General features: G+C 68.5%; 44 protein-coding genes (2 of these 44 only partly in view). 19 read left to right on the top strand and 25 right to left on the bottom strand.

Annotated features, from left to right (window positions below; genetic code table 11):
* The 6 genes from sdhA to ACG04R_RS04260 form a co-directional block, all read left to right on the top strand.
* Positions 1-193 carry the 3' portion of a succinate dehydrogenase flavoprotein subunit gene (gene sdhA, locus ACG04R_RS04285; protein ID WP_394406633.1) on the top strand. The gene continues 1,577 nt to the left of window position 1, outside the view, so 193 of the gene's 1,770 nt are visible here — the last part of the coding sequence; its start codon lies off the left edge, out of view; it ends in the stop codon at positions 191-193.
* A 21-nt stretch (positions 194-214) separates the two neighbouring features.
* Complete coding sequence (locus ACG04R_RS04280; RefSeq protein WP_394406632.1) at positions 215-916, top strand: succinate dehydrogenase iron-sulfur subunit; 702 nt, start codon at positions 215-217, stop codon at positions 914-916.
* Between the two features lie 25 nt (positions 917-941).
* A complete protein-coding gene (locus ACG04R_RS04275; protein WP_394406631.1) occupies positions 942-1,193 on the top strand; it encodes an FAD assembly factor SdhE in 252 nt (83 codons plus the stop codon).
* A 30-nt stretch (positions 1,194-1,223) separates the two neighbouring features.
* Positions 1,224-2,534, top strand: a complete 1,311-nt coding sequence (gene gltA, locus ACG04R_RS04270) for a citrate synthase (RefSeq protein WP_394406630.1) — start codon at positions 1,224-1,226, stop codon at positions 2,532-2,534.
* 150 nt (positions 2,535-2,684) lie between these two features.
* Complete coding sequence (locus ACG04R_RS04265; RefSeq protein ID WP_394406629.1) at positions 2,685-3,608, top strand: ribokinase; 924 nt, start codon at positions 2,685-2,687, stop codon at positions 3,606-3,608.
* 19 nt (positions 3,609-3,627) lie between these two features.
* The gene (locus tag ACG04R_RS04260) at positions 3,628-4,938 is read left to right on the top strand and encodes a TRZ/ATZ family hydrolase (RefSeq protein ID WP_394406628.1); all 1,311 of its coding nucleotides are present in this window, start codon (positions 3,628-3,630) and stop codon (positions 4,936-4,938) included.
* 147 nt (positions 4,939-5,085) lie between these two features.
* Here the strand turns inward: ACG04R_RS04260 and ACG04R_RS04255 are convergent, their stop codons facing one another.
* On the bottom strand, positions 5,086-8,028 hold the full coding sequence (locus ACG04R_RS04255) for a TonB-dependent receptor domain-containing protein (protein WP_394406627.1): 2,943 nt from the start codon (positions 8,026-8,028) through the stop codon (positions 5,086-5,088).
* 250 nt (positions 8,029-8,278) lie between these two features.
* Between ACG04R_RS04255 and gntR the strand changes: the two genes are divergently transcribed.
* Positions 8,279-9,334: an HTH-type transcriptional regulator GntR gene (gene gntR / locus ACG04R_RS04250; protein ID WP_394406626.1), complete on the top strand. Its 1,056-nt coding sequence runs from the start codon at positions 8,279-8,281 to the stop codon at positions 9,332-9,334.
* A gap of 228 nt (positions 9,335-9,562) precedes the next feature.
* Here the strand turns inward: gntR and ACG04R_RS04245 are convergent, their stop codons facing one another.
* From ACG04R_RS04245 to ACG04R_RS04200, 10 genes are all read right to left on the bottom strand, one after another.
* Complete coding sequence (locus ACG04R_RS04245) at positions 9,563-11,893, bottom strand: GH36-type glycosyl hydrolase domain-containing protein (RefSeq protein ID WP_394406625.1); 2,331 nt, start codon at positions 11,891-11,893, stop codon at positions 9,563-9,565.
* A 4-nt stretch (positions 11,894-11,897) separates the two neighbouring features.
* Positions 11,898-13,247 carry an MFS transporter gene (locus ACG04R_RS04240; protein ID WP_394406624.1) on the bottom strand — a complete coding sequence of 450 codons (1,350 nt, stop codon included), beginning with the start codon at positions 13,245-13,247 and terminating at the stop codon, positions 11,898-11,900.
* A 4-nt stretch (positions 13,248-13,251) separates the two neighbouring features.
* Positions 13,252-13,758 (bottom strand): gluconokinase, encoded by a 507-nt coding sequence (locus tag ACG04R_RS04235; protein WP_394406623.1) that lies wholly within the window; start codon positions 13,756-13,758, stop codon positions 13,252-13,254.
* Between the two features lie 99 nt (positions 13,759-13,857).
* The gene (locus ACG04R_RS04230) at positions 13,858-14,757 is read right to left on the bottom strand and encodes a hypothetical protein (protein WP_394406622.1); all 900 of its coding nucleotides are present in this window, start codon (positions 14,755-14,757) and stop codon (positions 13,858-13,860) included.
* A gap of 105 nt (positions 14,758-14,862) precedes the next feature.
* Positions 14,863-15,744 (bottom strand): aldo/keto reductase, encoded by an 882-nt coding sequence (locus tag ACG04R_RS04225; RefSeq protein WP_394406621.1) that lies wholly within the window; start codon positions 15,742-15,744, stop codon positions 14,863-14,865.
* On the bottom strand, positions 15,741-18,122 hold the full coding sequence (locus ACG04R_RS04220; protein WP_394406620.1) for an alpha-amylase family glycosyl hydrolase: 2,382 nt from the start codon (positions 18,120-18,122) through the stop codon (positions 15,741-15,743). Before ACG04R_RS04220 ends, ACG04R_RS04225 begins: the two co-directional genes overlap by 4 nt.
* The gene (gene malG, locus ACG04R_RS04215; RefSeq protein ID WP_394406619.1) at positions 18,122-19,012 is read right to left on the bottom strand and encodes a maltose ABC transporter permease MalG; all 891 of its coding nucleotides are present in this window, start codon (positions 19,010-19,012) and stop codon (positions 18,122-18,124) included. Before malG ends, ACG04R_RS04220 begins: the two co-directional genes overlap by 1 nt.
* A gap of 2 nt (positions 19,013-19,014) precedes the next feature.
* Positions 19,015-20,595 carry a maltose ABC transporter permease MalF gene (gene malF / locus ACG04R_RS04210; protein WP_394406618.1) on the bottom strand — a complete coding sequence of 527 codons (1,581 nt, stop codon included), beginning with the start codon at positions 20,593-20,595 and terminating at the stop codon, positions 19,015-19,017.
* Positions 20,592-21,755 carry a maltose/maltodextrin ABC transporter substrate-binding protein MalE gene (gene malE, locus ACG04R_RS04205; RefSeq protein ID WP_394406617.1) on the bottom strand — a complete coding sequence of 388 codons (1,164 nt, stop codon included), beginning with the start codon at positions 21,753-21,755 and terminating at the stop codon, positions 20,592-20,594. Before malE ends, malF begins: the two co-directional genes overlap by 4 nt.
* A 155-nt stretch (positions 21,756-21,910) precedes the next feature.
* Entirely contained in the window at positions 21,911-23,032 is a 1,122-nt protein-coding gene (locus ACG04R_RS04200; RefSeq protein WP_394406616.1) for an ABC transporter ATP-binding protein, read from the bottom strand.
* 289 nt (positions 23,033-23,321) lie between these two features.
* On the opposite strand from ACG04R_RS04200, the gene ACG04R_RS04195 reads away from it, so the two are divergent.
* The 8 genes from ACG04R_RS04195 to ACG04R_RS04160 all read left to right on the top strand — a co-directional run bounded on the left by ACG04R_RS04195 (position 23,322) and on the right by ACG04R_RS04160 (position 34,976).
* The gene (locus tag ACG04R_RS04195) at positions 23,322-25,847 is read left to right on the top strand and encodes a glycogen/starch/alpha-glucan phosphorylase (RefSeq protein ID WP_394406615.1); all 2,526 of its coding nucleotides are present in this window, start codon (positions 23,322-23,324) and stop codon (positions 25,845-25,847) included.
* Positions 25,848-25,849: 2 nt separating this feature from the next.
* Positions 25,850-28,027, top strand: coding sequence for a 1,4-alpha-glucan branching protein GlgB (gene glgB / locus ACG04R_RS04190; protein WP_394406614.1), 2,178 nt, complete (start codon positions 25,850-25,852; stop codon positions 28,025-28,027).
* Between the two features lie 17 nt (positions 28,028-28,044).
* Positions 28,045-30,123: a glycogen debranching protein GlgX gene (gene glgX / locus ACG04R_RS04185; RefSeq protein ID WP_394406613.1), complete on the top strand. Its 2,079-nt coding sequence runs from the start codon at positions 28,045-28,047 to the stop codon at positions 30,121-30,123.
* Positions 30,120-31,631 (top strand): 4-alpha-glucanotransferase, encoded by a 1,512-nt coding sequence (gene malQ, locus ACG04R_RS04180; RefSeq protein ID WP_394406612.1) that lies wholly within the window; start codon positions 30,120-30,122, stop codon positions 31,629-31,631. The genes glgX and malQ overlap by 4 nt, the downstream gene beginning before the upstream one ends.
* Positions 31,632-31,729: 98 nt before the next feature.
* Complete coding sequence (locus tag ACG04R_RS04175) at positions 31,730-32,146, top strand: hypothetical protein (RefSeq protein ID WP_394406611.1); 417 nt, start codon at positions 31,730-31,732, stop codon at positions 32,144-32,146.
* Between the two features lie 1,421 nt (positions 32,147-33,567).
* Entirely contained in the window at positions 33,568-33,996 is a 429-nt protein-coding gene (locus ACG04R_RS04170) for an uS13 family ribosomal protein (protein WP_394406610.1), read from the top strand.
* Positions 33,997-34,017: 21 nt separating this feature from the next.
* On the top strand, positions 34,018-34,410 hold the full coding sequence (locus tag ACG04R_RS04165; RefSeq protein WP_394406609.1) for a hypothetical protein: 393 nt from the start codon (positions 34,018-34,020) through the stop codon (positions 34,408-34,410).
* 62 nt (positions 34,411-34,472) lie between these two features.
* The gene (locus tag ACG04R_RS04160) at positions 34,473-34,976 is read left to right on the top strand and encodes a hypothetical protein (RefSeq protein ID WP_394406608.1); all 504 of its coding nucleotides are present in this window, start codon (positions 34,473-34,475) and stop codon (positions 34,974-34,976) included.
* Positions 34,977-35,018: 42 nt separating this feature from the next.
* Here the strand turns inward: ACG04R_RS04160 and ACG04R_RS04155 are convergent, their stop codons facing one another.
* Both ACG04R_RS04155 and ACG04R_RS04150 read right to left on the bottom strand, forming a co-directional pair.
* Positions 35,019-36,848: a glycoside hydrolase family 13 protein gene (locus tag ACG04R_RS04155; protein WP_394406607.1), complete on the bottom strand. Its 1,830-nt coding sequence runs from the start codon at positions 36,846-36,848 to the stop codon at positions 35,019-35,021.
* Between the two features lie 28 nt (positions 36,849-36,876).
* Positions 36,877-38,511: an alpha-amylase family glycosyl hydrolase gene (locus ACG04R_RS04150; protein WP_394406606.1), complete on the bottom strand. Its 1,635-nt coding sequence runs from the start codon at positions 38,509-38,511 to the stop codon at positions 36,877-36,879.
* Positions 38,512-38,661: 150 nt separating this feature from the next.
* Here ACG04R_RS04150 and ACG04R_RS04145 point away from each other — a divergent pair, with 150 nt between their 5' ends.
* Entirely contained in the window at positions 38,662-41,355 is a 2,694-nt protein-coding gene (locus ACG04R_RS04145; protein WP_394406605.1) for an alpha-1,6-glucosidase domain-containing protein, read from the top strand.
* A 5-nt stretch (positions 41,356-41,360) separates the two neighbouring features.
* Here ACG04R_RS04145 and ACG04R_RS04140 read toward each other — a convergent pair whose 3' ends face one another.
* Positions 41,361-41,834, bottom strand: a complete 474-nt coding sequence (locus ACG04R_RS04140; protein WP_394406604.1) for a MarR family winged helix-turn-helix transcriptional regulator — start codon at positions 41,832-41,834, stop codon at positions 41,361-41,363.
* A 53-nt stretch (positions 41,835-41,887) separates the two neighbouring features.
* Here ACG04R_RS04140 and ACG04R_RS04135 point away from each other — a divergent pair, with 53 nt between their 5' ends.
* Positions 41,888-42,262 carry a cupin domain-containing protein gene (locus tag ACG04R_RS04135; protein WP_394406603.1) on the top strand — a complete coding sequence of 125 codons (375 nt, stop codon included), beginning with the start codon at positions 41,888-41,890 and terminating at the stop codon, positions 42,260-42,262.
* A 23-nt stretch (positions 42,263-42,285) separates the two neighbouring features.
* Here the strand turns inward: ACG04R_RS04135 and ACG04R_RS04130 are convergent, their stop codons facing one another.
* The 3 genes from ACG04R_RS04130 to pulA all read right to left on the bottom strand — a co-directional run bounded on the left by ACG04R_RS04130 (position 42,286) and on the right by pulA (position 47,336).
* Complete coding sequence (locus ACG04R_RS04130) at positions 42,286-43,056, bottom strand: substrate-binding periplasmic protein (protein WP_394406602.1); 771 nt, start codon at positions 43,054-43,056, stop codon at positions 42,286-42,288.
* A gap of 111 nt (positions 43,057-43,167) precedes the next feature.
* On the bottom strand, positions 43,168-43,725 hold the full coding sequence (locus ACG04R_RS04125; RefSeq protein WP_394406601.1) for a PEP-CTERM sorting domain-containing protein: 558 nt from the start codon (positions 43,723-43,725) through the stop codon (positions 43,168-43,170).
* 11 nt (positions 43,726-43,736) lie between these two features.
* Entirely contained in the window at positions 43,737-47,336 is a 3,600-nt protein-coding gene (pulA, locus tag ACG04R_RS04120; protein WP_394406600.1) for a pullulanase-type alpha-1,6-glucosidase, read from the bottom strand.
* Between the two features lie 503 nt (positions 47,337-47,839).
* Between pulA and ACG04R_RS04115 the strand changes: the two genes are divergently transcribed.
* The gene (locus ACG04R_RS04115) at positions 47,840-49,069 is read left to right on the top strand and encodes a tetratricopeptide repeat protein (protein ID WP_394406599.1); all 1,230 of its coding nucleotides are present in this window, start codon (positions 47,840-47,842) and stop codon (positions 49,067-49,069) included.
* 51 nt (positions 49,070-49,120) lie between these two features.
* Here ACG04R_RS04115 and ACG04R_RS04110 read toward each other — a convergent pair whose 3' ends face one another.
* Together ACG04R_RS04110 and ACG04R_RS04105 are read right to left on the bottom strand one after the other, a co-directional pair.
* Positions 49,121-49,447, bottom strand: coding sequence for a YkgJ family cysteine cluster protein (locus ACG04R_RS04110; RefSeq protein ID WP_394406598.1), 327 nt, complete (start codon positions 49,445-49,447; stop codon positions 49,121-49,123).
* Positions 49,448-49,501: 54 nt separating this feature from the next.
* Positions 49,502-50,389 (bottom strand): sterol desaturase family protein, encoded by an 888-nt coding sequence (locus ACG04R_RS04105; protein ID WP_394406597.1) that lies wholly within the window; start codon positions 50,387-50,389, stop codon positions 49,502-49,504.
* A 120-nt stretch (positions 50,390-50,509) separates the two neighbouring features.
* On the opposite strand from ACG04R_RS04105, the gene ACG04R_RS04100 reads away from it, so the two are divergent.
* Positions 50,510-51,076 carry a TetR/AcrR family transcriptional regulator gene (locus tag ACG04R_RS04100; protein WP_394406596.1) on the top strand — a complete coding sequence of 189 codons (567 nt, stop codon included), beginning with the start codon at positions 50,510-50,512 and terminating at the stop codon, positions 51,074-51,076.
* Positions 51,077-51,079: 3 nt separating this feature from the next.
* Here ACG04R_RS04100 and ACG04R_RS04095 read toward each other — a convergent pair whose 3' ends face one another.
* The 6 genes in view from ACG04R_RS04095 to ACG04R_RS04070 are tightly spaced (at most 46 nt apart) and all read right to left on the bottom strand, a layout consistent with a single transcriptional unit that may run on beyond the window.
* The gene (locus ACG04R_RS04095) at positions 51,080-52,531 is read right to left on the bottom strand and encodes a protein kinase domain-containing protein (protein WP_394406595.1); all 1,452 of its coding nucleotides are present in this window, start codon (positions 52,529-52,531) and stop codon (positions 51,080-51,082) included.
* Positions 52,532-52,533: 2 nt separating this feature from the next.
* The gene (locus ACG04R_RS04090) at positions 52,534-53,310 is read right to left on the bottom strand and encodes a metallophosphoesterase family protein (protein ID WP_394406594.1); all 777 of its coding nucleotides are present in this window, start codon (positions 53,308-53,310) and stop codon (positions 52,534-52,536) included.
* Between the two features lie 46 nt (positions 53,311-53,356).
* On the bottom strand, positions 53,357-55,786 hold the full coding sequence (locus ACG04R_RS04085) for a spermine/spermidine synthase domain-containing protein (protein ID WP_394406593.1): 2,430 nt from the start codon (positions 55,784-55,786) through the stop codon (positions 53,357-53,359).
* A complete protein-coding gene (locus tag ACG04R_RS04080) occupies positions 55,783-56,409 on the bottom strand; it encodes a putative 2OG-Fe(II) oxygenase (protein WP_394406592.1) in 627 nt (208 codons plus the stop codon). Before ACG04R_RS04080 ends, ACG04R_RS04085 begins: the two co-directional genes overlap by 4 nt.
* The gene (locus ACG04R_RS04075; RefSeq protein ID WP_394406591.1) at positions 56,406-57,365 is read right to left on the bottom strand and encodes a HupE/UreJ family protein; all 960 of its coding nucleotides are present in this window, start codon (positions 57,363-57,365) and stop codon (positions 56,406-56,408) included. Before ACG04R_RS04075 ends, ACG04R_RS04080 begins: the two co-directional genes overlap by 4 nt.
* On the bottom strand, positions 57,362-57,671 hold the 3' portion of the coding sequence (locus tag ACG04R_RS04070) for a peptidyl-prolyl cis-trans isomerase (RefSeq protein WP_394406590.1). Its footprint extends 548 nt past the window's final position; the window shows 310 of its 858 coding nt (coding positions 549-858); its start codon lies beyond the right edge, outside the window; it ends in the stop codon at positions 57,362-57,364. The genes ACG04R_RS04075 and ACG04R_RS04070 overlap by 4 nt, the downstream gene beginning before the upstream one ends.

Below are 57,671 nucleotides of genomic sequence, written 5' to 3'. Positions count from 1 at the left end.
CACGATGATCTCGGCCGCCGCCCGCCCCGAGAGCCGCGGCGCGCATGCGCACGACGACTACCCGAACCGTGACGACGCGAACTGGATGAAGCACACGCTCTGGTACTCCGAAGGCAACCGCCTGGACTACAAGCCCGTGAACCTCCAGCCCCTGACCGTGGAATCGGTGCCCCCGAAGGTCCGCACCTTCTAAGCCACCGAGAGAGCACAAGACATGAAGCGCACCTTCCAGATCTACCGCTACGACCCCGACAAGGACGCCAAGCCCTACATGCAGACCCTCGAGATCGAACTCGACGGTCACGAGCGCATGCTGCTGGACGCCCTGGTCAAGCTGAAGGCCTTGGACCCCACGCTGTCGTTCCGCCGCTCCTGCCGCGAAGGCGTGTGCGGTTCGGACGCGATGAACATCAACGGCAAGAACGGCCTGGCCTGCCTGACCAACATGCGGACCCTGCCGGGCGTCATCACGCTGAAACCGTTGCCGGGCCTGCCCGTCGTGCGCGACCTGATCGTCGACATGACGCAGTTCTTCAAGCAGTACCACTCGATCAAGCCGTACCTGGTCAACGACAACATCCCGCCCGAGAAGGAGCGGCTGCAGTCGCCCGTCGAGCGCGAGGAGCTGGACGGCCTGTACGAGTGCATCCTGTGCGCGAGCTGCTCGACGAGCTGCCCGAGCTTCTGGTGGAACCCCGACAAGTTCGTCGGCCCGGCTGGCCTGCTGCAGGCCTACCGCTTCATCGCCGACAGCCGCGACGAAGCCACCAACGAGCGCCTGGACAACCTCGAGGACCCGTACCGCCTGTTCCGCTGCCACACCATCATGAACTGCGTGGACGTCTGCCCCAAGGGCCTGAACCCCACGAAGGCCATCGGCAAGATCAAGGAACTGATGGTCCGCCGCGCGGTCTGACGAAATGAGTGAAGTGGCGGTCCCGATGATCGACGAACGCGCGTTGTCCAAGCTGCGCTGGCGCTGCCGTCGGGGCCTGCTGGAGAACGACCTCTTCATCGACCGCTTCTTCGCCCGCAAGGGCGATCATGTCAGCGTGACCGAGGCCGAAGGCCTCACGGCCTTGATGGCCCTGGCAGACAACGACCTTCTCGACCTGCTGCTGCGCCGCAAGGAACCCAGTGGTGAAATGGACACTGCTGCGGTGCACCATGTGCTTGCCGAGCTGCGCACCTGAATTGCTTTTTAAAACCCAAAGGACTGCATCATGACCCCGTCCGACGTGAAAGCCACCCTGTCGTTCTCTGACGGCAGCCCCTCGATGGACCTGCCGCTGTACAAGGGCAGCATCGGCCCGGATGTCATCGACATCCGCAAGCTGTACGCGCAGACCGGCAAGTTCACCTACGACCCCGGCTTCCTGTCGACGGCGTCTTGCAACTCGACCATCACCTACATCGACGGCGACAAGGGCGAGCTGCTGTACCGCGGCTACCCCATCGAGCAGCTCGCGGTGAACTGCGACTACCTCGAGACCTGCTATCTGCTGCTGTACGGAGAGCTGCCGAACGAGACGCAGAAGGCCGAGTTCGAGAACAAGGTCATGCACCACACGATGGTGAATGAGCAGATGCAGTTCTTCCTGCGCGGCTTCCGCCGTGACGCCCACCCGATGGCCGTCATGACGGGCCTGGTGGGTGCGCTGTCCTCGTTCTATCACGACAGCACCGACATCAATAACCCCGAGCATCGCGAGATCTCGGCGATCCGCCTGATCGCCAAGATGCCCACGCTCGTGGCCATGGCCTACAAGTACACGATCGGCCAGCCCTACATCTATCCGCAGAACAACCTGAGCTATGCCGGGAACTTCATGCGCATGATGTTTGCCACGCCGTGCGAGGACTACAGCCCGAACCCGGTGCTGGTGCGCGCGATGGACCGCATTTTTACGCTGCACGCCGATCACGAGCAGAACGCGTCCACCTCCACCGTGCGCCTGTGCGGCTCGTCGGGCACCAACCCGTTCGCGGCCATCGCAGCCGGCGTGGCCTGCCTGTGGGGCCCTGCTCACGGCGGCGCCAACGAGGCCTGCCTGAACATGCTCTACGACATCCAGAAGCAGGGTGGCGTTGCGCGGATTGGCGACTTCATCAGCAAGGTCAAGGACAAGAACTCCGGCGTCAAGCTGATGGGCTTCGGTCACCGTGTCTACAAGAACTACGACCCGCGCGCCAAGCTGATGCGCGAGACCTGCCACGAAGTGCTGAACGAGCTGGGCCTGCAGAACGACCCGCTGTTCGAACTGGCCATGAAGCTGGAACAGATCGCGCTGGAAGACGAGTACTTCGTCGCCCGCAAGCTGTACCCGAACGTCGACTTCTACTCCGGCATCGTGCAGCGCGCCATCGGCATCCCCGTGCCGCTGTTCACCGCCATCTTCGCGCTGGCCCGCACGGTCGGCTGGATCGCCCAGCTCAATGAGATGATCGGCGACCCCGAGTACAAGATCGGCCGCCCGCGCCAGCTGTTCGTCGGCGCTGCCGCGCGCGACGTCAAGCCCATTGGCCAGCGCTGATCGGCTCTCGCATCACGCGAACCCCTCGGTCCCCCGAGGGGTTTTTTGTTTTTGGATTCCATGCGCTTTCACCTGAATTGCCGGCCAGGCCGGCACCGTGCCGACACTGGCCGTTGTGGCTGAACGCGCAAAGAACCTGGTGGAGTCTTGATGACCGTTCCCGAGATCCTCATCCTTGGCAGCGTCAACCGCGACCTCATCGTGCATGCCCCGCGGCTCCCGTTGCCGGGTGAGACGCTGCGCGGCCAGCGGTTTGGCTCGTGCCTAGGCGGCAAGGGTGCCAACCAGGCGGTGGCGTCGGCACGGCTCGGCGCAAAGGTGGCCTTGGCGGCCCGTGTGGGCCTGAAGGAAAACGGCGCGGCAATGGTGGAGCAGCTGAAGGGCGAGGGCGTGGACACGCGCTTCGTTGCCCAGCCTGCGGACGAGGTGCCCGGCGTGGCGCTGATCGTCGTCGGTGCCGAGGATGCAGAAAACCAGATCGTCACTGTCGCCGGCTCCAACGGCACGCTGCCGATGGAGCAGGTCGAGGCGCTGGAGCTGATGGGCCTGCGCTGGCTCATCGCGCAGCAGGAGCTGCCGTTGTCGAGCGTCGCGCGCGCGTTCGAGCGTGCCCGCGCGGCTGGCGTGAGGACCGTCCTGAACGCCGCGCCCTACCGGCCCGGCTGTGAGGCGCTGCTGCCGTTGGTGGACCTGCTGGTCGTCAACGCGCTGGAGGCCCAGGCACTGGTGACGACGCTGGGTGGCGGTGTGGCCGAGCCCGAGGCGTTGGCGCAGACGCTGCGCGCCAAGGGCCCGTCCGCGGTGCTGGTGTCGCTGGGTGCGGAAGGCCTGTGCTGGGTCGACGCCGAAGGCACGCGCCGCGTGCCGGCCCGGCGCGTGAAGGCCGTGGACACCGTCGGCGCCGGCGACACTCTGGTTGGCGCGCTGATCACGGCGCTGGCAGAAGGCCAGGCCATCGAACGTGCATTGGCCTTTGCGCAGGCTGCTGCCGCGCTGGCCGTGTCGCGCCCCGGCGTGCAGGACGCGATGCCGCGCCGCGCGGAAGTCGAGCAACTGCTCGCACAGAACAACTGATCCCACAAGGAGAGAAGAGATGTCCCAGACCCTGCTGCTGCCCCGTTGGCTGCTGACGATGAAGGCCGGCGAAGACACGCTGGAGAACCACGGCCTGCTGATCGATGGCGAGCGCATCGCCGCCGTCGGCACCCATGCCGAGCTGCTGGCCACGTACCCGCAGGCCACGCGCGTCGAGCTCCCCGAGCAGATCCTCATCCCCGGCCTCATCAACGCCCATGCGCACTCGGCCATGACGCTGCTGCGCGGCGTCGCCGATGACGTGCCGCTGATGGACTGGCTGCAGAACCACATCTGGCCGCTGGAGAAGAAGTGGGTCAGCGAGGCCTGGACCTACCTGGGCTCCAAGCTGGCGGCGGCCGAAGGTCTGCGCAGCGGCACGACCTACATCAACGACATGTACTTCTTCCCGACCGCGATGGCCCGTGCCGCCGTGGACTCGGGCGTGCGCGCCGCCGTGTCGATGAACGTCATCGACTTCCCGACCGGCTATGCGTCCGGCCCCGACGACTACATCGCCAAGGGCATCGCCGCCTACGAGCAGTACAAGGGCGAGATGCTGCTGGACTGGACCAGCGCGCCGCACGCGCCGTACACGGTGTCGGACGAGACCTTCATCAAGCTGCGTGATCTGGCCGAGAAGCTGGACATCCAGATGCACTGCCACATCCACGAGACGGCGGGTGAGGTCAGCGACGGCGTGAAGCAGTACGGCGTGCGGCCCATCGAACGCCTCGACAAGCTGGGTCTGTTCAGCGAACGCATGATCGCTGTGCACATGGTCCACCTGGACGAAGCCGAGATCGAGCTGATGGCGAAGAAGGGCGTGCACCTCGTGCACAACCCGAACTCCAACCTGAAGCTGGCCTCGGGCGTGATGCCGCTGAAGGCATTGGAGTCCGCGGGCGTCAACACCATCCTCGGCACCGACGGCGCGGCATCCAACAACCGCCTCGACATGTTCGGCGAGATCCGCTCTGCCGCGTTGCTGGCCAAGGGCATCACGGGCGACCCGACGGTGGCCTCCGCGCGCACGGCGCTGGAAATGGCGACCATCCGCGCCGCCAAGGCCATGGGCCGGGCCGACGACCTCGGGTCGCTGGAAGTCGGCAAGCTCGCCGACGTCGTCGCCGTGTCGCTGGACAGCCTGGAGTGCCAGCCGGTCTACAACGCCGCCGCGCAGCTGGTCTACGTGGCCGGCCGCGAGCATGTCAGCAACGTGTGGGTCGGCGGTCGCCAGGTGCTGAAGGACCGTCAACCGACGACCATCGACGTGCCCAACCTGCTGGCCGAAGTGCGAGACGTCGTTGGCCGTATGAAGGCCGGCTGACGGGCGCTTTGTTCGGGCCGAGCGCCGGGCCGCCCCAAGCCGGCCCATCTGGCGATGTGCTTGCGGCTCAACGCCGCGAGCATCGCCGTCCCCTTGGGGGACCGACCAGGCTCGCCCGCGTTCAGCAAGGCGAGACTGGGCGAGGGGTCAAAACTGCAGCCGGGCGCCGACCCGGTACTGCCGCCCCAGCACGTCGTACAGGAACGGGTTGATGCCGTAGCCCGTGCCCGTCTGCGGCGCGGCGGCCGGGGCCACGTCGGTCAGGTTGTCGACCTTGAAGTAGACCGTCACGTTCTTGTTGAGCTTGTACGAGCCGCCGATGTCCCAGTAGAACGCGCCCTTCATCTGGTTGTTCAGGATGGTGGGGTGGGTGACGGTGGACACCGGGCAGCTGGTCTGGCACTCGATGTACTCGTTGCTGTAGACGCCGTCGCTGATCCAGCGCTGCGAGACCGTGAAGCTCGCGGCATCGGTCTCCCAGGACTGCGAGAACTGGGCCTTCCACCTGGGCGTGTTGCCGAGGTTGACGCCGGCGGCGTCGCTCGGGATGGTGCCGACGACGCCGGAGTCCGTCACGAAGCTGTTCGTGTGCGTGGCCAGCGCGCGCAGCGTGATGCTGCCGGGCAGACCCGCGCTGCCCAGGTTGAAGCGGTACAGGCCTTCCAGGTCGAAGCCCTTGTTGTGCATGGAGGCCAGGTTGAAGGCCTGCAGCGTCACGTACTTCGTCGCGCTGACGAGGTCCATCGCGGCGCAGATCTCCTGGTTGCCGGCGGCGCAGAGGTCCACCTCCTGCTGCGCGCTCAGCGAGGAGATGACGTCGTTGACCTTGATGTCAAAGTAGTCGATGGAGGCGCTGAAGCCCGGCGCCCACTTTGGCTGTGCCAGCACCAGGCCCAGCGTCGTGTTGCGGCCGATCTCGGGGCGCAGCCGGGTGTTGCCGATGGTGCGCTGCTGGACCGTCAGCGTCGTGCCGTTGGAGTTGACGGTGTTGTTGACGACCAGCGGCGCGGCGAACAGCTCGCTGAGGTTGGGCGCGCGCACGTCGCGTGACGTGACGGCGCGCAGCCGCAGGCCGTCCACGCCGGTCTTCCACGTCGAGCCGACCTTCCAGCTGTCGACGTTGCCCGAGGTGCTGTACTTGGTGTGGCGGCCGGCGATGTTGAGATTGGCCTCGCCCAGGCTGGCCGACTTGAACATCGGCACATTCAGCTCGATGAAACCTTCCTTGACGTTGTAGCTGCCGGCCGCGTTGTGATAGTTGCCGGCGTACCAATGGTTGCCGATGGGGTTGGTCAGGACCGGGTCGGCTGGGTACTGCGCCGTGTTGGGCGTGTCGGCCGACACGCCGTTACCGTAGGGGTCGCCGGTGACGTAGTACTGCTCCTTGCGTGCCTCGGCGCCGAAGGCCAGGGCCACCGGGCCGGCCCACAGCGAGAAGGGTTCGCCGTTGACGCTGAAACTGGCGACCGACTGTCGCTGGCGCGAATGCTGGTGCGGGCCGTTGGCCGGCGCGATGTAGGCCCAGGCCGCCGGGTCGATGGGCACGTCGCCGATGATGTTCAAGGGCACGCAGCCGGACGCCGCGGCCGCGGCGTTGCGGCAGATGATGGTGTTGTTGGGGCCGCGGATGGCGTCGATAGCAGCGGTGTATCGGTTGTTCAACGTCATGTTGGCGACGTTGATGTCGATCGTGTTCTGGCCGTGCGTGGCGTAGGCGTCGTAGGTCCAGTCCTTGCCGAAGGCGTCGAAGCGGCCGTTGGCGCCGACGGTGACGCGGGCCTGCGTGCGCACCGGGTTGACCTCGATGTCCTTCGGGAACTCGGCGTTGGCCGTGCCGTACTGGAAGCTCGTGATGTTGTTCGCCGCGCAGGCCGTGACGATGGAGGCCGGCAGGAAGGGGTTGTCGCACTGGATCGTCAGGTTGGCGTTCTTCGCCGCGCCGGGGTTGGGCGTGAACCGCGAATCGACCTTGCCGTAGTTCAGCGTGAAGAAGATTTCGTGATCCGGGCTCAGCTCGTAGCTGCCGCGCGTGTAGAACACCTGGCGCGTCATGTTCATGCCCAGCGTCGTGCCGCCGCCGACGGTGCCGCTGAGGTCGCCACCGACGCAGAAGGGCGTCACGCAGCCGGTGACGGCACCCGTTCCCGTGGGCACGCCGCCCGAGCCGTACTGGAACTGGAACGGCGTGCCGCCCGGGCCGAAGGCTGTGCCCTGCAGCGGGCCGTTGGTGATGAGGCCGTACTTGGCGTACTGGAACTGCTGGGCGTTCTCGATGAAGGTGTACTGCGGCTTGCCATCGTTGGTCTGCGCGATGGGGCGCACCTGGAAGGCCGGGTTCTTGAACCAGGTGCGGCCGTTGGCCCCGGCGCCGCCGAAGCGCGGGGAGGGCACGCCCTTCTCGCGGCTGTACTCGACGCTGGCCGACAGGTGCGCGCGGCCATCGAGGAAGGCGTTGCCCCAGGCGGCCTGCAGCGTGGCGTTCCTGTCGTCGTGGTAATTGGTCTCGCCGCCCTCGACGTTGGCCTTGAAGCCGGTGAAGCGCTTGTCGGTGACGAAGTTGACGACGCCGCCGACAGCGTCCGAGCCGTAGGAGGCGGACGCACCGCCGGTCACCACGTCGACCTGCTTGATGAGCAGTTGCGGGAACTGGCTGACGTCGGTGACGCCGGTGACGTTGGCGCCGACGACGCGCTGGCCGTCCAGCAGCGTCAGCGTGCGGATGGGCGTCAGGCCGCGCAGGCTCAGCGAGCTCAGGCCCTGGATGCCGCTGCTGGTGCTGTTGGTGCTGGTCGTTCGGCCGGTGCTGCCCTGCAGTGCGGGCAGTTCGGCGATGGCGTCGAACAGGTTGGGCTTGGCGACCTTTTCCAGGTCGGCGGCGACCATGCGCGTCGTCGGCGTCGGCTGCGTGAAGCCGCGTGCCGAGATGCGCGAGCCGGACACGACGACCGTACTCAGCACGTTGGGGGCTGCGGTCTCCGTCGTGGCGTCGGTAGCGGGCTGGGCTTCCTGCGCCCGGGCTGCCAGCGCGAGGCTGGCGCAGACCGTGAGGGCGGCGATGTGGATCAGGGTTTGATGGCCGGGGGTACGCATGGATGTCTCCTGGTGTTGCAGCGGGTTTCGCTGGTTTTGTGGGGCGCGTCGCGGTGATCAGCCGGTGAAGTCAGAAAGAATGGATAGCGCTATCCCGTTGGGTTAAAAAAAGGGGCGGACGCCAGTTCATGCAGGGCATGACAACGCCGTCCGCCCGGTAATCACCCAGAGTCGGGCGAGGAGGAGAACGTCGGGATTGCGCTATCCTAGGCGCCGAATCCCTGCGTCGATATGGGGATACCATGTAGTGATGAGCCGCACGCCGACTGCCCCGCCGACCCCGTCCACCACCGCCCGACGCACCCGCGCCACCGGCCGGGTGACGCTGGCCGACGTGGCGAGGGAGGCGGGCGTGAGCCCCATCACGGTATCGCGCGCGCTGCGCGGAGAGCGGGCCGTGGCGCAGGAGTTGTGCGAGCGCGTGCAGGCCGCCGCGACGGCCCTCGGCTACGTGCCGGACCCGGCCGCGCGCGCCCTGGCATCGAGCCGCAGCTCGCACGTCGCCGTGCTTATCCCCAAGCTCAGCAATACGCTGTTCGTCGAGTTGCTGGATGCCGTGCAGAACACGCTGGTGCCGGCCGGCTACCAGACGCTGATCGGCGTGACCCATTACGACGCCGGCGAGGAAGAGGCCGTGCTGCGCAGCTTCCTGGCGCATCGGCCAGCGGGGTTGATCGTGACCGGCAGCGACCGCAGCGAAGCGGCCAACGCGATGATCGAAGGCAGCGGCGTGCCCTGCGTGCGCGTCATGGAGGTCGGCGAGGAAGAGGGCGGCCACAGCGTCGGTTTCTCGCAGCGGGACGCCGGGCGGGCCATCACGCAGCAGTTGCTGGACAGCGGCCGCAGCCGCATCGCCTATGTGGCAGCACAGCTGGACCCGCGCACGCTGGAGCGCGGCGAGGGCTACGAGGCCGCGCTGGTGCAGGCCGGCCTGGCGGACCGCGTCAACAAGGTGCTGAGTGCCGAGCCGTCGTCGATGGCGCTGGGCGGCGCGCTGCTGGAGCGTGTGCTGCGCGAGGCGCCTGGCACTGACGCGATCTTCTTCTGCAACGACGACCTGGCCCAGGGCGCGCTGCTGGCCGCGCTGCGGCTGGGCATCGAGGTGCCTGGCAAGCTGGCGGTGGCGGGTTTCAACGACCTGCCGGGCAGCGACCAGATGGTGCCGCCGCTGACCACCGTGGCCACGCCGCGCCGCGAGATCGGCGAGCAGGCGGCGCAGATGCTGATGAAGCTGATGCGTGGCCAGCCGGTGGACACGCCGCACCTGGACCTGGGCTTCCAGGTCGTGCGGCGGGCGAGCTCGTGAGCCCCTCGCCCAGGCCGCCGCGCTGAACGCGGGCGGTCTGGTCGGTCTTGCAGACCGCGCAGCCGGCAGAGCGGCTGCTCTTCGGCAGGCACATCGCGCCCACTGGGCGCAATGTGTCCGGCCAAAGCCCCCGAGGGGACGGCGATACACGCGGCATCGAGCCGCGTGTACATCGCCTGACGGGCCGGCTTGGGAGCGGCCCGGCGCTCGGCCCGAATCCGTGGCGCCTCAGGCGATCTCGACTTCCAGGCGGTACTCGCGGCCGGCCTCGATGCGGCGCACCAGGCCGTCGGGCAGCGGCTGGCCGTTCAGCAACACCTTCGCCGTGCCGGTACGCCGCACGTTCAGATGGAAGCGCGCGCCGCGGAACTCGCGTTCGGCGTTCAGGTGGCTCCAGCCCGATGGCAGCTGCGGCTTCACGAGCAGGCCTTCGGCGTGGCCGCGCAGGCCGCACAGGCCTTCGATGACGCTGCGGTAGGCCCAGGCTGCCGTGCCGGTGTTGAACAGCTGGCTGGAGCGGCCGGCCGTGCGCGGATATTGCTGGTGCGCGCCGCGGTAGTAGTTGGGGATGAAGACCGGCAGCTGTCCACGCTGCAGCAGGTCAGCGTCGTCCGGCCCCGGGATCATGCGGCGCAGCGCGCTGTAGGCACGGTCGGCGTCGCCGATGTCGTACAGCGCATGGATGTAGAAGGCGGCGGCGTGGTTGTAGACGGCACCGTTCTCGGCCGAGCCCGGGTGCTTCTGCGTCACGCGGCCCACGTCATCGCGCATGCCGGGGTAGGGCGGGTTGAACATCGCGACGCCGTGCGGCGTCTCCAGCTGGGCGTCGATGGCGGCCAGCATTTTGCGGCGCTGCTCGTCGCTCGCGGCGCCGCCGAGCAGGGCCCAGGACTGCGGGTTCAGGTAGATGCGGCCGGCGGTGTCCGCCTTGACGCCGAAGACGACGCCGTCGTCCGTGATGCCGCGGGCGAACCAGTCGCCGTCCCACAGGTGCTGGTTGGCGGCGTCGTTGAGGTCCCGCGCGGCCGCGCGCCAGCGCGTGGCGGCGTCGGTTCGGCCCGCGTCGGCACAGATGCCGGCCCACAGCTTCATCGCGTAGGCCGCGGCCACCGTCAGCCAGCCCGACACGCCGCGGCCCTTGTAGCCCACCATGTTCATCGGGTCGCACCAGTCGCCCTGGGCGATGAAGCTGAGGCCGCGCGCATCGCGGTCCTGGTGCAGCCAGGCCATCGCGGCGTCCAGCCGCTCGGCGACGCTGAGTTCGCCCACCTGTTCGGACAGCAGCGCGTAATCGGCCGTTTCGTCCAAATAGGCCTGCAGGCAGACCGGCAGCCAGACGCAGTGGTCCGTGTGCGGCACCTGGTTGATGTACTTCAGCTCGGCGCCTTCGACGATGAGGATGCCGTCCGGCATGGAGCCGTTGGCGTGCTGCTGGCTCAGCGCGAGCAGCAGCGCGCTGCGGGTAACGGCGGGCGCGATGTAGGCCATGCCGAGGTTGTCCTGCAGGTAGTTGCGCGTCTGCGGGTCGGTGCTGAGGCGGTTGACGTCACCGTGATAGAAGACCTGGCGCGGCAGCCAGTGGTTGACGAAGCGGTCGAGGTCGGGGTCGGGCGTCTGGATGCGCAGGCAGCCGCGGCCGCGGTCGATGTAGTCGGCGTAGGCCGCGCGGGCGGCGGCGAAGCCGGCCTTGCCGAGGTAGGTCTGGCGGGTGCGGGCGATCTCGGCATCGTCCAGCGCAGGGCCGAACAGGAAGCGCAAGGTCTTGCCGTCGCCCGGCTCCAGCGACAGCCGGTACTGCACGCAGGCCGCGGGCGTCTCGTAACGGGCGTCGCCGCCGGCCAGCTGTTCCGCTTGCAGCGCGCTCGGCGCGTGCAGCCCGCCCTCGCCCTCGAAGGCAGCCTGGCGGGCCTCCCACGCGTCCGGCATGCGTTCGCAGAGGAAGTAGGTCTTGTCCTTGAGGTGCAGGTTCTTGAAGTGGTCGGCGACCTTCTGGTAGGGCGTCACGCTGCTGGCGACGATGCCGCCGAGGTCGGCCCGCCACTCGGCCGACTGGTTCATCCACGACATGTAGCCGATGGGGAAGTAGGGCACGACGCTGATGCGGCGCGCACGGCCTGACAGGTTGGTCACGCGCAGCTCCCACAGCTCGACGACGTCGTCGGTCGGCAGGCTCAGGCTCATCTCGACGCGCAGGCCCAGATGCTCGACGGTCCAGCCCAGCTCGTGCTTGCCGACCGTGAAACGGAACGCGTCGACCGGCGCGCGCACCGGCTCGTAGGGGACGGAGAACAGCTTGCCGCTGTCCTCGTCCTTCACGTAGACGAAGCGGCCGGGGTGGTGGGCGTAATACGCCTGCTCCGGCTGCATGAAGGTCTTGGCCTCCAGGTTGGGCGCGTGCGCGTACTTGGCCGGTTCGGGCTGCATGAACTGCGCGGTTGCATAGCCGCGGCAGGTGACCTGGATCATCATGCGGCGGTTCCACAGGAAGCCGCCGGCCTGGGGCATCGCGGTCGGGCTGCTCAGCTCGCAGCGCGAGCCGTCGTCGAAGTGGTGAAGCATGGCGTCAGACGGACGACTTGCGCGCGGCCAGATCGGCCTGGATGCGCGCCATCGTCGGGTTGTCGAGGGTGTAGAAGACCATCAGCACGGCGGCGATCAGTGTGAAGGCGGCCGGGATCACGGACATCAGCCAGACGATGCCGGCCTGCGAGTCGGCCGACTGCGCCGCGTTGGGCACATAGCCCAGCGCCGAGAACAGCGCGCCGATGACGGCCACGGCGACGGCCGTGCCGAGCTTCTGCGCGAACGAGCTGGCGGCGAACGTCATGCCGGTGGCACGGCGGCCGTGGCGCCATTCGTTGAAGTCGGCGCTGTCAGCCAGCATGGCGAACGACAGCGGCGACTTCGGCCCCAGCGCCAGGCCGAGCGCAATCTGCAAGGCGTACATCAGCACGATGTCGTCGGCGGGCACGAACAGGAAGGCGGTCGACAGCACGGTGGAGATCAGCATCAGGCCGATCATCAGCCGGCGCTTGTCGATGAAGCGCGTCAGCAGCGGCGTGCAGGCCGTGCCGGCCGCCGCGGCCAGCAGGTAGGCCGGCACGAAGCTGCCCAGCAACTCGGGCCGGTTGACGACGTATTTGAAGTAGTAGGCCGCGCTGGTCATGCGCAGCGTGATGCTGCCCATGATGATGAGCGCGAGGAAGAACAGCAGCACCCACGGGCGGTTGCTGCGCAAGTCCGCCAGGTCCTGCCGCACGCTGGACGGCTGCGCCTGCGGCGGCCGCACGCGCTCGGTCGTCGAGCGGAAGGTGATGGCGAAGATGACGGCAGCAGCGAGGCCCCAGAACGCCATCGTCAACGTCCAGCCCAGCGCGTGGTCGTTGCCGCCGAGCCAGGCCACCAGCCGGGGCGACGCGAACGTGACGAGCGTGCCGCCGGCGAAGCCGCAGACGAAGCGCGACGCGTTGATCGCGTTGCGCTCGCGCGCGTCGCCGGTGATGACACCCGACAGCGCGCTGTAGGGCAGGTTGACGCTGGTGTAGACCGTCATCAGCAGCAGGTAGGTCACGTAGGCCCAGGCCAGCTTGCCGGTCGGGCCGAAGTCGGGTGTCGAGTACGCCGCCACGCCGATGACGGCCAGCGGCAGCGGCATGAACAGCAGGTAGGGCCGGAACTTGCCCCAGCGCGTCTGCGTGCGGTCGGCGAAGGCGCCGATCATCGGGTCGGTGAAGGCGTTGAAGATCTTCACGACGAACAGCATCGTCGCCGCCGCCGCCGCGGTGATGCCGAAGGTGTCGGTGTAGAAGATCAGCAGGAAGGTCGAGATGTTGGTCCAGTAGAAGTTGAAGCCCATGTCGCCCAGGCCATAGCCGACGATCTCGCGTCGCGTGAGCGGCTTTTCGGGCTTCATCGCGTCAGCGCGGCGTGGCGAGCCAGTTGCAGACCTGGCCCTGCAGCACGTCCACGGACTTCATGCCGTCGAGGCGCATGACGCCGGCCTCGCCGACCGGCGACTCCAGCGTCTCGAACTGGCTGTCGACGAGGCTGGCGGCGAAGAAGTGCGCCGCGCGCGCCGACACGCGACGGCGCGCCTCGGCCTTGTCGATGTCGAGGAAGGCGAAGCGCAGCCCCGGCGAGGCCCGGCGCAGCTGGTCGCGGTAGGCGCGCTTCAGCGCCGAGCAGGTCACGATGAGGCCGGGGCGAAGGCACAGCTGCTCGCTGAGGCTGGCGAGCCAGCTGGCGCGGTCGTCGTCCGTCAGCGGTTCGCCCTGGGCCATCTTCTGGCGGCTGGCCTCGCTGTGGAACAGGTCGCCCTCCAGCCAGTGGCGGCCCAGCTGCTCCGCGACGGCCGCCGCGAGCGTGGATTTGCCGCAGCCGGCGACGCCCATGACGACGAGGGAGGCGGGAGCGGATGGAGTCATGGAGCGCGAAGCCGGTTTCTGGTTAGATTGGATAGCGCTATCCTAAATCAGTCTGGCGCATTGCCGATCCGTACTTCCCCGCAAGGGGCGAGTTGCCGCCTAGGCAGGCGGGAGGACATCGCCCGGCTGCAGCCACAGTTCGCGCCTCTGCAGCGGTGTCTCGCTTGGCAGCAGCGGGTTGCTGAGCTTCAGTACGCCCGCCGGCTTGACCGGGTGGGCCTTCAGCAGGGCGCCGAACTGCTCGCGGTGCAGTCGCTGGAAGCTGCCGTCCACGACAGCTGCCTCCAGCCCCGCCTTCAGCTCGGTGGCCAGCTCCGGCCGGCTGGGGCTGACGAACAGATAGGCCGCGGCCGGGTAGTGCAGCATCAGGTCGGGCGCGATGGCCAGCTCGGGGTAGCGGCCCCCGGCCATCTCGGCATCGATCTCGAGGATGGAGCGCGGGAAGTAGTCGATGCGCCCTGCGGCCAGCATGCGGAACAGGGCCTCGTAGACGCTGCTGGTGCCCACGCGCAGGCCGTTGGCGCGCAGCACGGTGGTGTCGGGCCAGTCATGGCCCTGGCCGGCGAGGCGGTCGCCCAGGTCCTTGAGGCTGCGAACGCGCGACCACTCCGGCAGTTCGCGGCGGCGCACCAGCAGCAGCCGCCAGCCCAGCAGGCCGCGGTCGATGGGGATGCGTACGGGCAGCAGGCCGCTGGCCTCGCGCAGCCGGTCGGTCATGGTCCACATCACGTCGATGGGGCTGTGACCGGCGGCCAGCTCGATGAGGGTGCGGCCCTGTGCCATGTCCAGGTCGACGTACTGCACCTCCCGGCGGCTACCGGCGCGGTTCAGTGCCAGCTCGACGATACGGCGCACGTAGGCCAGCTGCGGGTCGGGCATGCTGATGTGGCGGGGCAGCCGCACCGGCTCGTCTGGCTGCGCCCGCAGCGGCCTGCCAGCCAGCAACAGCGGCAGGGCCAGCAGCGGGCGGCGGCGCAGGGGTGGGGATGGCGGTGACACGGGTCGCATCATGCGTCAGCCGCGCGGGCTGCCGACGTCGGGTTCCCACCGGGTGGGGCGGCGCGAGCCTTCAGAGGCAGTGGTGGTGGCCTTGCGCTGCCAGCGTCAGATCAGCCCGGGCCACGCGTCGCCGCCGTGATGGTCGAAGGCGGAGCGGATCGCCAGCGCCAGTTCCGCAGGCAGCGGGCCGCGGGCAATGGACTCGAGGTTGCGGCGCAGGTTGGCCGGCTTGGCGGTGCCGACGATGGCGCTGGCGGCGCCGGTATGGAAGACGGCGAAGCGCAGGGCCACGTCGGCCCAGTCCTCGGCGCCGGTCAGCCCCATCGCGCGGAAGCGGTCCCAGTACTGGCCTTCGGCGAAGTCTCCCGGCCGCTGCAGGTGGCGCCAGACCGCGCCGGCCAGCGGGCGCTTGGCGATGACGCCGATGCCGGCGTGGTCGGCCAGGGCGGCGCGCGTGCGCAGGTGGGCCTGGTCGCACAGGCTGATGGAGGTCTGCAGGCTGCCGAAGGCGCGGCTGGCGATGGCGAAATCGATCTCGGCGTTGTCGCCCGAGTAGGCCGCCACGCGCAGCTTGCCGGCGGTGCGGCAGTCGGCCAGCGCGCGGATCATGTCGCCGTGCTGCAGCACCGGCAGCGGGCAGGAGTGCAGGTGGACGATGTCGAGCACGTCGGTCTTCATCAGCCGCAGCGCGCGCTCGACGCCGCCGACGATGCACTCGTAGGTCCAGTCCGCCACGCCGTCGACGCCGTAGCCGACCTTGGTCGACAGCACGAACTCCGCGCGGCGTGCGCTGAGGTGGCGGCCTATGCGCTCCTCGCTGAGCCCGTAGCCGCGAGCGGTGTCGATGAGGGTGATGCCCTCGTCCAGCACGCGGTTGAGCAGGGCGCCGGCCTCAAGCTCGGTCGTGCGCTCGTCGTTGATGTGCATCGCGCCAAAGCCGAGGGCCGAGACGCGCAGGCCGGTGTGGCCGAGAGGATTGAGGATCATGGGGTGACGAGGACGCGGCCGAACAGCGGCGGCACGGTGAGCTGGACCTGGCCGTCCTTCACGGCGACGGCCTTGCCGCCTAGCGCGTCGCGCAGCCGCGTGGCGGGGAAGGGCAGGTCGACGGTGACGGTGCGGGGCCGGGTGCTGTTGTTGGTGGCGGTGACGGCCCAGGTGGCGCCGTCCTGGCGGGCCAGCACGACGACGTGCTCGTCCAGCAGCAGTGGTGCGCTCAAGGAGCCGTGGCGCAGCACCGGCAGGTCGTGGCGCAGCTTCGTCAGGCGCTTGAAATCGGCCAGCAATTGCTCGTCGGGCTTGCCGCCCTCGTCGGCCCAGGGATAAGGTGCGCGGTTGTAGGGATCGTCGCCGCCGCCCAGGCCCACTTCGTCGCCGTAGTAGATCGTCGGCGAGCCGGGGTAGGTCATCTGGAAGAACACGGCCAGGCGCAGCCGGCGCTTGGCCAGAACAAGGTCGCTGTCCTCTCCGAGGTGGTGCAGCGCCCGCGGCTGGTCATGCGTGGACAGCAGGTTCATCAGCGCGTAGAGCGTCTGCGGCGGGTAGGCCTCGCGGATCAGCTCCAGGTTGGCATAGGTGCGGGTTGCGGGCTGGCCGGCGGCGTAGTCCAGCACGGCGTTGCGGAAGATGTAGTTCATGACGCTGTCGAACTCGTCGCCGAGGAGGAACTTGCTGGCGTCGAACCAGGTCTCGGCCACTGTCAGCGCGTCGGGCTTCGTGGCCTTTACGGCCCGGCGCCACTCGCGCCAGAAGTCGTCCGGTATCCACGGCGCCACGTCCATGCGCCAGCCGGCGGCACCGCGGTCCAGCCAGAGCTTGGTGACGGAGTCCTTGTCGCCGTAGGCGAAGGCGCGGAAGGACGGGCTGCTCTTGTCGATCTCCGGCAGATCCGTCACGCCCATCCAGCCCTGGAACTGCTTGTCGGGGTCGGTCTCTTCGGGCTTGAACTTGAACCAGCTCGCGTAGGGTGAGTCGGGGTTGATCTTGCCGCCGTCGAACGCGCCGCCTGCGGGAAAGTTCGAGAAACGGTTGAAGTACGGCGAGTCTGCGCCGACGTGGTTCAGCGACGTGTCGGGGATGACGCGGATGCCGCGCCTGGCGGCCTCGGCGCACAGCCGCTCGAAGTCGGCGTCGGTGCCGAAGGCCGGGTCGATGTGCTTGTAGTCGGCCGCGTCGTACTTGTGGTTGCTGGGCGCGCGGAACACGGGCGTGAGGTAGATCGCGTTGGCGCCCACGCTCTTGATGTAGTCGAGCTTGGTCGTGACGCCCTGCAGGTCACCGCCGAAGAAGTCGTTGTTGTAGAGCGCGTCCGACCCGTCCCCCTTTTCTCCAGGTCCAGCGGGCTTGAACGGTTTCTCGTTCCACGTCGCGTGGCGCTCGACGTCGCGGTCCTGGTAGCGGTCCTGCGACCGGCCGCCGCCGGGGCGCGGGTCGTTGCGCTTGTCGCCGTTGCGAAAGCGCTCGGGGAAGACGTAGTAGTAGACGACGTCGCGCGCCCAGGCGGGCACCTGGAAGTCGGGCGCGTAGATGGTCTGCCGGTAGCGGCGCACCTGGCTCAGGTTCCTGGGCAGGCGGGCGAGGGCGGCCACGCCCATCGAGCCCTTCTCGCGCGTCCAGTAGACGGTGTCGGCGTTGTTCTGCAGCGCGTAGCGGCCCTCGGCGGTCTCGATCTCGAACCAGTAGCCGTAGACGCCGATGTCCTGGAAGCGGTAGCTCGCCGAGAAGCCCGTGCCCAGGCCGTGGGGCGCCGGCGTCATCGCGATGCGCGCCAGCGGCGCATAGGCGAGCTGCTGCTGGTCGCCCACCAGGCTGCGGCGCTCGATGACCAGCGTCGCGCTCTTCAGGCCGGGCACGTCGTTGCCGATGCTGAAGCGGATCTCGCTGCCGGCGGGCTGGGCGCCGAAGGGCTGCTTGGCTTCGAGGTCGCGCGAGTCGAACCGGGTCGTCAGCGCGGCGCGGTCGGTGATGGGGCGGGGCGGCGTGGGCTTGAAGGTCTGCGGGCCGATGTCCAGGTGCGGCTGGCCTTGCGCGTCGAAGCTCAGCCGCAACGTGTGCTCGCCGTGGAAGTCCCGCCGCAGGTTGGCCGGCCCGCCGCGGGTGAGCAGGCCGGCAGCGTCGCCGCCAAAGGTGAGGCGCGCCGTCCAGTCCTCGTCGGCGATCTTGAACTCCTGCGTGCCCTGGGCCTTGAGGTTCAGGTAGTAGGCATCGCAGCGGTACTCGAAGGCCTGCTCCTCGGCGGCGGCCCAGCTGTTCAGCGCGCCGCGCAGGTAGAGCGTGACGTTGCCCAATGCCGGCTCGACGCAGGCGGCCTGTGCCGGCGAAACGAGCGCGAGCAGCGTCGCGCACAGGGCGATGAATCGCGTCATCAGCCCTTCACGCCACCTGCGGTGAGGCCGGAAACGATCCAGCGCTGCGCGAGCAGGAAGACCAGTGTGATCGGCAGTCCGGACAGCACGGCCGCGGCGGCGAAGTCGCCCCACAGGAAACGCTGGTCGTGCAGGAAGTATTTCGACCCGACGGCGAGCGTGAGGTTGCCTTCCTCGCGCAGCAGCACGCTGGCCACCGGGTACTCGATGATGGTGCCGATGAAGGCCAGCACGAAGACCACCATCAGGATGGGTACAGCCATGGGCAGCAGCACGCGCGAGAAGGCCTGCCAGTGCGTCGCACCGTCGACCTTGGCGTTCTCCTCGATCTCGACCGGGATGGTCTCGAAGTAACCCTTGATCGTCCACACATGCGTGCCGATGCCGCCGAGGTAGGCGAGCACGAGGCCGGCATGTGTCTCGATGCCCAGGGCCGGCACGTAGTTGCCGATGGTCTCGAAGATGGCGTAGATGGCCACCAGCGCCAGCACGGGCGGGAACATCTGCAGCAGCAGCATGCCGTTGAGCACCGGCTTGCTGAGGCTGAACTTCAGCCGCGCGAAGGCGTAGGCCGCGGTCGTCGAGATGGCGACGATGAGGAAGGCCGAGGCGGTGGCGACCTTGATCGAGTTCCACAGCCAGGTCAGCACAGGGAAGGGCGGCTGCACGAGGCTGCCGTCGGCCGCCTGGTAGGGGATGCCCAGCGCCAGCTGCCAATGCTCCAGGCTGATCTGCGTCGGGATCAGGCTGCCGGTGGCGAAGTTGCCCGGGCGCAGCGAGATGGACACGACCGCGAGCAGCGGGAACAGCGTGATCGCGATGAAGACCCACATCACGGCATGCGCCGTGAACGTGCGCCAGCGGGCTTGTTTGCCGAGGACGATGGCCATGATTACTTCTGAGCTTTCGCGCTGAGGCGCAGGTTGATCAACGACAGCGCCGCGACGAGGAAGAAGATCAGCGTCGAGATCGCCGCGGCGAGGCCGAAGTCGGAGCCTGAGTCGCGGAAGGCGATGCGGTAGGTGTAGCTGACGAGGATGTCGGTCTGGCCTGCCGGCAGCTTGGTGGACAGGAAGTCCGGCCGGCCGTCGGTCAGCAGCGCGATCAGCACGAAGTTGTTGAAGTTGAACGCGAACGCGCTCACCAGCAGCGGCGCCAGCGGCTTGATGATGAGCGGCGCGGTGATCTTCAGGAAGTTGGTCGCCGGGCCGGCACCAGCCAGCGCCGAGGCTTCGTAGAGGTCCGCGGGGATGGACTTCAGCAGCCCGGAGCACAGGATCATCACGTAGGGGTAGCCCAGCCAGACGTTGACGATGACGAGCATCGTCTTGGCCAGGAACGGGTCGGCGAACCATGCCGGCTTGACACCCACCAGCGCGTCCAGGATGGCGTTGATCTCGCCGAAGTTCTGGTTGAACAGGCCCTTGAACACGAGGATGGAGATGAAGCCGGGCACCGCGTACGGCAGGAACAGCAGCGTGCGGTAGGTGGTGCGAAAGCGCATGCCCTCCCAGTTCAGCATCACGGCGAACAGCATGCCGATGGCCGTGGCGAAGAACACCGTCAGCGCCGAGAACACGACCGTCCACGTGAAGATGGACAGGAAGGGGCCGCGGAACTCGGCGTCGAACAGCATGCGGGCGTAGTTGCCCACGCCGATGAAGGCCTTGAAGCCGGGCTGCAGCGTCTCGCCGGCGGCGGACTGGAAGAAGCCGGTGTTGCGGTCGGGCTTGAAGACCACACCGTCGGCGGTGCGCGTCAGGCTGTCGTCGGCATTCGCCGTCCACTGCGGCTTGATGGGGCCGAACTCGCGCAGGCCGAGGTAGTGCAGCTCGGTCTTGTCGGGCAGCACGAGCACCAGCTTGCCGAGCGCGTCGCGGTGCCTGATGAGTTCAGGCAAGGGCAGGGCGGTGCCCGACGCCGTCGTGGCGTCTGCGGCGCTCATGTCGACGCGCAGGTCCTTGCCGGCGCGCAGCGCGAGCGGCGGCGACACCCAGCGTGGCGCGGCCTCGCCGTCCGCGTTCAGCACGAGGCGGTACTCGGCGCCGCTGGCGTGCAGGCTGTAGCCCAGCACCTGGTCTTCGACGGCGTCGTGCTGCTCCAGCAGGTATTCGCGCACGCGGCCCTCGCCGAGCAGGTGGGTGCTGGAGTAGTTCGTGAAGCCGATCTGCGCGGTGTAGACCAGCGGGAAGGCGATGAAGATGAGCATGCCGGCCAGGCCGGGGAACAGGTAGCGCCACGCGAAGCCGCCGCGGCTGAGATACACGTAGAAGCCGGCCGCGAGCAGCACCAGCAGGCCCGTGGCCCAGGCGACCTGGCCGGTCGCGTAGACGACGAAGACGAAGTACAGCGCGCCGACGACGAGCGCCGCGACGGCGGGCCAGTACAGCCACCTGGCGAGCTTCTCGATCAGTGTCGGTGGCAGCGTCGAGTAGCTGCCTTGTCCGAGCATGGAAGTGGTGGCAGCGTTCATTTGTTCAGCAGCATCCGTGCGGCGGCGCCGTCCAGCGCGTCCTTCGGGGATTGCAGTCCGTTCGTGATGGCTTCCAGCGCCGCGTCCATCGCGGTCCAGAAGCGGCCCACCTCGGGGATGTTCGGAATCGGCGCACCGTTGCGTGCGTTGGTCATGCTCGCCGCGATCAGCGGGTTCACCGACAGCTCGGCGTAGAAGGCCTTGTTGGCCGGCACGCCGATAGGGACGTCGGCATCCAGCACCTTCAGGGCCTCGGGGCGCATCAGGTGGTTCTCGATGAACTCCTTGGCGATGTCCTTGTTCTTGCTGGGCGCCGAGATCATGCAGCCCAGCACGCCGACGAAGCTCTTGCTCGGCTTGCCGGGAACGACGGCCGGGATGGGGGCGACGCCGAAGTCGATCTTGGCGCGCTTGGCGTTGTCCCAGGCCCAGGGGCCGGAGATCATCATGGCCACCTCGCCGCGGGCGAAGGCGGATTCCATCTCGGCGTAGTTGGCACCCTTGGGCATGTGGCCGCCCTTGATGAGGCGGTCGATGACCTGTGCGCCGGCCAGCGCGCCGGCGTTGTTGACGTCGACCTGCCGCGGATCGAAGTCGCCCTGCGCATCACGGCCGAAGATGACGCCGCCGGGGCCGGCCAGCACCGGCCAGCTGAAGAAGCTCTTGTTGTAGTGCCAGAGGATGGCGTGCTTGCCCTGTTGGGCGAGCCGCTTGTCGAGTTCGATCACCTCGTCCCACGTGGCGGGCGGCTTGGGGACGAGGGCCTTGTTGTAGATGAGGCCGGTTGTCTCGATGGCCAGCGGGTAGCCCCAGATGCGGCCGCGGTAGGTCATGGCTGTCCAGGCCTGGTCCTCGACCTCGGCCTTCAGCCTGGCTGACGGGCGCAGCGGCGTCAGCAATCCGGCCTTGGCCCATTCGCCGACGCGGTCGTGCGGCCAGCAGAAGATGTCCGGCCCCTTGCCGGCGCCAGCGGCCTGCTGGAACTTGTCGGTCACATCCACCGGGTGCTCGACGACGACCTTGACGCCCGAGACTTTCTCGAACGCATTGCCCACCTTCTGCAGGCCGTTGTAGGCCTTGTCGCCGTTGATCCAGACGAGCAGCCTGGGCGTGTCGGCGAGGGCTGGCGCCGCGAGGCATAGAGACGTCAAAAGCGCCAAGGTGGCCTTCTTCTTCGGGCCGAGCGCCGGGCCGCTCCCAAGCCGGCCCGCCGGGCGATGTGCGTGACGGTCGATCCGGCACGCATCGCCGTCCCCTCGGGGGACCGACCGGGCGCGCCCGCGTTCAGCGGTGCGGGACTGGGCGAGGGGCGCCATCATGCCGACAGCTCCGGCGCGGCCAGGCGACGCAGCGCGTTGCCGTCGGTGTCGAACACATACAGCGCCTGCGGCGGCAGGTGCAGCGCGAGGTCCTGGCCGCTGCGCAGGCGGTCGGTGCCGTTGCGGCCCTCGAACTGGCAGGTCAGCGGCTCTTCCAGTCCGGGGTAGGGGCAGTAGGCGAAGGTCAGGCCGCCCAGCGACTCGACGAAGGCCACGGTGCTGTGCAGCAGGTTGCCATCGCCGCCCTGGCGGATGTGCTCGGGGCGCACGCCCAGCGTCACCTTGTCGCCCACCTTGGCGGCGCCGCCGTCCACCAGCGCGCGCAGTTGCACGTCGCCGCCAGTCAGCTTGATGTCCACATGACCCGGCTCGGTCGCGGCGATCTCGCCGGCGATGAAGTTCATCTTGGGGCTGCCGATGAAACCCGCCACGAACAGGTTGCGTGGATGCTCGTACAGCTCCAGCGGCGAGCCGACCTGCTCCACCTTGCCGGCCGACAGCACGACGATGCGGTCGGCCAGCGTCATGGCCTCCACCTGGTCGTGCGTCACATAGATCATCGTGGTCTTGAGGTCTTCGTGCAGCTTGGCGAACTCGTAGCGCATGCGCACGCGCAAGGCCGCGTCGAGGTTGGACAGGGGCTCGTCGAACAGGAAGACCTCGGGCTTGCGCACGATGGCCCGGCCGATCGCCACGCGTTGGCGCTGGCCGCCGGAGAGGTCCTTGGGCTTGCGGTCCAGAAGATGCTCGATGTGCAGGATCTTGGCAGCGGCCCGCACGGCCGTCTCGATCTCGGCCTTCGGCACCTTGGCCAGCTTCAACCCGAACGCCATGTTGTCGAACAGGTTCATGTGCGGGTAGAGCGCGTAGGACTGGAACACCATGGCAATGCCGCGCTCGGCCGGTGGCACGTCGTTGACGACGCGGCCGCCGATGGTCAGCTCGCCGCCGGTGATCTCTTCCAGCCCGGCGATGGAGCGCAGCAGCGTGCTCTTGCCGCAGCCCGACGGGCCCACGAACACCATGAACTCGCCGTCGCGGATCTCCAGGTCGATGCCGTGCAGGATGCGGATGTCGCCATAGGCTTTCTCCACGCCGGTCAGTCGAACGTCTGCCACTTCTAACCTTTCTGTCGCCGGGTGTTTGGGGCCGGCCTGTCTCACCAAATCGGGCTCAAATTTCTCGTCTTTGCCCGTCTTTGTAGACAATATACATTGTCATGAAGGTCGGCAACAACAGAGATTGCTCGCTTTTGTTGACATGAATTCATTGCAAATCAACGATTTACAAATAGAACCGGGTTTTCCCGATGTAGTCAAACTACACAACGGGCCGGAGCTGCCCGATACTTCGGGCGTCGCTGCTATCCGGTAGCATTCTTGTCCTCGTCGCCGAGGGCTGGCACTGATGAACACCCGAACCCGCCTCAGCTCCTCGCTGACCGTTGAACGTACTTCCAAGGCCACTGCGATGAAGCCGTCCGCCGCTCCTGCCGTCTCTGCTGAAACCAAGGCCTTGCGCGCCGCTTTCGAGACCGCCTACGAGCGCGAACTGTCCCAATCCAGCCATGGCGCGACGCCGCAGGCGGCGTTGCATGCCGCAGCCATTGCCTGTCGCGAGACGCTCGCCCGTCGCTGGGCAAAGACACAGGCCGAAGACGCCAAGCGTGGCGACAAGGCGCCCGTGCGCCGCGTGCACTACCTGTCGATGGAATTCCTGATGGGCCGTGCGCTGTCCAACGCGCTGGCGGCACTGAAGCTGACCGAGCCGCTGGAGGCCAAGCTGGCCGAGCAGGGCCAGTCGCTGGGCGACGTGCTGGAGCGCGAACCCGATGCAGCCCTGGGCAACGGCGGTCTGGGCCGGCTGGCAGCGTGCTTCCTGGACTCGTTCGCCGAGCTGGAACTGCCGTCGTTCGGCTACGGTCTGCGCTACCGCTACGGCACGTTCGCGCAGGTCATCCAGCAGGGGCGCCAACTGGAGCAGCCCGACGACTGGACGCGCAACAGCCCCGCCTGGGAGCTGCCGCGCCACGACGTGCGCTTCCATGTCGGCTTCGGTGGCCGTGTGGAGGTGGATGCCTCGGGCGTGCGTCGCTGGCAGCCGGCCGAGGAGATCGAGGCGCAGGCCTTCGACTTCATCGTGCCCGCCCACCACAGTGACCGCGTCTCCACGCTGCGTCAGTGGCAGGCCACGGCCGCGCCCATCGCGTTCAAGCCGTTCTGCGAAGGCGACTACGCCCGCGCCGCGCGCCACCAGGTGCTGGCCGATGCGCTGAACTGGGTGCTCTACCCGGACGACTCCACCGAGCAGGGCCGCGAGCTGCGCCTGAAGCAGGAGGCCTTCCTCGTCAGCGCGTCGCTGCAGGACCTGATCGCGCGCCACCTGCGCGAGTTCGGCTCGTTGCACGACCTGGGCAAGACCAACGCCATCCACCTCAACGACACGCATCCCGCGCTGGCCCCCGCCGAGCTGATGCGCCTGCTGCTGGACGAGCACGGCCTGGGCTGGGACGAGGCCTGGAAGATCACGCGCCAGGCGGTGGCCTACACCAACCACACGCTGATGCCGGAGGCGCTGGAGACCTGGCCGGTGCGCATGTTCGAGCACCTGCTGCCGCGTCATCTGGAAATCATCTACGAGATCAACCAGCGTTTCCTGGACGAACTGAAGGCGCGCTTCCCCGGCGACGATGCGCTGGCCGCACGCGTTTCGCTCATCGACGAAGGCCACCACGGCAGCGAGCGCCGCGTGCGCATGGCGTCGCTCGCGCTGGTCGCGTCGCACCGCGTTAACGGTGTCGCCGCGCTGCACTCCGAGCTGATGGTGCAGACCATCTTTGCCGACTACGCCCGCATCTGGCCGGACCGCTTCCACAACGTCACCAACGGCGTCACGCCGCGCCGCTGGCTGCAGCAGGCCAACCCGGCGCTGTCCAGCCTGCTGGACAGCCGCATCGGCGACGGCTGGCGCAAGAACCTGGCGGAGCTGGGCGAGTTGGCGCCGCTGGCGGCCAACCGCGAGCTGGGTGCTGAGTTCCTGGCCGTCAAGCGCGCCAACAAGGAGCGCCTGGCCGCAGTGATCCGCCGCGAGCTGGGCATCTCGGTCAATGTCGACAGCCTGTTCGACATCCAGATCAAGCGCATCCACGAGTACAAGCGCCAGCTGCTGAACCTGCTGCACGTCATCGCCCGCTACCAGGCGATCCGCGACAACCCCGATGCGAACTGGGTGCCGCGCACGGTCATCATTGCCGGCAAGGCCGCCTCGGCCTACCAGATGGCCAAGAGCATCGTGCGCCTGGCGCACGACGTTGCTCGCGTCATCAACAGCGACCCGCGCGTGGGCGACAAGCTCAAGCTCGTCTTCCTGCCCAACTACAGTGTCACGCTGGCCGAAAGCATCATCCCGGCGGCCGACCTGTCCGAGCAGATTTCGACGGCCGGCACCGAGGCCTCGGGCACCGGCAACATGAAGTTCGGCATGAACGGCGCGGTCACGATCGGCACCTGGGACGGCGCCAACATCGAGATGGCCGAGGCCATGGGCGTGGAGAACATGTTCGTGTTCGGCCTGCGCGCGGATGCCGTCGCCAAGATCAAGCAGCTGGGCTACGACCCGCGGCTGTATGTCGAAGAGAATCGCCAGCTCAAGCGCGTCATCGACGCCATCTCGGCCGGTGTCTTCAGCAATGGCGACACCGAGCGCTATCGCAGCCTCGTCGACAGCCTGCTGCATCGCGACGTGTACCTGCTGATGGCCGATTTCGCCGATTACGTCGCCACCCAGGCCAAGGTCGACACGTTGTTCGCCGACCGTACTGCCTGGGCCGAACGCGCACTGCGCAACATCGCTGGCATGGGCCCGTTCTCGTCCGATCGCACGATCGCCGAGTATGTGGACCGTGTCTGGTCCGTGAAGAGTTTGAACACCTGACGATGCTCACAGACGCCGACCTCGACGCCCTTCTCGCAGGCCGCCACGCCGACCCCTTCGCTCGGTTGGGCCTTCACGCGGACGACAGTGGTCGGCTGTGGGTGCGTGTGCTGCTGCCCGGGGCGTCTGAGGTCGGGCTGCTGGATGCCGGCAGCAAGAAGCACATCGTCGATCTTGGCCAGCGTCGCCCCGGCTTTTTCGAAGCCCAGGTACCGCGCCGCAAGCACCGCTTCGACTACCGGCTGGCTGTGCGCTGGGCCGGGGGCGGGGAAGGCGTCTACGCCGACCCGTACAACTTCTACCCGCAGCTCAGTGATGAGGAGCTGAAGGCGCTGGCCGAGGGCCGCAACTTCCGCCCCTTCCTGAGCCTGGGCGCTCACCTCGTGCAGTACGGTGATGTCAGCGGCGTGCGCTTCGCCGTCTGGGCGCCCAACGCGAAGCGCGTCAGCGTCGTCGGCAACTTCAACAACTGGGACGGCCGCCGCCACCCGATGCGGCTGCGGCACATGGCCGGCGTGTGGGAGATCTTCGTGCCACACGCGGGCGAGGGCGATCTCTACAAGTTCGAGATCGTCTCCGGCAACGGCACGCTGCTGCCGCTGAAGGCCGACCCCTACGCCCGCCGCGCCCAGCTGCGGCCGGACAACGCCAGCATCGTGGCTCCCTTGCCCGAACCGACAGCGCTGCCCCGCCAGCGCGAGCGTGCCAACCGGCGCGAGTCGGCCATCAGCGTCTACGAGGTGCATGCGGCGTCGTGGCGCCGCCCGCTGACCGGCGAGTTCCCGACCTGGGATGAGCTGGCCGAGCAACTGCCGGCCTACGTGGCCGACCTGGGCTTCACGCACCTGCAGCTGATGCCCATCAGCGAGCACCCGTTCGACGGCTCCTGGGGTTACCAGACGCTGGGCATGTACGCGCCCAGCGCCCGCTTCGGCCCGCCCGAGGGTTTCGCTCGTTTCGTGAAGGCCTGCCACGACGCGGGCCTGGGTCTGTTGCTGGACTGGGTGCCCGCGCACTTCCCGATGGACGCGCACGGCCTGGCCGAGTTCGACGGCACGCGCATCTACGAGTACGCCGACCCCAAGGAAGGCTTCCACCGCGACTGGAACACGCTGATCTACAACTTCGGCCGCACCGAGGTGCGCCAGTTCCTGATCGGCAGCGCGCTGTACTGGATCGAGCGCTGGGGCGTGGATGGCCTGCGCGTGGACGCTGTCGCCAGCATGCTCTATCGCGACTACTCGCGGCCTGCCGGCGAGTGGATTCCCAACATCCGCGGTGGCCGCGAGAACCTCGAAGCCATCTCGATGCTGCGCGAGATGAACGAGCATGTCGGCGAGATCGAAGGCGCGATCACCGTGGCCGAGGAAAGCACCAGCTTCCCCGGCGTCTCGGCGCCCACGTACGCGGGCGGCCTGGGCTTTCACTACAAGTGGAACATGGGCTGGATGAACGACACCTTGCGCTACATGGCCGAGGACCCGATCAACCGCCGCTGGCATCACGACAAGATGACCTTCGGCCTGATCTACGCGTTCAGCGAGAACTTCATGCTGCCGATCTCGCACGACGAGGTCGTGCACGGCAAGGGCTCGATGCTTTCCAAGATGCCGGGCGACGACTGGCAGAAGTTCGCCAACCTGCGCGCCTACTACGGCTTCATGTGGGGCCATCCCGGCAAGAAGCTGCTGTTCATGGGCCAGGAGTTCGCGCAGCGCAACGAGTGGAACCATGCCGAGGGCCTGCCCTGGGGCCTGCTGGAGGACGACCGCCACGCGGGCGTGCAGCGCCTGGTGCGCGACCTCAACAAGCTCTACCGCGAGCAGTCCGCACTGCACCGGCTGGACTGCGAGGCCGGCGGCTTCGAGTGGATCAGCGCGCACGACGCCGAGCATTCCATCTACGCCTGGGTGCGCCGCGACGGCACGGGCCGCATGGTCATCGTCGTCTGCAACATGACGCCGGTGCCGCGCGAGGGCTACTCGCTGGGCGTGCCCGACGGCGTGACGGCCTGGAAGGAAGCGCTCAACACCGATTCGGCCTACTACGGTGGCAGCAACATGGGCAACGGCGTCGCCGCCGCCGGCCTGCCGGTGCAGGCCCAGCCGGCGCATGGCAAGCGCCTGTCCATCACGATCAACCTGCCACCCCTGGCCACGCTTTTCTTCGTCCCGATCTGAAACTGAGTCTGCAGTCCATGGCTCATCTGCCCGATCTCCAACCCGGCTGGCACGAGCCGCTCGGCGCGCTCGCCCGCGACGGCGGCGTGAACTTCGCCGTGGCCAGCGATAACGCGACGCGCATCGAGCTGTGTGTGTTCGACGCCGAAGGCCAGCGTGAGCTGCGCCGCTACGAGCTGGCCGGGCCGTTCGACGGCGTCTTCCACGGCTTCCTGCCCGGCGTCGGCCCCGGCCTCGTCTACGGCATCCGCGCGCACGGCCCGTACGCGCCCGAGCAGGGCCACCGCTTCAACCCGCACAAGCTGCTGCTGGACCCATGGGCGCGCGAGATCGTTGGCCACTTCGGCTGGCGCGCCGAGCACCATGGCTACGAGCTGGGCCACCCTGACGGCCCGCGTTCGCTGGACCACCGCGACAACGCCACGCAGGCGCTGAAGGCCCGCGTCGCGCCGCCGCCGGTGGCCTACGCCCGCGCGCACCGCCCGCGCCGCGCGCCGAGCGACGTCGTGCTCTACGAGGTTCACGTCAAGGGCTTCTCCAAGCTGCTGCCTGGCGTGCCGGAGGACCTGCGCGGCACCTACGCCGGCCTGGCTCACCCCGCGTCCATCGCGCACTTCAAGCGCCTGGGCGTCACGACGCTGTCGCTGCTGCCGGTGCACTACTGCATCGACGAGCCCCACCTTGCCGAGCGCGGCCTGCACAACTACTGGGGCTACAACACGCTGGGCTTCTTCTGCCCGGACCCGCGTTGGGCGAAGGCCGAGCACCGCAACGACCCGACCGCGGTGACTGCCGAGTTCCGGCAGATGGTCAGCGAGCTGCACGACGCCGGCCTGGAGGTGGTGCTGGACGTCGTCTACAACCACACGCCCGAAGGCAACGAGTTCGGCCCCACGCTCTGCTTGCGCGGGCTGGACAACAAGAGCTATTACCGCCTCGTGGCCGGCGATTGGAGCCGCTACGAGAACCTGACGGGCTGTGGCAACACGCTGCATGCGTCGCACCCGCGCGTCACGCAGTTCGTGCTGGACTCGCTGCGCTACTGGGTCGCCGAGATGGGTGTGGACGGCTTCCGCTTCGACCTGGCGCCCGTGCTGGGCCGCAGCTCGCACGGCTTCGACCCCAACGCCGCCTTCTTCACCGCGATGCGGCAGGACCCGGTGCTCGCCGGCGTGCACCTCATCGCCGAGCCCTGGGACGCGGCCTACGACGGCTACCAGGTCGGCCGCTTCCCTGGCCGCTTCCTGGAGTGGAACGACAAGTTCCGCGACGCCGTGCGCGGCTACTGGCTGGGCGCCGGCCCGGGCGTGGGCCGTGGCGAGCTGGCGCGGCGCTTCATGGCGTCCAGCGACGTGTTCCACCACGGCCAACGCCAGCCGACGGCGTCGATCAACTTCATCGCCGTGCACGACGGCTTCACGCTGGCCGACCTGACCAGCTACAGCACCAAGCACAACCACGCCAACGGCGAGGACAACCGTGACGGCCGCGACGGTGAGCTGTGTGCGAACTTCGGCGCCGAGGGGCCGACCGACGACGCCGCCATCAACACCACGCGCGAGCGCGTGCGCCGTGCGCTGATGGCCACGTTGCTGCTGGCCCAGGGCACGCCCATGCTGTGCGCCGGCGACGAGATCGGCAACAGCCAGGGCGGCAACAACAACGCCTACTGCCAGGACAACCCGACGACGTGGTTGAACTGGGACAGCGCCGACGGCCGCATGACCGAGCTGGTCTCGCAGTTGTTGGCGCTGCGTGCGCAGGAGCCGCTGCTGCGCCATCCGCGCTGGTTCGCCAGCGGCTCGGGCGACGCCTGCATCGCCTGGTACGCACCCAGCGGTCACGAGATGACGCCGCACGACTGGCACGACGCCGGCCAGCGCGCCTTCGGTGCGCAGTTGCGCGAAGCCGGCGCCAGCGCGCCGCGGCTGATGATCGTCTTCAACCCTGATGCGACGCCCTTGCCCTTCCTGCTCTGCAACGGGCCGTGGCAGCTCGTGCTCGACAGCAGCGGCGAATCGGCCGCGCCGCTCGTCCTCCCCGGCCAGCCGCTCAACGTGCCGGCCCGTTCGCTCCTTGTCTTGAGACATCAATGAATCTCAACCAACGCTCCTCCGGTGTGCTGCTGCACATCACCTCGCTGCCCGGCCCGCACGGCATGGGCGACTTCGGCCCCGATGCCTACCGCTTCGTCGACTGGCTGCAGTCCGCCGGCCAGAGCGTCTGGCAGCTGCTGCCGACGACGCCTATCGGTCCCGGCGACTCGCCCTACCAGGGCGTGTCCGCCTTTGCCGGCAGCCAATGGATGGTGGCGCTGGAGCCGCTGATCGCCAAGGGCTGGCTGAAGCAACCCGACGTGCCGCACTTCAACGGCGAGCATGTCGACTATGGCCGCGTGACGCCGTGGCGCGAGCAGCAGCTGCGCGAGGCCGCCAAGGGTTTCTTCGCCAACGCGGCAGACGCCGACCGCATCGCCTTTGGCAAGTGGTGCCTGGAGGCGCAGAGCTGGCTGGACGACTACGTGCTGTTCATGGCCATCCGCTCGCCGCTGAACGGCCAGCCGTGGTGGGAGTGGAGCGAAGGCCTCAAGAAGCGCGAGCCCGCTGCCATCGCCCAGGCCCGCAAGGACTACGCCGACGAGATCGCCTTCTGGCAGTTCGTGCAGTGGCAGTTCGACGTGCAGATCGGCGCGCTCAAGGCCTACGCCAACGAGCGTGGCGTGCACCTCATGGGTGACCTGCCCATCTTCGTCGCGCACGACAGCGCCGACTGCTGGTCGCGCCCCGACCTGTACTCGCTGGACGAGAACTTCCAGACCACCGTCGTCGCCGGCGTGCCGCCCGATGACCTGGGCCCGCTGGGCCAGCGCTGGGGCAACCCGCTGTACCGCTGGGACAAGATGGCCGAGGAGAACTACGCTTGGTGGACGGCCCGCGTGAAGCGCGCGCTGAGCCAGGCCGACGTATTCCGCATCGACCACTTCCGCGGCTTTGCCGGCTACTACGAGATCCCCGGCGACAGCCCCGACGCCAAGCGCGGCGAGTGGAAGACCGGCCCCGGCATGGCGCTGTTCGAGGCCATCAAGTCGGCACTGGGCGAGCTGCCCATCGTGGCCGAGGACCTGGGCTTCATCACCGACGATGTGCACGAGCTGCGCGACGGCTGCGGCTTTCCCGGCATGAAGATCCTGCAGTTCGCCTTCGGCGCCGAGGGCGACCACGAGTTCCTGCCGCACATGTGGCCCACCGCATCGGTGGCCTACACCGGCACGCACGACAACGACACCGTGCGCGGCTGGTGGAACCAGGCCAAGGCCCGCGAGCGCGCGTTTGCCGGCTCCTATCTCGCGTGCGGCGAGCACGACGTGCACTGGGCCATGATCCGCGCCTGCGCCAACTCCGTGGCCAACACGGCCGTCTACCCGCTGCAGGACGTGCTGGGCCTGGGCTCCGAACATCGCATGAACGTGCCCGGCGTGCTGGGCGGCAACTGGGGCTGGCGCTTCCACTGGGACTGGATCGGCAGCGAACCGACGCGCGTGCTGGGCCTCATCACGGCGGCGTCCGGCCGTGGGCCGTTCGAGTTGCTGAAGCTGCCGGCCTGACGCGGGGGCCGCCGCGCGGGAGGCGGGCGCCGGATCATCGGCGCCTCACGCGCCCTGCCGCGTACGATCACGCCGTTTCAACCGCAGAAGGGGGCGTCATGCGCCTGCCATTCATTGCCGTCGGGGTGCTCGTCGTGCTGGGAGCGTCGCAGCAAGCCTCGGCGTTCGACCGCGCCGATTTGGCGGGCCTGTGGGCGGAAAGCCTGCACAGCCGCTACGCCTGCACGCCCTCCAACCGGTATCAGCGCTTCGACCTGTCGGCCGATGGCCAGCACCTGGTCATCGCCATCCAGCAGAAGTTGAAGGCCCGCGCCAGCGAGACGCTGGACCTGGACGTCACCCGCAGCGACGAGCATTCGCTGTACGTGCAATTCAAGGGCCACAGCGAGCCCTCCGATCCGCTTGCCGGCGAATGGGCGATCACGATGCTCGGGCCGGGCGTGTATCGCTGGCACCTGGCGAGCGAGCACGAGGCCCTGAAGCCTGCGCCCATCGGCGTGCGGTGTGCGCCTTGAGGCGACGTGACCCGGCTTGCCGCGTGTTGCGTGAAATATCGCTGCGGCTGACGATTCGTTCCCATGTCGACGAACAACCCTGAGCTCTATTGCAGCGAGACGTGCGAAGGTGCAGTGACAGTCAGGTCGTTCGGCACCTGTCCCGAATGCGGCGAAAGATGGGACGGGCAAAGTGTGGGCAATGAGCGCCACTACCGCAACAACGCCTGGAAGCTCTGCGACACCTGCGCACGGCGTCAGCATCGGTGCGTGGTGTGTGGTTTGCAGATTGATCGGCAGCGGTAGTGAGAGGCTGTCGGGGCGCTGAAGGGGGCGGTCTACTCAGCCCGTGCGGCCCCTGAATTCCACAATCGGCGGAGGCGAGGAAGTGTGTCAGCCCGTATTCATGCGTCATCTCCGACACTCGGCGTCATGCAATTCAGGCCCATCCACTTCGCCCTGGTCGCAGGCGCATGCGTACTCGGTGTCCTCATGCCCGCGGTTGCTGCTGAGCAAGCCGTTACCCATGCAGATGCGATTTCGTTGGCTACCGAGCCGCACGGGGCTGCCCTCGTCCATCTGCCTCCGTTAATCGTCAGTACACCGATTGAGCGCTCAGCGTCGTGGACAAAGATCCGAAACCATTTGGGTGAGGGATGGGCGCCTACTGCCTCGTTGATCGACCGGAGTTCCCTGGCCCCTTTGCATGCTTGGTCTGGGCCGATGAGATTCATCGCGGCCGACGGTGACTATGAAGCCACCTACACCGTCGAGCCTGACGGCTCGTTCCGCGTGCGGGAGACCGCCGGCGACGGCGGCGATGGATACAAGATGATGGTGCGATCTGGGCGCATGAGATCGAATGGCCGGGTGGTATGGGCTGCGGTAACGGGTGAGCCCATGAAGGCGGAGCGCCTCTTCCTTCGCGGAGCGAGCTCGAAGCTTTGCTGGTCCGGCCATCTCGATGGTCGCTGTCAACCAGATTCGTCGGGCTTGTCAGCAACGCTTCCATCTTCAGCCCGCCCAGTTCGGCGGGATGCCGCAGGCCATGGAGGCGGATGAAGGCCTTGACCCAGTAGGCATACACCTCCTCCGTGCGCAAGCTTTAGTGCATGGGCCGCAGCCGTTCCCGCAACTGATCTAGCAACCTCGTCGCGCGCAACGGCGGCAAGTCGACGGAGCGGTTGGGCCGGAGGTGTTTCCGAGGTGGCAGGGCAGGCAACGGGGCTGGCATCATGAAACTCCCAGGGGCGAGCGGCCTCGGCGAGAACTTGTAACGACGCGCCGCTTTTGTTAGAAATTTAATGCTGTATAAAAATACATAAAAACCAGGAAGAGCCCCGATGAATCAAGCACTTGAGTATTGACGTACCCGCATTTTTAGGGCGCAGCGCGCCTGCATGGGAGGCGCCGGCTGTCTCCCGAGAACACGTTGAACGGCTATGAAAACGCTGCTTGTTGATCGCGTCGAGCCGTATTCGCCCGGTGATGATTGCGCGTCTGTGACGCTTCGCAGCGCGCACGGCCAGATCGAGGCTTTCTGCTTTGCGCGTGACTTAGCAGAAGGCGAACTGGTCGAAAACGCCTTGTCCGCTCTCGACGCAGAGATTCAAGCTGCCCACCTCTCGGACTGGCCTGAAGACCTGAAAGCGCAACGATCTGTCGAGCGGATGGAGAAAATCGGTCCGTATGCGTATCGTGGCGTTGGCCATGTGGTGGACCAAGCGGCCGGCATCATCGAAGTTCTAGGCTTCCGCATCGATGTCGGCGAGGTCCCCTGCGAGGGAGCCGTGGAGTTCAGTTTCATGCGAGTGGAATTCCATGAATCCGTTCAACCTTTTGCTGCAGCGGACGGCTACGCCGCCCGCTGAGCGCCGACGTTGGGCATCACGATGAAGATCATTGCAGGTTGCATAGGATTGCTCGTGATGGCGCAAGCCGCCGCCGCCGATTTGCATCCCCTTCTTGCACAGTTGAGTGCCGACCTAACCAGGGCTCGATCACTGCCTATGGGCACACGGACGGACTATGCGTGCCCAGCCAATCTGGATCAATTGAACGGCTTTAAGTTGGTAGAGGTCGTCGCCGCACTGCCGAAGCCAGACTTCGAGATGAAGAATTCGGCGGGCTTCTTCCCAACAAGCTTCGAGGCCGGGGCTTCAGCGAGTTACTTCCTAACCAGCCCTACCCCCGCAGGGCGACGTGGAGGTGGCTTTCCGGAAATTTCGTTCATCGCGGACACGTCCGGCACTGTGCGGAAGATCACGTGCCACTATTCGCGCTGACGCCCAACCCCGCACTGCAGCGGACGCCTTCGGCGTCCCGCTGAGCTTCGACGTTAGTCCGTGTGAAGCAAGCCATCCTCGCCGTCGGCTGCCAGGTGGCGCTGCTGGCTTACCACCAGGTGACGACCTTCGTCGACTTCTTCCCGTTCAATGGGGCCCGCTTTTACTCGCGCAAGGAGCGGGGCGTCGAGATGGGCGTCAACATGCTGCTGATGGGGCTGGCGGTGGCGGGTACCGCGCTCGGCATCCCCGTGCTGCTTCGCTACGCCTGCGTCTACTACTTCGTCCTCTTCGGCATCGAGCTCGTCATCTGGTGGGTGCCGTACCTCTTCGTGCCCCAGGGAGCGTGGCGCCGCCTCTACAACGGGTTGCTCGCCCTCGGCACTTCCGACTTCCAGGGCGGCGACACGCTAGGGCGCTGGCTGGCCGTGCACCAGCGCATTCACGCCGTCACGACGACCCTGCTGCCCGCGAGGCCGGGGCGGATCGTTCCCAACCTCGAGCACACCCTCCTGCACGCTGCAACGCTGGTCACAGCGCTGGTCACGCTAGGGGCGCAGCCTTGAGCGCGGCACTCAGCGGCTGTGAAGGGCCGTTACGTCAGCGCCTCAGCGCTCGATCTCCAGGATCAGCGGGCTGCGCGCCGGCACGGTGATGCGGTCACCCAGCGTCAGCGTCTGGCCGCCGAGCACGTCGCGCGCGCGCTGGCCGGCCGAGATGCGCTCGTTGAAGCGCTTCAATGCCAGCTCCGCCGGCGCCGCGTTCTTGTTCATCACCACCATGACCGTGCGCTTCGCGTCGTAGCGGAAGAAGACGTAGACGCCCTCCAGCGGCGCGAACTGCATCAGTGCGCCGTCGTGGATGACGCCGGCGGTCTTGCGCCAGGTGAAGAGGCGCCGCGTCCAGTCCTGCATGTCGCGCTGCTCGTCGCTGAGCCCCGCGCCGGTGAAGGCGTTGGCCTGGTCGCCCGCCCAGCCGCCCGGCATGTCGGCACGCACGCGGCCGTCGTCGCGTTCGGTGGGGCTCTGCATCAGCAGCTCGCTGCCGTAGAACAGCTGCGGGATGCGCCGCGTCGTGGCGAGGTAGGCCAGCGCAATCTTGGTCAGGCCGACGTCGTTCTTCAGCAGCGAGAAGATGCGCGGCGTGTCGTGGTTGCCGTCGAACAGCACGAGGTTGGCCGGGTCGGGGTAGACGAAGTCGTGCGCCAGGCCTTCGTAGAGCCGCGTCAGGCCCGTGTGGGCGCCATCGGCTTCGGTCAGCGCGGCGAGCAGGTTGGACTGCAGCGGGAAGTCCATCATGCTGGGCGTGTACGACACGTAGCCGTCGTGGTTGCGCTTGCCGCGCTGCCAGTAGGACACGACGGCCGGGTGCGGGCTCCACTCCTCGCCGACGATGTTCAGGTGCGGGTACTCCTGCATGACGCGGGCGGACCAGCGGGTCAGGAACTCGCGGTCGGAGTAGGAGTAGGTGTCGGTGCGCAGGCCCGAGAGGCCGTAGGTCTCGATCCACCACAGCGTCATCTGCGTGAGGTAGGTCGCCAGCTCCGGTCGGCGCTGGTTCAGGTCGGGCATGCCGTGCACGAACCAGCCGTCGGTGAACTGCTTGCGGTCGTTGGCCGACGCGTACGGGTCTTGCAGCGTCATGCGCGCATGGTGCGTTTCCGTGTACTGCGGCCACTGGTTGATCCAGTCCGGCGCGGGCAGGTCGGCCATCCACCAGTGGCCGATGCCGATGTGGTTGAGCACCACGTCCTGGATGACGCCGAGGCCCTTGGCGCGCGCTTCGTTCACGAAGGCGCCGAAGTCGTCGTTGCTGCCGAAGCGCGGGTCGATGCGGTAGAAGTCGGTCGCTGCGTAGCCGTGGTAGCTGTACCTGGCGCTGTTGTTCTCGACCAGCGGCGTGGGCCAGACCTGCGTGAAGCCCAGGCCGGCGATGTAGTCGAGGTGCTGGCGCAGGCCGGCGAGGTCGCCTCCGTGGCGGCCGCCGGGGTCGGCGCGGTCGGAGCCTTCCTTCATGTCGGCCTGTCGGCCGCTGCCACCCTGGGCGAAGCGGTCGGGTACGACGAGGTAGATCGCATCCTTCGGGCCGAAGCCCTGGCGCTCGGCCGAGCCGGGCGCGCGGGCGAGCAGCGGGTAGCGCAGCGTCTCGCCGGCTACGCTCAGCTGCAGCTCACCGGGTTGCGTGCCGGGCGCGATGTCGAGGTCGATGAACAGGTAGTTGGGGCTGGTCGCGCGGTGGCTGGCCTTGAGCGTGACGCCAGGGTAGGCGGCCAGGGCGGGCGTGGCGTCGGCGATGCCGGGGGCGTGCAGCATCAGCTGCAGCGAGGTGTCGCGCATGCCGACCCACCAGTTCGGCGGTTCGATGCGGTGGGAGGTGTCAGCGGCCATCGTGGGCAAGGTCATCAGCAGGGCGGTGGCGAGGGTGATCAGGGCTTTCATGCGGGCCTCCGGGGTGGCCGTGCAGGGCTCAGGGGTTCAGCGTGTAGACGCGCAGCGACAGCGGCGGCAGCGTGATGTGGAGCTGTCCGTCGGCCCCAGCCTTCAGCGCCGCGCCGTTGCGCGGGTAGGCGGCGCGGGCGCTGCGGCCGGCGACGGTGGTGGCGGCTGGCTGGTCGCCGTAGTTGATGGCGACGACGGTGCGCTCGCTGCCGTGCACGCGCTGGAAGGTCCAGACCTGGCTGTCGACCCTGTCGGCTTCGTAGCGGCCCAGCGTCAGCGACGGCAGGGCGCGGCGCAGCGCGATCAGCTCGCGGTAGAAGTTGAACAGCGAGCCCGGGTCGCGCTGCTGGCTCTCGGCGTTGTGCGTGCTGCGGTTCAGTGCCAGCGGGCGGTAGGGCTTGCTGCCCGTCGTGAAGCCATCTGTGCCTCGGTTGCTGGCGGTCCAACTCATCGGCGAGCGCAGCGGTGCGTCGTCGCTGGCGTCCTTGCCGTCCACGCCGGCCAGGCCGATCTCCTCGCCGTAGTAGACGAAGGGCGTGCCGGGCAGCAGAAGGTAGCTGGCCGCGGCGAGACGGTAGCGCGCCTCGTCGCCGTGCAGCTGGTCCCACACGCGCTGGCCGGTGAAGATGTCGTGGTTGTGCAGGAAGGTCGCCATCGTCGGCGACATCGCGCGGTAGTAATCGGCCACCTTCTGCACGGCCGCGGCATCGCCCTTGGCGGCCTTCATCAGCTCGTAGTTCTGGTTGAACGCGAAGGCGCCGCCGCACAGCTCGGGCTTGCCGTAGGCGATGGGCTCGGCCGTGGCCTCGCAGACGACGTAGCGGCCGGGGTAGCTTTTGATCATGTCCTGGAAGTGCTTGGTCAGTGCGCGGCTCTCGGGCTGGTCGTTCCAGTCCTTGGCGCTGTTCTCGATCATGTGCGGCACGGCGTCGAGCCGGTAGCCGTCCAGGCCGCGGTTGAGCCAGAAGCGCAGCGAGTCCTCGTGGTACTGCACGACGGCTGGGTTGCGCAGGTTGAAGTCGGGCATCGGCGGGCCGAAGGTGCCGAAGTAGATGTCGGGCGAGCCGGGTTTGAAGGCGGGCAGGTCCTTCCAGTCGCCGGTCCAGTCCCAGGGCTTGGTGGCAGCGTCGTACCAGGGCACCTTGCCCCAAATGTCCCAGCCCGGGCCGGGGTCGGGGTTGAAAACGAACCAGTTGCGCCACGGGCTGTTGCGGTCGGCCACGGCCTGCTGGAAGGGCGGGAACTGGTAGGACGCGTGGTTGATGACGTAGTCCATGACGATGCCGATGCCGCGCTTGTGCGCCTCGCGGATCAGCTCGTCGAAGTCGGCCAGGGTGCCGTACTGCGGCTCGATGTTGCGGAAGTCGGTGGTCGCGTAGCCGTGGTCGTGGTCGCCGCTGGCGGTGATGGGCATCAGCCACAGGCCGCTGACGCCGAGCTTCTTCAGGTAGTCCAGCCGCTGGGTGAGGCCCTTGAGGTCGCCGACGCCGTCGCCGTTGCTGTCCTGGTAGCCGCGCACGAAGACTTCCATGAAGACGCCGTGCTGCCAGTCCGCGGGCAGCGTGCTGGCGTGCGGTTGGGCGGGCACGGCGGAGGTGTCGATCTGGGCCTGGGCGGTGAGGCTGACGGCCAGGGCGAGGGAGAGCAGGAAACGCTGGGGCATGTCGGGTGAAATCCGGTCAATGCGGCGTGCTGTGTAATCCAACTACGCCATGATTTGACTCGAAGCATAGCGAGTTGCCCATTGAAATTGTCATGGTGCTTTCGATAAATGTAGTTTTGCTACTATCCGACAACTACAAAAGGAGACCTCATGACGGCTCGCCTCAAGCGGCTTGCACTGCTGGGCCTGTTGCTCGCCGCCACGGCCGCGCAGGCGGGCGATCTCGATGACTGCAACGCCGCGGTGCCCGAGCCTGCGGCGGCGGCTCCGCAGCGGGCCGAGGCCTACTGGCTGGATGCGCGCACGCTGCAATGGCCAGGGCTGGCGCTGCGGGCCGGCGAGCGGCTGAGGCTGCATCACGCGAGGGCGGCGAGCCTGCGGGCCGTGGCGGGCGAGGCGGTGGCGGGTGCCGATGGCGCGGTCGACCTGCAGCCGAGCGGTGCCGCGTTGCCGGCACGCTTTCGCTTCATCGGCGACGGCCCGCGCTTTGCCGTGGCAGCCGGCGTGGACGTTGCCGGGCTGCTGCGCGAGCAGGTGCTGCTGGTGCACGAGGCCGCGGATGGCCGCGTCATCGCCGCGACCGGCCTGCAGACGCCCGGTGCGCTGGACGATCTCTATGCGGCAGCCGAGGGGCTGGGCGACCTCGGCGCTCACCCCGCCAAGGCGCGTACGACCTTCGCCGTCTGGGCACCGACGGCGCAGCGCGTGCAGCTGTGCCGCTACGCCGGCGCCGAATCGCCCGCCGTGGCGGCCGACGCGATGCGCTTCGACGCCGCCACCGGTGTCTGGCGCGCCGAGCTGAAGGGCGACCTGAGCGGCCAGGCCTACCGCTACCTCGTCGACGTCGTCACGCCCACGCAGGGCCGGGTGCGCAACCTCGTCACCGACCCGTATTCCGTCGCGCTGACGGCCGACTCGCAGCGCAGCGTCGTGGCCGATCTGGCCTCGCCCGCGCTGAAGCCGCCGGGCTGGGACGACGCGCCACGCCCGACACGCGTGAAGGCGGCGACCGACCAGGTCATCTACGAACTGCATGTGCGCGACTTCTCCGCCAGCGACGACACCGTGCGCCCCGCCTGGCGCGGCAAGTACCTGGCCTTCACCGAGCCGGCGTCCAACGGCATGAAGCACCTGAAGGCGCTGGCTGCCGCCGGCCTGACCGATGTGCACCTGCTGCCCGTGTTCGACCTCGCCAGCGTGCCCGAACGCGGCTGCAAGACGCCCGTGGTGCCTGACGCGCCAGCCGACAGCGAGGCGCAGCAGGCGGCGGTCGTGGCGCTGGCGGCCGAGGACTGCTTCAACTGGGGCTACGACCCCTGGCACTTCAACGCGCCTGAGGGCAGCTACGCGACGGACCCATTGAACCGCGTCGTCGAGTTCCGCGCGATGGTGATGGCCCTGCATCGCGCCGGCCTGCGCGTGGGCATGGACATGGTCTACAACCACATGGCCGCCGCCGGCCAGGCGCCCAAGTCCGTGCTGGACCGCCTCGTGCCGGGCTACTACCACCGGCTTGATGACAAGGGGCGGATCGAACGCTCCACCTGCTGCGACAACACCGCCACCGAGCACCGCATGATGGCCAAGCTGATGATCGACTCGGCAGCGCTGTGGGTGCGCGAGTACCGGATCGACTCGATGCGTTTCGACCTGATGGGCCACCAGCCGCGCGGGGCGATGGAGCGGCTGCAGAGGCGCGTCAACGCCGAAGCCGGCTGGCCCGTGCAGCTGCTGGGCGAGGGCTGGAACTTCGGCGAGGTCGCCAACGGCGCGCGCTTCCGGCAGGCCTCGCAGCTGAGCCTGAATGGCAGCGGCATCGGAACGTTCAGCGACCGCATGCGCGACGCGGCGCGCGGCGGCGGCGCGGGCGAGGGGGGCGACGCCATTGTGCGCAACCAGGGCTGGCTCAACGGCCTCGTCTACGACCCGAACGCACTGGGCGGTGGCCGCTCGCGCAGCGACCTGCTCGACGCCGCCGATCTCATCCGCGTAGGCCTGGCCGGGTCGCTACGCGGCTTCGAGCTGACGACGTGGCGCGGCGAGAAGAAGCGCCTCGATGCGATCGCCTACGGGGACCAGCCCGCCGGCTTCGCCAGCGAGCCGGGCGAGGTCGTCAACTACGTGGAGAACCATGACAACCAGACGCTGTTCGACGTCAACACGTTGAAGCTGCCGCTGGCGACGAGCCGCGAGGACCGCGCCCGCGTGCAGATGTTGGGCGCCGCGCTGGTGGCCTTCAGCCAGGGCGTGGCCTACTTCCACGCCGGCCAGGACATCCTGCGCAGCAAGAGCCTGGATCGCAACAGCTACGACTCCGGCGACTGGTTCAACCGGCTGGACTGGAGCTACCAGACCAACCACTTCGGCACGGGGCTGCCACCGAAACAGGGCAACTACGGCCAGGACGGCCGCGACTGGGAGCTGGCCCGCGAGCGGTTGGCCGACAAGTCGATTGCACCGACGCCGGGCGACATCGCCTGGGCGCGAGACGTGTTCCGCGACCTGCTCAAGATCCGCGCCAGCACGCCGCTGCTGCGCTTGCCCAGCGCGGCGGAGATCGAGAAGCGCGTGAGCTTCCCCGGCAGCGGCAAAGACCAGAACCCGGTGCTGGTGGCGACGCGCATCGACGGCCGCGGGCTCGGTGGCTACCGGGCCGTGATCACGCTGATCAACGTCGCGCCGACGGCGCAAGTGCTGGAGCTGCCCACCGAGGCATCCATGCACTGGCGGCTGCACCCCGTGCAACGCCAGGGTGCCGACACGCGGCTGCGCCGCGAAGCCCGGTTCGCCAACGGGCGCTTCGAGGTGCCGGCCCGCAGCGCGGCGGTGTTCGTGCTGCAGTAGCGTCCTCAGGACGGCCGCAGACCTGCTTCCAGCTCGGCGTCGGACATGTGCGCCACCATCTGCTCGAGCACCGTGCGGGCGGCAGCCACGTCGCTGATGCCGAGCCGTTGCACCAGCTCCTGCTCGAACTTCGCATGAAAGCTCCGCGCCGCTTCCACGGCACTGCGGCCGCGTGAGGTCAGCGTCAGCTGCTTGATGCGTCCGTCCCGTGGGTGCTCGCTGCGCTCCACGTAGCCCTTGGCCACCATGTCGTCGACAACCTTGAGCGCGCCGGGCGCCGAGATGCCCAGCCGCTCGGCCACTTCCCGCAGGCTGGAGGGGTGGGCCAGCAGCAGGCGAAAGACGTAGCCGAACGACGGCCCCACGTCATCGAAGCCGGCCTGCGACAGATGACGGTGCAGCTGCTGCTTGAAGGCGCCGAAGGCGACGTTCAGCAGGACGCCGAAGTCCAGTGGCTCGCTTGCGACTTGGGTTGACATTGATTAGCCAAGGTTAATAATGTGAGGTGAATCAATTGTCGCAGGAGACCCACATGCCTTTCATCGACCCCACCAGCGCGCCGCGCTTCGAGCTGCACGGCGCTTCCTTCACCAGCCTGGCGGCGCCCAGTCGTGGCGCGACGGAAACCGCTGTGTGGGTGACCACGCTGCCGCCCAACTCCGTCGGCGTGCCTCACCGCCTGACGCGTGAGGAGGTCTTCGTGGCGCTGGAGGGCACCGCGACCGCCACGGTGGACGGCCAGGCGTATGCGATGACACCCGGTTGTGCGCTCGTCGTGCCTGCTCAGGCGGAACTGAAGCTCGACAACCCGCACGATGCGCCGTTCCGCACGGTGGCGGTGTTGCCGGTGGGTGGCCAGGCCATCGTGGGCGACAAGCCGCCGTTCACGCCGCCGTGGGCGCAGTGAACCCGTGAGCACTGAGTGCATCCCTAGCGCAGGTCTTCCTGTCGCAGCTTCAGGCCGTATCGCTTGAAAAGGCGTTCCACGCTGCCGTCGGCCAGCAGCGCCTCGTGGGCTTGGTGCAGTCGGGCCAGTTCGGCCTCGGTGATGCCGCCCTGCGCGGCCAGCCAGACGTCGGCGGACTCCAGCGTCAGCCCGGTCTGCAGGTCCGCCGGGTTGCGGCCGCTGCGGCGCCATGCGTCGGTGTGGATCAGCTCGCTGCCGTAGAGCGCATCGACCAGACCGCGCTCCAGCGCGCGCTGCATGTCGCCGATGCTGGCGGACTGGTAGACGCGCGCGGGCTCGATGCCCTCCTGTCGCAGCTTGTCGAGGTTGGATGAGCCTCGCAGCCCGCCAATGCGCAGGCGGCGGGCCTGCTCGAGAGTCTCGACGCGCGGCTTGCCGACCAGCGTCAGGAAGGTGAAACGCTGAGCGTAGAGCTTCAGCAGCCACTGGAAGCGCGCCTCGCGCTCGGCCGTGCGGTTGAGCGGCAGGATGAGGGTGCGCGGCTTCTCGCTGGCCAAAAGCATGGCGCGCGCCCAGGGAAAGAACTCCGGCTCGGCGGGCAGGGCGGCCTGCCTGAGAAGCATCTCCACCAGGTCCAGCAGCACACCGCGCTTGCCGGCCTCGCCGGCGATCGTCATCGGTGGCAGTTCGCTGGTGACCAGCTGCAGCGGCGCCGTGGGCTCCGCGCCGGGCGACGTGGCGGGCCAGAGGAGGGCGGGAAGGGTGGCGAGGGTGAGGCGACGAAGGCGATGCACCGCAGCATCGTCTCAGCGAAGGGCTAACCCTGCAAGCACGCTGTTTTTCGGTGTCCGTTTGCCTGGATGCACGGCGGCGACAGGCCCGGTGATTTGTCGGGCCTGCCGTTCTCAGTGGCGCCGCATGCGGCGAGCATGCAGGCAAACCATGCCCAGTGCCAGCAGCGCCAGCGCTGCGCTGCCGGGCTCGGGAGCGGCGGCGGTCGTCACGTCGAAAGTCAGGCTGCCGCTGACCCACAGGCCTTCGGCCACGTTGGTGGCGAAGTCCTTGTAGGCCTCGCTGAACTCGAGGCGCAGCAGGCCGTCGGCACCGGCGGCGAGGCCCAGTCCGGTCAGGTCGAACGAGCCGCTGTAGCTGCCGGCACCGCTGTAGCCATCGGCGACGTCCGGCGCGAGGTTGATCGCATCCAGGCCGCTGGAGTTGCCGAAGCTGACCTGCATGTCGGACAGGCTGCTGGGGGCGAAGGCGTTCAGCACGACGGACCAGTCCACGGCGTTCAACACCGCGTTGGCGCCAATGTCGATGAGCCAGACCGTGTTGCCGGCCTCGCCCTGCAGGTTGATGCTCTGTGCACCGGCGACGTCGACGACGACCGGCGCGGCCTGGGCGGCGAGGCCGGCGAAGCCCAGGGCGGCGATAGCGGCGAGGCGTTGGAGTTGTTGTTTCATGGTGCGGGCTTTCAGTTGGCGGCGGCGGGTCGGACGACGAAGACGACGGCGGTGCGGGCGGGCACGCTGAAGCTGCCGGTTGCGCGGTCGAAGCTGGCCTGCCTGGCGCGGGGATCGGTGCCGTTGGCCTGCACCGGGTGCAGTTCCAGTGCGTGGCCGGCCAGCGTCGGCAGCGTGAGCTGCTTGGCGGTCTTGTCGACGTTGATGAGGTAGACCAGTTCGTCGAAGTTGGCGCCGGGGTAGCCGACGCCGTTCACGCGCCCGACCAGCACGGTGGCTTCCTGGTTCGAGCCGGTGTTCAGGAACGACAGCCGCGCCTTGATGTCGTCGGATGTACGCAGGCGCAACAGCGTGGTGCTCTTGCGGATGCGCAGCAGGTCGCGGAAGGTGTCGCGTGTCCAGGCGATCTCGGCCGTGGTGGGCTTGATCAGCGGGTTGGCCAGCAGCGGCTTGGCGTAGGCCCAGTTGTCGGCGTTCTGGCTGGCCACGGGCAGGCCCGACCCGAAGCCGTTGTCCGTGTAGCTCCAGTCCAGCCGGTTGAACCAGTCGCCGCTGTCGTAGCTGTTGCGGTCCAGGCTCTTGCTGCGCAGCGTGTCCACGCCGGCGTGGAAATAGGCCACGCCCTGGCTGAAGGCGTTGATGGCGCTGGCCAGGATCTGCACACGGGCGCGGTCCTCGCGGCTGGTGGTGGTGGGCAGGCGGAAGGCGTTGTTGTCGAACAGCGTGAGGTTGTCGTGGTTCTCCACGTAGTTGACGACCTCGCCCGGCTCCAGCACCCAGCCGGCCGGGATACCGCCGACGTCGATCTGCTCCAGTGGCAGCGTGGCGTCCCAGCTCGTCTGCATCTGGAAGCTGCGGATGGAGCCCGCCATCGACGCCTTGATACGGTCGGCCTGCCACATCAGCTCGCCGCGGCTCTGGCCGGTGGCGCTGGCGTTGGGGTCGTAGAAGAAGCCGTTGACGTAGCCCTGGTTGGCGACGACGGCAGAGCCGGTGTCGCAGCAGCCGCCGCCGCGCAAGGCGTCGCGGATGATGGGGTTGAAGCTGCCGATGCCGGAGCCGTTCAGCGACAGCATCTCGGCCTGCACGAAGCGCGCGCCGTTGGCGACTTCGCCGAAGTTCCAGCCCTCGCCGAGGATCTGCACGTCGCGGCCGGTGGCGAGCTTGACGCGAGCCTTCAGCGCTTCCATGACCGAGCGCGGGTGATGGCCCATGATGTCGAAGCGCAGCGAGCTGATGCGGTAGTCACGCGTCCACGTGACGGCCGAGTCGATCATCAGCTTGCCCATCATCATGTTTTCGGCCGCGGTGTTCTCGCAGCAGGTCGAGTGCTCGATGCCGCCGGCCGCGTCGAGCCGGTAGTAGTAGCCCGGCACCACCTTGTCGAGCACCGAGTTGGCGTTCTGGCCCGACGAGGTCGTGTGGTTGAACACCACGTCCATGCCCACGCGCAGGCCGGCGGCGTTCAGTGCCTGCACCATGCGGCGGAACTCGACGACGCGGGCCAGCGGGTCGTTGGCGTTGCTGGCGTAGCTGCCCTCGGGCGTCGAGTACTGCAGCGGGTCGTAACCCCAGTTGAAGCAGTCGGTGGCGGCGTTGGCGGCCGCGACTGCCTGCTGAGCGTCGCTGTCGGGCGCGCCGGTGGCGGACGTGATGTTCGGCGTCACGCAGCCCTTCTCGCTGACGCTGGCGATGTCGAACACGGGCAGGAGGTGCACGTCGGTCAGGCCGGCGGCGGCCAGTGCGGCGAGGTGCTTCATGCCGTTGGACTGGCTCTGCGTGAAGGCCAGGTACTTGCCGCGGTACGCGGCGGGCACGGTGGCATCGTTGGCCGAGAAGTCGCGCACGTGCAGCTCGTAGATGCTGAGGTCGGACGGCGCATTGACGGTGGCGGGCGGGGCGCTCTGGTCCCAGCCGGCGGGCTTGGTCGCCTGGGCCTGCAGGTCCATGACGACGCTCTGCTGGCTGCCCAGCGTCAGGCCCAGCGAGTAGGGATCGGTGACCAGGTTCTTCACCAGGCCCACACCCTTCACGAACACCTGAACCTGATAGCGGTAGGTGGCGCCCTGCAGATGGCCCTGCTTGGTGAGGCTCCACACGCCGGTGGCGGCATCGCGGGCCATGGGCTCGGTCGTCGTGCGCGTCAGGCCGGAGCTGCCGAGCGACTGCGTCAGCATCAGCGACACGTTTTGCGCCGTCGGCGCCCACAGCTTGAAGCTGGTGTTGCCGTTGCTGGCCAGGGCGCCCAGGTCGGGCACGTTGCCGGCGGCGGCGTAGAGATCGTCCAGCGCGCCCGCGATCTGCGCGGTCGTCGCGTTCTGAACCTTGCCGTTCGCGTCTTCCTGCACGAGCACGAGCTGCTGCTGGTGCAGCGCGGGCAGGCGGGCGATGTCGGCAGCGCGTACGCTGAACACGGTGCCGTTGCCGACGTACTTGAAGCGCAGCGCATCGGCTGCGGGCACGCTGCCGGTGAAGGCGTCCAGCGTGATGAATCCGTCAGCCCCTTGCACGGCGGTGTCCAGTGCGACGCTGATCTGGCCGGTGGCCGAGTAGTACAGGCGCACCGGGCTGCTGGTGGCCACGCGGGGCCACTTCACGAGCGACTTGTTCAGCCACACGGCACGGGCATCGGTGCTGGAGACGCTGCGCAGGTCGGGCGGCGCGGTGTAGACGGTGGCGTCGCGCTCCACCAGCCAGATCTGGCCGACCTGGTTGGCGATGGTCAGCGAGGCGTATTCGACGTGGATGTTGTTGTCGCGGCCGTCCTTGTCGTTCTCGTTGGGCGGCATGCCGTGGATGATGAATTCCAGTGCCTTGCGGTTCACATCGCCCTGCGGGTTCAGCACGGGGATGTCGAACACCACCTCGCCGTCGCCGGCTGCGTAGCCAGGCATGGCGCTGAGGGCGACGGGCTGGCCCCAGTTCTCGATGCTGACGCCGGCGGGCATGCGGCTGGTGTCCAGGCCGCTGCCGTTCCACAGGTGCAGACCCCAGGCGCTGTAGGCGCCGTCGAAGCGCTTGTAGTGCACGCGCAGCGTCTTGATGTCCGGCACGGGCAGCAGCAGCGGGTTGCTGGCGTAGCTGGTGCCGTCGCCTTGCAGACGCCAGATTTCATTGGCGCCGGCCTGGAGGACATAGCTCTGGTCGGCGCCGCCGTTGTCCTTGTTGTCGCCGTTGTGGAACAGGAGGCCGACCGTGCCGGAGCCAGAGGCCAGCGGCACGTCGTAATAGACGCCGTAGTCGTCATTGCCCGAGGCGTTCCAGCCGCCGTTCCAGTTGGGGCTTTGCGCGGCGTTCCAGGTGTGGATCTGCCAGCCGCTGTAGTCGCCGCCGGTGCGGCGGTAGTGCACGCGCAGCGAGGTGGCCGGGCTGTCGCCGGTCGCGGCCGAGGCGATCCTGGCGCGGGCGTTCGACGCGGCGCCGGGCACGGCAGCGATCAGCTCGAAGCCGGTCTGTTCGGCTGCGGCGCTGATGCCGCTCGTCGTCGCCTGCTGCGTGCCCTCGGCGCCGTTGCCGCCGCCGCAGGCTGACAGCAGTCCGCCCAGGCCGAGCGCGAGCACCCCCAACATCTGCCTCGCCCGGCGCGCGAAGCCGTCCGACCATGCCTTCATGCTTTGTCTCCTTCTAAGTTATTTGATGTTATTGAAGTAAAACTACATTAGAAAGTTGGTGGAATCCCGGTGGGTCGCCGGAACTTGCCGTGACGAAATTCGCGTCGTCGGGGTGATTGCATGTTTTTTGGATCGTCTATGTAGTTTTGCTTCCTTGCTGGTTTTGATGCGGGCATGAGGGAGAAGGATGGGGGAAGCCATCGCCTGGACGGCTGCGAGCCGTGGGAGCAGGCCTCTTGAAGGCCTCGGGGCGGCGGCGCCCTTCCAGCGCATGGACGGCCGGTGGCCGCGAATCCAGGCTGAGGCTGGCGGCTGCGGCACCGCCTCGCCGCGGGCAAGCGAGCCACCCGTCCGATCCAGCCGGCCGGCAGGCCCGAGGTTGGTGTTTGTCCTGCCCTGGGGCGCCTGAAATCGTGAGCATGGCCCAAGACAGGCGCGTGGGGCGGGACTAAGCTGGCTTCATGACCAGCAGATGACTGGTCCGTAAAAGCGAGGAGACCGCCATGAAGATCCGCGCCCTGGTTTTGGTGCTCGCCCTGGCCGGCGCCGCCGTGTTGAGCGGCTGCGCCGAAGTGCCGGTGTCCGCTCCGCGTACCGACGTCTTTCTGGACGCCGCCTTCAAGCCCGCCAGCACTTCCGTGAGTGCCGACGAGGCGATGAAACTCAGCCCGGCGATGAAGTATTTCGCCGAGCACGAGATGGCCTCCGAGATCCGCGCCAAGGGCGTGCGCGAAGGCCTCATCGACGCGCTCTACACCAAGGGGCGCCTGCAGCTTGACTACGACAGCGAGATCACGCGCACCGCCGCCGAGGCCTTCGACGCGCGGCGCGGCAACTGCCTGTCTCTGGTGCTGATGACCGCCGCTTTCGCCAAGCACCTGAACCTGCCCGTGCGGCTGAACAGCGTCTACCTGGAAGAGAGCTGGACGCGCAGCAACGGCATCTTCTTCGTCGCCGGCCACGTCAACATCAGCCTGGGGCGCCCGCAGCCCAGGACACAACTCGTGACCGTCTTCGGCGATCCCGAGTTGCTGACCATCGACTTCCTGCCGCCCGAGCAGATCAAGCGCAACCGCAGCCGGGTTGTCGATGAGTCGACCATCGTGGCGATGTTCCAGAACAACCGCGCCGCCGAGGCCTTGATGCAGGGGCGCATCGACGATGCCTACTGGTGGGCCCGCGCCGCCATCCTCACCGACTCGCGCTGGCTGGCCGCTTACAACACGCTGGCCGTGCTGTACCGCCGCAAGGGTCTGTACGGCCCTGCCGAGAACGCGCTCCGTGTGGTGCTGGACCGCGAGCCGCTGAACGTCCAGGCCATGTCCAACCTCGTGCTCGTGCTCAGTGACCTGGGTCGGCGTGACGAGGCCCAGGTCTGGGCCAACCAGCTCGCGCAGATCCAGCCGGTGCCACCGTACAAGTTCTTCGACGAAGGCGTGGCGGCGATGAAGGCCGGCGAGTATGCAACCGCGCGCCAGCTGTTCCGCAAGGAGGTGTCCCGGGCCGCCTACGTGCCGGAGTTTCACTTCTGGCTGGCCCTGGCCAGCTACGGCCTGGGCGACCTGCCCGGCGCGCGCGGCGAGATCGCCAAGGCGCTGGAGAACAGTGCCACGGTGCATGACCGGCAGATGTATGGCGCCAAGCTGGCCTGGCTCAACGAGCTGCGCGCGCAGCAGAACGAGCAGGGCCAGCGGCGCCTGCGTGAACCGCTGACACAGCGGGCAGGCTCCTGAGCGCCCCCAGGCCTGCCGCTCCGCGTCAGGCCCCCCGAGGTTGCTTGAGCCTCAGATCGGCGCGAGCCCGTAGCGTGCCCGGGCCCGCGTGCAGGCGTCGTCGCCGATGCCCATCGGCGCGCGCTCGCCGAACTCCCGGCACGGCGACGGTCGCCACTCGTGGATGCCGCAGCTGGCCTTCTGGCCCACCTTGCCGCTGAGAGCCGCACAGCGCGGCTGGGCGTGGTCGGTGCCGCGCATGCGCACGAGACGGCCCGTCAGCTCGACGGCCAGCCCGTCGGGCACGCGGCCGCCTTCGCTCTCCAGCTCGCTGCGGTCGAAGTCGACGCGGAAACTCGCGCAGCAGGCGCCGCAGCTCAGGCAGGGGTTGTCGCTCATCCCGCCAGTGTAGGCAGCGACGCCCCCCGCGGGCCGGCGGAGGCCACGAGCGCGTCAACGGAAAGGCAGCATCAGCACCTTGCGCAGCTCGTGGCTGGCCGGGTAGTCCTGTGGATGGGCCACGCCCAGTGCGGCGGGCAGGCGCCCGGGCCGGTAGCGGAAGGTGCCGAAGACAAGGTCCCACACGGGTGTGACGACACCGAAGTTCTTGGCCTCGTCGAGGTCCATGCTGTGGTGGAAACGGTGCAGCTCGGTGCCCACGAGCAGGTAATTCAGCGGCCCGGCCTTGATGTCCACGTTGAAGTGCGACACCAGTGCCTGCAGGCCCATCAGGGCGTTGAACAGGAAGATGGATTCCTGCCGCGCGCCCAGCACGACCAGCGGCAGCTGCACGAGCGCCAGCGACACCAGCAGATTGAGCGGGTGACCGACGGGGTGCATCAACAGATAGACCTTGTCGGGCAGATGGTGCGGCGCGTGCACCTTCCACAGCCAGGCGCCAAGCCGTCCGCGGTTCGTGTGGCTGAGTCGGTGATACCAGTATTGAAAGAACTCGAAGCCCAGCAGCAGCGCGAGGAATTCCACGGCGACGGGCAGGCCTGTGACGATGCCGGTGTTGAAGCGGCTGAGATCCAGTGCCGCCCAACCGATGGCGATCTTGACGAGGCCCGTCGTGCCGCCGTTGATGGCCATGTATTTCAGGTCGCGCTTGAAGCTGGGCCAGGTCATTCGCCACTCCGGCCGCGCAGGGTGCAGCGTCTCGACCGCCAACATCAGTGCGAGGCGCGTACCGGCCAGTCCCATGAAGACGCGTGCCAGGTCCCAGTGCCAGACCCGTGAGGCGGCGTACAGGCCCAGCGTTGCTGCCAGCAGCAGCGGATAGAGGGCGTAGCTGACGAAGAAGGTTGCCGCCGGCCGGAGGACTCTCGAGATAATGGACATTGTGTTCAGAAATTGACTTGATGCCCCGCATCCTCTGCAGCGATGCCTCTTGCGCCCAGTCCTCCGCGGCGCGATGCGTGCGGTAGCGGACAGACGGGGCCAGGCTGTCCGCAAACGTCCATGTCCCGACCCTCGACGACCGCCGCCCCGCCCGTGGACCGCCGCATCCAGCGCACCCGCAACGCGTTGCGCGAGGCCTTGATGACGCTGATGGTCGAGCGCGGCTGGGACGCCATCGACGTGCAGTCGCTGTGCGACCGTGCCGACATCGGTCGCTCGACCTTCTATCAACACTTCGCCAACAAGGAGGAGCTGTTGAAGCAGAACTTCGCCGGCCTGCGCGACGCGTTGCTGGCATACGCGAGCGGCAAGTCGGGCGATGCCCCGCTGGGTTTCGTGCCGCCCCTGCTGGCGCATGTGCACGAGTTCCAGGCCGTGTTCCGCGCGCTCATCGGGCGCCGGTCGGGCCACTACGTGCAGGACCGCTTCCGCGAGCTGCTGGTCGAGCTGGTTCAGGCCGGCAGCCGCGGCGGGCGCGGCTGGGCGGCGCAGGCGCGGGCGCACTACCTGGCGGGCGCGCTGTTCGAGCTGCTGGTCTGGTGGCTGGGCAGCAACCGGCCGCACGGCCCGGCGGAGATCGAGGCGCTGTTCAGCCGCTGGAGCGCGGCGGTGCTGGCGGCGGACTGACGATCAGTCAGCGGCCGGCTCGCGCACGACCGTGACCGTGCAGTCCGACTCCGCGACCACGTGGCCCGACACGCTGCCCAGGTAACGCCGCCGCGGGGACGCGCCGCGTGCGCCCATGACGATGTGATCCACGCCGTTGCGGCGCGCGAAGTCCACCAGTGCATCGGCCACGTCGGGGGCCTCCAGCACGTGGAAGGTCAGCCGGCCGTCGGCCAGGTTCAAGGCCTTGCTGATCGGGCGTGCCCAGTGCTTGAGTGCGATGAGCTGCTTCACGTGCAGGCTCTGGCCGTGCTGGTCGGTCAGCTCGTCGATGCCGATGCGGTTGATCTTCATGACGGCCACGCAGGCCAGGCGGGCACCGGCTTCGGTCTGCACGATGCGGCGCACGGTCTCGCGCAGCTGGGCCCGCAGCTCGTTCGTGCCACGGTCGATCTCGACGGCTGCCATGACGATGGGGCTGCGCGCCAGCTGCTCGGCGACGGGCTGCACCGGCGCCGGGTCGCTGCCCAGCGCGAAGAACCAGCGCTTGAGCCGGATCATGGCGCCGCTGACCTGCAGCTTCTCGGCCCGCGCCGTCAGCGCCACGCCGCCGGGCTCGCGCAGGTCCAGCGCGAGCTGGGCGGCGCTCTGGTAGCGGCGCTCGGGCCGCACCTCCAGGCAGCGCAGGATGACCTCCTGCAGCCAGCGCGGCAGCTCGGGCCGGATGGCCCTCGGCGGCACCGGCTCGACGTAGAGCCGCCGCCGCAGGCCGCGCACCGAGTTCGGCTGGCCGAACGGCCGCTCGCCGGTGGCCAGGTGGTAGAGCATGACGCCCAGCGCGAAGATGTCGCTGCGCGGGTCGCTGCGCACGAACTGCACCTGCTCCGGGCTCATGTAGGGCCCGGTGCCCATCGGCAGCGTGAACTCCTCTTCCAGCAGGTCGGGCAGCTGCTCGTGGCGGCTCAGTCCGAAGTCCACCAGCACGGCCGTGCCGTCGGGCCGGAACATGATGTTGCTGGGCTTGATGTCCAGATGCACGACGTGCTGGCGGTGCAGCGCCGCGAGCGCGGTGGCCACGCGGGCGCCGATGTCGGCCACTTCCTCGGGCGGCAGCGGCGCGTCGTCCAGCCGCGGGCGCAGCGTGTCGCCGGGGATGCGCTCCATGACGATGAAGGCCTGGCGCGTCCAGTCGCCGCGGGCGACGAAGCGCGGCACATGCGGGCCGCTGAGCTGCGGCATCAGCATCTGCTCGACTTCGAAGCCGACGATGGTGGCCGGGTCCTCGCCGCCCTTGATACGCGGCACCTTCATCAGCAGCTCGGTGCCGTCGTCCGGCGCACCGTCCACGCGGCTGACGCGCCACAGGTTGGCCATGCCGCCCTGGTGCAGCCGCTCTTCCAGCCGGAAGCCGTCCAGCACCTGGCCGACTTCCAGCGGCGCGGGCGGGGTGGGGGCGTTGGTGGGTGGTTGGGTCATCATCATTCGCCCAGCGTGAGGCGGCGCGCGAGGCGCTCGACGATGGCAGAGGGCATGTCGGTCGCACGCAGCGCGGCGCAGGCAGCCTCGACGTCGTAGGCCACGCGCTGGAAGGTCACGCGGGCATCGTCCAGGTCGGACTTGGCCGGGTCCAGCAGCGCGTAGCAGGCGGCAGGGTTGCCGTCGCGTGGCTGGCCGCAACTGCCGGGGATGATGAGCCACTGGCGGTGCCCCGGCAGCGGCATGGGTACGCCGGACAGCGGCCGGAAGTCGCCTGCCTTGCCCGTGCCGGACAGGTGGTAGAGCATGGGCTCGTGCATGTGGCCGCAGACCTGGATGCGCGCGTGGCTCGCATGCAGGCTCTTCACGGCCTCGGCGCGGCCCTGCACGTACTCCCAGCCGTTGGGCTGGAAGGCGTTGGCGTGCACGAACAGGCAGTGGCCCGGCTCGCCGTGGGCCTGCAGCGGCAGCCGGGTCAGGAAGCGCAGCTGGTCTTCGTTCAGCTGGGCGCGCGTCCAGTCGATGACGGCGCGGGCATCCGGGTGCATGCCGGGCGTGCTGCCGTGGGCCACGGCCTCGTCGTGGTTGCCCTGAACGGCGATGGCGCCGTCGGCGGCCAGCGCCATGATCTGGTCGGCCACCCAGGCGGGGTCGGCGCCGTAGCCCACGAAGTCGCCCAGCAGCGCAAAACGCGTGGCTCCCTGGGCCTTGGCGTCGGCGAGGACGGCCTCGAAGGCCTGTCGGTTGGCGTGAATGTCGGTGATGAAAGCCCAGCGCATAGACCGACAGCTTGCCATGAAGCGCCGACATGGCACTGACACCGGGTCAGGGGAGGGTGCCGAGGCCGGGGCGGATGTCGTTCAGCGCGGCGGTCATGGCCTGCGCTGCGGGCGGGTCGCGTGTGCTGAGCGCCTGGGCCAGCCGGCGCAGCGGCTCGGCGGCGGGCTGGAAGTCGGGGCTCTGGCGCAGCACCGCCAGCAGCGGCGTGCCGACGCGGGCCAGCATGACCGCCGGGTCGGAGCTCGGCGCGGTGTGGCGCCCCAGGTCGAGGTAGGTGCGGCGGGCCTGGGCGTAGGCGTTCAACCGCGGCGCGAGGTCGGGTGTGGTCAGCAGCGTGGTGGTGTCGACGCTGACTTCGCTCAACAGGTTGAGCAATCGGTCGCGCGGTGCCGAGTCCGGTGCGTAGGTGATGCGCGGCGCACGGTAGGCGACCCAGGGCCGGTCGTCGGTGTTCAGCGGCGCGTCACCGGCCAGGCGATGCAGCGCGGCGCTGTCGGCGATGAGGCTGCCCAGCACGGCGAAGTCGTCGGCCAGGCCGAAGCGGGCGGCCAGTTCGGGCTTGACGGTGCCGGTCGCGAAATGCGTGCCGCCGGCGCGGCCGACGAGGCCCACGGTGGGGGTGTCCAGGCTGTTGCTGGCCAGCAGCGCTGCACCGTCGGGGAAGGCCTGCAGGAAGGCCGCCGTGATGCTGCGCAGCGTGTCGATGTCCAGCTGGTGCAGCGGCAGCCACTGGCAGAACAGCCCCTGCGGCGCGAGACGCTCGCGCACCGCGCGGAAGTGCTCGACCGTGTAGAGCGCGCCCGAGCCGCTGCGCGCAGGGTGGAAGTTGTCGGACACGACGACGTCGTAGCGCCGCGTGGCCGTGCGCACGTAGCGGCGCGCGTCGGCGGCGTGCATCTGCGGGGACGGACCTTCGCCGAGAGTGGCACGGAAGCGCGCGGAGGCTTCGATCACTTCGGGTAGCAGCTCCACCGCGTCCACCTGCAGCCCTGGCACGCGCGCGGCCACGCCCGACGTGACGCCCGAGCCGACGCCGAGGAACAGCGCGCGTTTCGCGTCGCCGTGCAGCAGCAGCGGCAGCAGCGCCTGGCGGCCGTCGACGAGGACGGTGGCGCTGCTGCCTTCCTGCTGGCGGTTGTTGATGCGCAGCCTCGCGACGCCGGCCGCGTCCTCGACGACGCTGACGGCCGCCATCGCGCCGTCGCGGTAGCTCAGCAACCGGCCGCCTTCGGGCAAGCTGATGAAGGCCAGCGGCGGCGCGAGCAGCGCCAGCGCCGCAGTGACGCCCGCCGGCAGCCACCAGGCCGCGCTGCGCCACGCGGGCGCCAGCAGCAGATAGCCGGCGGCGACGAGCAGCAGCGCCAGCTTCGGCCCCAGCGCCGCGGCCAGTGCCACGCCGAACAGCGGTGCCGCGACCATCGCGCCCAGCGTGTTGACGCCCAGCGCGCGGCTGAACGGCAGGCCGGCCGCGGCAGCGTCGGCGCTGAGCTGGCAGAAGAGGGCGCCCATCAGCAGCGTCGGCAGCGCGAACACGGCCAGCGCGAGCACGGCCTCGGTGGCGAGCGCGGCGGCCAGGGTTTCGGGGTGGAGGGCGGCCTTGATGAGCTCGGCGCCCCACATCGCCGCCATGCCGAGCAGGATGCTCGCGGCCAGGGCCTGCAGTAGCCGCGGCGTGTTGCGCAGCGCGGGCCAGCGCGCGAACGCCGCCGCGCCCAGCGCGCTGCCGGCCAGGTAGACGGCCAGCAGCAGCGCGAAGGTGTAGACCGTGTCCTCGGCGACCTGGCTGAGCACGCGCACGGCCAGCACCTCGTAGGCGATGCCCAGCAGGCCGGTCGCGGCGAGCAGCGCCAGCGGGCGGGTCGACGTCGGCGTGCCGGGTGAGACGGAGGGCGTGGCCTTCAACGCCAGGCTGGCCAGCGCCGCGCAGCCGAGGTTGAGCGCGACGCACAGGCCCGCACTGCGTGTGAGGCCCCAGTCGGGAATCAGCCAGAAGGCCGTGGCCAGCACGCCCGCAACGGCGCCCAGCGTGTTGGCCGCGTAAAGCGGCGCGAGCGTGGTGGTGCCGAGCCGCGCCATGGCCGGCAGCGTTGCACCCATCGCCGCGGTGGCCGGCAGCAGCAGCAGGAAGCTCGCACCGAAGGCGATGCTCCAGTGCCAGGCGGGCGATGCGTCCGGGCCGATCAACGCCAGTGCCGCGCTGCTGGTGGCGGGCATGGCCGCCATCAGCACGGCGCCCCACAGGCCGATCAGCGCCTCGCAGCCGGCATACCAGCGCAGCGGCCGGTCGCTCGCCTCGATGCGCCGACCCAGCCACCACGACCCCAGCGACAGCCCGCCGAAGAAGGCCGCGACGACGGCCAGCACGGCGGCCGACTCATGGCCCAGCACGAGACCCATCTGCTGTGTCCAGATGATCTGGTAGCCGAGGCCGGCAAAGCCGGACGCGGCCATCAGCAGCAGCGCGAGCGCTCTCAACCGGAGAAGCTCAGCGTGTAGCCCCAGCTGTCCAGCCGCGTCGGGATCGCGTTGAAGGCCAGGCTGATGCGCCGCCCGCCGGCATTGGGCGGCACGGCGTGCATCAGGTAGCTCGGGAACAGCATCAGGTCGCCCGGGGCCGGTGCGGGGCTGACCCATTTGTCGGCGTTGTATTCGCCGGTGACGACGCCGGCATGGTCGTTCCTCATCGCGAAGTCGTAGCCGCCGGGCGACTTCATGAAGACGGTGCGCGCCGAGTCGTGCGTCTCGGTCAGGTAGACCACGCCGGACGCGAAGCTGTTCGCGTGGTTGTGCATGGCCTGCTTGCCGCCGGTGTCCAGCACGTTGACCCACATCTCCTTGATGGCCCAGCCGAGCTGCTCGCCGAACAGGTGGCGGCCGAACTCGGCAATCCGGGGCGTGATGAGCGCGGCAGCCTGCACGAGCAGCGGGCTGTCGCCGGGCTGCAGCATGCGCGTGTGCGACAGCGCGTCGGAGCTGTTGTTGGCGTGCAGCGCGCGGGTCGTGAAGTGCTCGACCAGCGCGGCGACGAGCGGCGGCGGCAGCACGCCGGTCGAGCGCTGCACGGGAATAGGGAACAGCCCGATGACTTCGTCGGTCATGCCAGGATCGCCGCGATGCGCAGCCAGGACCAGTAGGCCGCGACCGCGCCGATCGCGTACAGCAGCGCGGTGCGCGCCCGCTGCGCAGCCGGCCAACGCGCGCTGATGCGCCACAGGCACCAGCACGCGCCCACCGTCATCAGCTGGCCGATCTCGACGCCGACGTTGAAGGTCAGCAGTGCGACGAGCAGATGGTTCTGCGGCAGGCCGATCTCCTGCAGCGCGCCGGCAAAGCCCAGGCCGTGCACGAGGCCGAACAGGAAGGCCACCAGTGCCGGCCAGCGCCGTGCGGCCGTGTCGCGTTGATGCAGTGCCTCGCCAGCGACCAGCACGATGGACAGCGCGATGCTGGCTTCCACCGGCGCCGAGCGCAGCGTCAGCCAGCCCAGCGCGCTGCTGGCCAGCGTCAGGCTGTGTGCGGCGGTGAAGGCGGTGATGGTCCAGACCAGCCGGCGGCGGAAACCGACAAGGAACAGCAGGCTGACGACGAACAGCAGGTGGTCGATGCCGCCCAGGATGTGTTCGATGCCCAGCAGCGTGTAGGCGCTGGCGATCTCGCCCATGCCGCGTGGGTCGTTGGCGGCGCCGTACAGCTGCACCGTGGGCTGCGACTTGGTCAGCGTGTAGACGCGGCTTTCGCCGTCCTGCCATGTGACCTTGGCGATGACGGCCGAGTAGCGCTCGCCGACGCCCTTGACGGACAGCGTGCCCACCAGGCCCTGCTCGCCGCAGCTCAGCAGGTTGGCGTCCACCGTGCAGCCGGCGGGCCAGACCGGCGTCAGGTCCTGGTTCACCGGGCGCTTCTCGCCGGCGGACCATTGCCAGAGGAAGTCGCCGCGCCGCGTCTCGCGCAACTGCAGCTCGGCCATGCTCATCTCGTGCGCCAGCGAGGGCAGGGCGGCGGCGGCCAGCGCGAGCAGCAGGGCGGCGCGCAGCCAGGACAGCAGGCGCTTCATTTGGCGGCGGCCTCGACCTTGACGGTGTACTTCCTGGCCAGCACGGCCACAGCGGCGCTGCGCTGTTCGGCCAGCGTCGCGTCGGTCCAGTCCTGCAGCACCACGCCGCGCAGCACCTCGAAGCTGGCGGGTTTGGCGGCACTGGCGCTGTCCAGGCGCACGGCGCGCCAGCCCTCACGGGAGGGCAGCGCCAGCCACTGGCCGGGCGCCGCGGATTCCAGCGCCTTGGCGAAGTCCTCGCCGTAGCTCTGCAGCAGGTTGTCGTGCGGACGGCCCTTGAACACGCGCAGGCCAGCCTTGGCATCG

It is taken from the genome of Pelomonas candidula, from assembly GCF_043555985.1.
Lineage (GTDB): Bacteria > Pseudomonadota > Gammaproteobacteria > Burkholderiales > Burkholderiaceae_C > Pelomonas > Pelomonas candidula.
This window is presented reverse-complemented; position numbering and strand designations above follow the sequence as displayed.

Bases quoted from the DNA above. Each gene is read 5' to 3' on its own strand.
- ACG04R_RS04280 (WP_394406632.1), top strand. From the start codon at position 215: ATGAAGCGCACCTTCCAGATCTACCGCTACGACCCCGACAAGGACGCC.
- ACG04R_RS04275 (WP_394406631.1), top strand. From the start codon at position 942: ATGATCGACGAACGCGCGTTGTCCAAGCTGCGCTGGCGCTGCCGTCGG.
- gltA (WP_394406630.1), top strand. From the start codon at position 1,224: ATGACCCCGTCCGACGTGAAAGCCACCCTGTCGTTCTCTGACGGCAGC.
- ACG04R_RS04265 (WP_394406629.1), top strand. From the start codon at position 2,685: ATGACCGTTCCCGAGATCCTCATCCTTGGCAGCGTCAACCGCGACCTC.
- ACG04R_RS04260 (WP_394406628.1), top strand. From the start codon at position 3,628: ATGTCCCAGACCCTGCTGCTGCCCCGTTGGCTGCTGACGATGAAGGCC.
- ACG04R_RS04255 (WP_394406627.1), bottom strand. From the start codon at position 8,028: ATGCGTACCCCCGGCCATCAAACCCTGATCCACATCGCCGCCCTCACG.
- gntR (WP_394406626.1), top strand. From the start codon at position 8,279: ATGAGCCGCACGCCGACTGCCCCGCCGACCCCGTCCACCACCGCCCGA.
- ACG04R_RS04245 (WP_394406625.1), bottom strand. From the start codon at position 11,893: ATGCTTCACCACTTCGACGACGGCTCGCGCTGCGAGCTGAGCAGCCCG.
- ACG04R_RS04240 (WP_394406624.1), bottom strand. From the start codon at position 13,247: ATGAAGCCCGAAAAGCCGCTCACGCGACGCGAGATCGTCGGCTATGGC.
- ACG04R_RS04235 (WP_394406623.1), bottom strand. From the start codon at position 13,758: ATGACTCCATCCGCTCCCGCCTCCCTCGTCGTCATGGGCGTCGCCGGC.
- ACG04R_RS04225 (WP_394406621.1), bottom strand. From the start codon at position 15,744: ATGATCCTCAATCCTCTCGGCCACACCGGCCTGCGCGTCTCGGCCCTC.
- ACG04R_RS04220 (WP_394406620.1), bottom strand. From the start codon at position 18,122: ATGACGCGATTCATCGCCCTGTGCGCGACGCTGCTCGCGCTCGTTTCG.
- malG (WP_394406619.1), bottom strand. From the start codon at position 19,012: ATGGCCATCGTCCTCGGCAAACAAGCCCGCTGGCGCACGTTCACGGCG.
- malF (WP_394406618.1), bottom strand. From the start codon at position 20,595: ATGAACGCTGCCACCACTTCCATGCTCGGACAAGGCAGCTACTCGACG.
- ACG04R_RS04195 (WP_394406615.1), top strand. From the start codon at position 23,322: ATGAACACCCGAACCCGCCTCAGCTCCTCGCTGACCGTTGAACGTACT.
- glgB (WP_394406614.1), top strand. From the start codon at position 25,850: ATGCTCACAGACGCCGACCTCGACGCCCTTCTCGCAGGCCGCCACGCC.
- glgX (WP_394406613.1), top strand. From the start codon at position 28,045: ATGGCTCATCTGCCCGATCTCCAACCCGGCTGGCACGAGCCGCTCGGC.
- malQ (WP_394406612.1), top strand. From the start codon at position 30,120: ATGAATCTCAACCAACGCTCCTCCGGTGTGCTGCTGCACATCACCTCG.
- ACG04R_RS04175 (WP_394406611.1), top strand. From the start codon at position 31,730: ATGCGCCTGCCATTCATTGCCGTCGGGGTGCTCGTCGTGCTGGGAGCG.
- ACG04R_RS04170 (WP_394406610.1), top strand. From the start codon at position 33,568: ATGAAAACGCTGCTTGTTGATCGCGTCGAGCCGTATTCGCCCGGTGAT.
- ACG04R_RS04165 (WP_394406609.1), top strand. From the start codon at position 34,018: ATGAAGATCATTGCAGGTTGCATAGGATTGCTCGTGATGGCGCAAGCC.
- ACG04R_RS04155 (WP_394406607.1), bottom strand. From the start codon at position 36,848: ATGAAAGCCCTGATCACCCTCGCCACCGCCCTGCTGATGACCTTGCCC.
- ACG04R_RS04150 (WP_394406606.1), bottom strand. From the start codon at position 38,511: ATGCCCCAGCGTTTCCTGCTCTCCCTCGCCCTGGCCGTCAGCCTCACC.
- ACG04R_RS04145 (WP_394406605.1), top strand. From the start codon at position 38,662: ATGACGGCTCGCCTCAAGCGGCTTGCACTGCTGGGCCTGTTGCTCGCC.
- ACG04R_RS04140 (WP_394406604.1), bottom strand. From the start codon at position 41,834: ATGTCAACCCAAGTCGCAAGCGAGCCACTGGACTTCGGCGTCCTGCTG.
- ACG04R_RS04135 (WP_394406603.1), top strand. From the start codon at position 41,888: ATGCCTTTCATCGACCCCACCAGCGCGCCGCGCTTCGAGCTGCACGGC.
- ACG04R_RS04125 (WP_394406601.1), bottom strand. From the start codon at position 43,725: ATGAAACAACAACTCCAACGCCTCGCCGCTATCGCCGCCCTGGGCTTC.
- pulA (WP_394406600.1), bottom strand. From the start codon at position 47,336: ATGAAGGCATGGTCGGACGGCTTCGCGCGCCGGGCGAGGCAGATGTTG.
- ACG04R_RS04115 (WP_394406599.1), top strand. From the start codon at position 47,840: ATGAAGATCCGCGCCCTGGTTTTGGTGCTCGCCCTGGCCGGCGCCGCC.
- ACG04R_RS04110 (WP_394406598.1), bottom strand. From the start codon at position 49,447: ATGAGCGACAACCCCTGCCTGAGCTGCGGCGCCTGCTGCGCGAGTTTC.
- ACG04R_RS04105 (WP_394406597.1), bottom strand. From the start codon at position 50,389: ATGTCCATTATCTCGAGAGTCCTCCGGCCGGCGGCAACCTTCTTCGTC.
- ACG04R_RS04100 (WP_394406596.1), top strand. From the start codon at position 50,510: ATGTCCCGACCCTCGACGACCGCCGCCCCGCCCGTGGACCGCCGCATC.
- ACG04R_RS04095 (WP_394406595.1), bottom strand. From the start codon at position 52,531: ATGACCCAACCACCCACCAACGCCCCCACCCCGCCCGCGCCGCTGGAA.
- ACG04R_RS04090 (WP_394406594.1), bottom strand. From the start codon at position 53,310: ATGCGCTGGGCTTTCATCACCGACATTCACGCCAACCGACAGGCCTTC.
- ACG04R_RS04080 (WP_394406592.1), bottom strand. From the start codon at position 56,409: ATGACCGACGAAGTCATCGGGCTGTTCCCTATTCCCGTGCAGCGCTCG.
- ACG04R_RS04075 (WP_394406591.1), bottom strand. From the start codon at position 57,365: ATGAAGCGCCTGCTGTCCTGGCTGCGCGCCGCCCTGCTGCTCGCGCTG.